At 55.3% G+C, this 55,792-nt stretch carries 60 protein-coding genes and 2 pseudogenes (1 of these 62 only partly in view); 29 read left to right on the forward strand and 33 right to left on the reverse strand.

The window, feature by feature from the left end; translation table 11 throughout:
• The 6 genes and pseudogenes from ACA075_RS11435 to ACA075_RS11460 form a co-directional block, all read left to right on the forward strand.
• Positions 1 to 2,870: the 3' portion of a TipJ family phage tail tip protein gene (locus ACA075_RS11435; RefSeq protein WP_497298547.1), read on the forward strand. 730 nt of this gene lie to the left of the window's left edge; the window shows 2,870 of its 3,600 coding nt (coding positions 731-3,600); the start codon falls outside the window, past its left edge; it ends in the stop codon at positions 2,868 to 2,870.
• 3 nt (positions 2,871 to 2,873) lie between these two features.
• The gene (locus ACA075_RS11440) at positions 2,874 to 3,230 is read left to right on the forward strand and encodes a hypothetical protein (protein WP_497298548.1); all 357 of its coding nucleotides are present in this window, start codon (positions 2,874 to 2,876) and stop codon (positions 3,228 to 3,230) included.
• The gene (locus tag ACA075_RS11445) at positions 3,227 to 3,886 is read left to right on the forward strand and encodes a hypothetical protein (RefSeq protein ID WP_497298550.1); all 660 of its coding nucleotides are present in this window, start codon (positions 3,227 to 3,229) and stop codon (positions 3,884 to 3,886) included. The genes ACA075_RS11440 and ACA075_RS11445 overlap by 4 nt, the downstream gene beginning before the upstream one ends.
• Before the next feature lie 38 nt (positions 3,887 to 3,924).
• Positions 3,925 to 4,237, forward strand: a pseudogene (locus tag ACA075_RS11450) (tail fiber domain-containing protein); the annotation flags it as partial.
• Positions 4,238 to 4,856: 619 nt separating this feature from the next.
• Positions 4,857 to 5,228, forward strand: a complete 372-nt coding sequence (locus tag ACA075_RS11455) for a phage tail protein (RefSeq protein ID WP_497298552.1) — start codon at positions 4,857 to 4,859, stop codon at positions 5,226 to 5,228.
• Positions 5,229 to 5,293: 65 nt separating this feature from the next.
• On the forward strand, positions 5,294 to 5,719 hold the full coding sequence (locus tag ACA075_RS11460) for a structural protein (RefSeq protein WP_497299235.1): 426 nt from the start codon (positions 5,294 to 5,296) through the stop codon (positions 5,717 to 5,719).
• Between the two features lie 6 nt (positions 5,720 to 5,725).
• Here the strand turns inward: ACA075_RS11460 and ACA075_RS11465 are convergent, their stop codons facing one another.
• The 3 genes from ACA075_RS11465 to ACA075_RS11475 form a co-directional block, all read right to left on the reverse strand.
• A complete protein-coding gene (locus ACA075_RS11465) occupies positions 5,726 to 5,977 on the reverse strand; it encodes a hypothetical protein (protein WP_497298554.1) in 252 nt (83 codons plus the stop codon).
• A 376-nt stretch (positions 5,978 to 6,353) separates the two neighbouring features.
• Positions 6,354 to 6,722 carry a hypothetical protein gene (locus tag ACA075_RS11470; protein ID WP_497298555.1) on the reverse strand — a complete coding sequence of 123 codons (369 nt, stop codon included), beginning with the start codon at positions 6,720 to 6,722 and terminating at the stop codon, positions 6,354 to 6,356.
• A gap of 1,286 nt (positions 6,723 to 8,008) precedes the next feature.
• Positions 8,009 to 8,878 (reverse strand): SDR family oxidoreductase, encoded by an 870-nt coding sequence (locus ACA075_RS11475; protein ID WP_497298557.1) that lies wholly within the window; start codon positions 8,876 to 8,878, stop codon positions 8,009 to 8,011.
• A gap of 114 nt (positions 8,879 to 8,992) precedes the next feature.
• On the opposite strand from ACA075_RS11475, the gene ACA075_RS11480 reads away from it, so the two are divergent.
• The gene (locus ACA075_RS11480; protein ID WP_497298558.1) at positions 8,993 to 9,913 is read left to right on the forward strand and encodes a LysR family transcriptional regulator; all 921 of its coding nucleotides are present in this window, start codon (positions 8,993 to 8,995) and stop codon (positions 9,911 to 9,913) included.
• A gap of 89 nt (positions 9,914 to 10,002) precedes the next feature.
• Here the strand turns inward: ACA075_RS11480 and ACA075_RS11485 are convergent, their stop codons facing one another.
• From ACA075_RS11485 to ACA075_RS11525, 9 genes and pseudogenes are all read right to left on the reverse strand, one after another.
• The gene (locus ACA075_RS11485) at positions 10,003 to 10,542 is read right to left on the reverse strand and encodes a cytochrome P460 family protein (protein ID WP_497298560.1); all 540 of its coding nucleotides are present in this window, start codon (positions 10,540 to 10,542) and stop codon (positions 10,003 to 10,005) included.
• Between the two features lie 135 nt (positions 10,543 to 10,677).
• Positions 10,678 to 11,454, reverse strand: coding sequence for an alpha/beta fold hydrolase (locus ACA075_RS11490; RefSeq protein WP_497299236.1), 777 nt, complete (start codon positions 11,452 to 11,454; stop codon positions 10,678 to 10,680).
• 289 nt (positions 11,455 to 11,743) lie between these two features.
• Positions 11,744 to 12,406, reverse strand: a complete 663-nt coding sequence (locus tag ACA075_RS11495) for a carbonic anhydrase (protein WP_497298561.1) — start codon at positions 12,404 to 12,406, stop codon at positions 11,744 to 11,746.
• 38 nt (positions 12,407 to 12,444) lie between these two features.
• The gene (locus tag ACA075_RS11500) at positions 12,445 to 12,693 is read right to left on the reverse strand and encodes a DUF2790 domain-containing protein (RefSeq protein WP_219095942.1); all 249 of its coding nucleotides are present in this window, start codon (positions 12,691 to 12,693) and stop codon (positions 12,445 to 12,447) included.
• 96 nt (positions 12,694 to 12,789) lie between these two features.
• Entirely contained in the window at positions 12,790 to 13,257 is a 468-nt protein-coding gene (gene cynS / locus ACA075_RS11505) for a cyanase (RefSeq protein WP_219095944.1), read from the reverse strand.
• A 448-nt stretch (positions 13,258 to 13,705) separates the two neighbouring features.
• Positions 13,706 to 14,356: a response regulator transcription factor gene (locus tag ACA075_RS11510; RefSeq protein WP_497298564.1), complete on the reverse strand. Its 651-nt coding sequence runs from the start codon at positions 14,354 to 14,356 to the stop codon at positions 13,706 to 13,708.
• A gap of 35 nt (positions 14,357 to 14,391) precedes the next feature.
• Positions 14,392 to 15,729, reverse strand: coding sequence for an OprD family outer membrane porin (locus tag ACA075_RS11515; protein WP_497298566.1), 1,338 nt, complete (start codon positions 15,727 to 15,729; stop codon positions 14,392 to 14,394).
• Positions 15,730 to 15,883: 154 nt separating this feature from the next.
• A pseudogene (locus ACA075_RS11520) lies at positions 15,884 to 16,132 on the reverse strand (TSUP family transporter); the annotation flags it as partial.
• 213 nt (positions 16,133 to 16,345) lie between these two features.
• The gene (locus ACA075_RS11525; RefSeq protein WP_497298568.1) at positions 16,346 to 17,242 is read right to left on the reverse strand and encodes an AraC family transcriptional regulator; all 897 of its coding nucleotides are present in this window, start codon (positions 17,240 to 17,242) and stop codon (positions 16,346 to 16,348) included.
• A gap of 111 nt (positions 17,243 to 17,353) precedes the next feature.
• Here ACA075_RS11525 and ACA075_RS11530 point away from each other — a divergent pair, with 111 nt between their 5' ends.
• The 8 genes from ACA075_RS11530 to ACA075_RS11565 all read left to right on the forward strand — a co-directional run bounded on the left by ACA075_RS11530 (position 17,354) and on the right by ACA075_RS11565 (position 24,125).
• On the forward strand, positions 17,354 to 17,695 hold the full coding sequence (locus ACA075_RS11530; protein WP_166620834.1) for a carboxymuconolactone decarboxylase family protein: 342 nt from the start codon (positions 17,354 to 17,356) through the stop codon (positions 17,693 to 17,695).
• Positions 17,696 to 17,869: 174 nt separating this feature from the next.
• Positions 17,870 to 18,445, forward strand: coding sequence for a reactive chlorine resistance membrane protein RclC (gene rclC, locus ACA075_RS11535; RefSeq protein ID WP_497298570.1), 576 nt, complete (start codon positions 17,870 to 17,872; stop codon positions 18,443 to 18,445).
• A gap of 258 nt (positions 18,446 to 18,703) precedes the next feature.
• Positions 18,704 to 18,937 carry a hypothetical protein gene (locus ACA075_RS11540; RefSeq protein WP_497298572.1) on the forward strand — a complete coding sequence of 78 codons (234 nt, stop codon included), beginning with the start codon at positions 18,704 to 18,706 and terminating at the stop codon, positions 18,935 to 18,937.
• A 46-nt stretch (positions 18,938 to 18,983) separates the two neighbouring features.
• Positions 18,984 to 20,345: a glutathione-disulfide reductase gene (gene gorA / locus ACA075_RS11545; protein ID WP_497298574.1), complete on the forward strand. Its 1,362-nt coding sequence runs from the start codon at positions 18,984 to 18,986 to the stop codon at positions 20,343 to 20,345.
• Between the two features lie 42 nt (positions 20,346 to 20,387).
• Positions 20,388 to 21,011, forward strand: coding sequence for a ferric reductase-like transmembrane domain-containing protein (locus tag ACA075_RS11550; protein ID WP_497298575.1), 624 nt, complete (start codon positions 20,388 to 20,390; stop codon positions 21,009 to 21,011).
• Between the two features lie 300 nt (positions 21,012 to 21,311).
• Entirely contained in the window at positions 21,312 to 21,935 is a 624-nt protein-coding gene (locus ACA075_RS11555) for a glutathione S-transferase family protein (protein WP_497298576.1), read from the forward strand.
• Between the two features lie 373 nt (positions 21,936 to 22,308).
• Positions 22,309 to 23,283 (forward strand): alpha/beta fold hydrolase, encoded by a 975-nt coding sequence (locus ACA075_RS11560; protein ID WP_497298577.1) that lies wholly within the window; start codon positions 22,309 to 22,311, stop codon positions 23,281 to 23,283.
• Between the two features lie 101 nt (positions 23,284 to 23,384).
• Entirely contained in the window at positions 23,385 to 24,125 is a 741-nt protein-coding gene (locus tag ACA075_RS11565) for a cysteine hydrolase family protein (protein ID WP_219096014.1), read from the forward strand.
• Positions 24,126 to 24,137: 12 nt separating this feature from the next.
• On the opposite strand, the gene ACA075_RS11570 is transcribed toward ACA075_RS11565, so the two are convergent.
• From ACA075_RS11570 to cynS (ACA075_RS11580), 3 genes are all read right to left on the reverse strand, one after another.
• On the reverse strand, positions 24,138 to 27,059 hold the full coding sequence (locus tag ACA075_RS11570) for a winged helix-turn-helix domain-containing protein (RefSeq protein WP_497298578.1): 2,922 nt from the start codon (positions 27,057 to 27,059) through the stop codon (positions 24,138 to 24,140).
• Positions 27,060 to 27,502: 443 nt separating this feature from the next.
• A complete protein-coding gene (locus tag ACA075_RS11575) occupies positions 27,503 to 27,745 on the reverse strand; it encodes a DUF2790 domain-containing protein (RefSeq protein ID WP_497298579.1) in 243 nt (80 codons plus the stop codon).
• 64 nt (positions 27,746 to 27,809) lie between these two features.
• Entirely contained in the window at positions 27,810 to 28,277 is a 468-nt protein-coding gene (gene cynS / locus ACA075_RS11580; protein WP_497298580.1) for a cyanase, read from the reverse strand.
• A 144-nt stretch (positions 28,278 to 28,421) separates the two neighbouring features.
• Here cynS (ACA075_RS11580) and cynR point away from each other — a divergent pair, with 144 nt between their 5' ends.
• The 8 genes from cynR to ACA075_RS11620 all read left to right on the forward strand — a co-directional run bounded on the left by cynR (position 28,422) and on the right by ACA075_RS11620 (position 36,702).
• Entirely contained in the window at positions 28,422 to 29,306 is an 885-nt protein-coding gene (gene cynR, locus ACA075_RS11585; RefSeq protein ID WP_219095960.1) for a transcriptional regulator CynR, read from the forward strand.
• Between the two features lie 139 nt (positions 29,307 to 29,445).
• A complete protein-coding gene (locus ACA075_RS11590) occupies positions 29,446 to 30,075 on the forward strand; it encodes a glutathione S-transferase family protein (RefSeq protein ID WP_407015443.1) in 630 nt (209 codons plus the stop codon).
• A gap of 204 nt (positions 30,076 to 30,279) precedes the next feature.
• On the forward strand, positions 30,280 to 31,200 hold the full coding sequence (locus tag ACA075_RS11595; RefSeq protein ID WP_497298581.1) for a LysR family transcriptional regulator: 921 nt from the start codon (positions 30,280 to 30,282) through the stop codon (positions 31,198 to 31,200).
• A complete protein-coding gene (locus tag ACA075_RS11600) occupies positions 31,200 to 32,111 on the forward strand; it encodes a LysR family transcriptional regulator (RefSeq protein WP_497298582.1) in 912 nt (303 codons plus the stop codon). Before ACA075_RS11595 ends, ACA075_RS11600 begins: the two co-directional genes overlap by 1 nt.
• 398 nt (positions 32,112 to 32,509) lie before the next feature.
• The gene (locus tag ACA075_RS11605; RefSeq protein ID WP_497298583.1) at positions 32,510 to 33,133 is read left to right on the forward strand and encodes a DJ-1/PfpI family protein; all 624 of its coding nucleotides are present in this window, start codon (positions 32,510 to 32,512) and stop codon (positions 33,131 to 33,133) included.
• Positions 33,134 to 33,177: 44 nt separating this feature from the next.
• Positions 33,178 to 33,723 (forward strand): cysteine hydrolase family protein, encoded by a 546-nt coding sequence (locus ACA075_RS11610; protein ID WP_219095965.1) that lies wholly within the window; start codon positions 33,178 to 33,180, stop codon positions 33,721 to 33,723.
• Between the two features lie 32 nt (positions 33,724 to 33,755).
• Complete coding sequence (locus ACA075_RS11615) at positions 33,756 to 34,436, forward strand: glutathione S-transferase family protein (protein WP_497298584.1); 681 nt, start codon at positions 33,756 to 33,758, stop codon at positions 34,434 to 34,436.
• Positions 34,437 to 34,629: 193 nt separating this feature from the next.
• The gene (locus tag ACA075_RS11620; protein WP_497298585.1) at positions 34,630 to 36,702 is read left to right on the forward strand and encodes a pyridoxamine 5'-phosphate oxidase family protein; all 2,073 of its coding nucleotides are present in this window, start codon (positions 34,630 to 34,632) and stop codon (positions 36,700 to 36,702) included.
• A 17-nt stretch (positions 36,703 to 36,719) separates the two neighbouring features.
• Here the strand turns inward: ACA075_RS11620 and grxC are convergent, their stop codons facing one another.
• The 4 genes from grxC to cynS (ACA075_RS11640) form a co-directional block, all read right to left on the reverse strand.
• On the reverse strand, positions 36,720 to 36,983 hold the full coding sequence (gene grxC, locus ACA075_RS11625; protein WP_219095972.1) for a glutaredoxin 3: 264 nt from the start codon (positions 36,981 to 36,983) through the stop codon (positions 36,720 to 36,722).
• A gap of 30 nt (positions 36,984 to 37,013) precedes the next feature.
• The gene (locus tag ACA075_RS11630) at positions 37,014 to 37,676 is read right to left on the reverse strand and encodes a carbonic anhydrase (RefSeq protein ID WP_219095973.1); all 663 of its coding nucleotides are present in this window, start codon (positions 37,674 to 37,676) and stop codon (positions 37,014 to 37,016) included.
• Between the two features lie 37 nt (positions 37,677 to 37,713).
• The gene (locus ACA075_RS11635; RefSeq protein WP_219095975.1) at positions 37,714 to 37,962 is read right to left on the reverse strand and encodes a DUF2790 domain-containing protein; all 249 of its coding nucleotides are present in this window, start codon (positions 37,960 to 37,962) and stop codon (positions 37,714 to 37,716) included.
• 103 nt (positions 37,963 to 38,065) lie between these two features.
• Positions 38,066 to 38,533 (reverse strand): cyanase, encoded by a 468-nt coding sequence (gene cynS / locus ACA075_RS11640; protein WP_497298586.1) that lies wholly within the window; start codon positions 38,531 to 38,533, stop codon positions 38,066 to 38,068.
• 151 nt (positions 38,534 to 38,684) lie between these two features.
• Between cynS (ACA075_RS11640) and ACA075_RS11645 the strand changes: the two genes are divergently transcribed.
• A complete protein-coding gene (locus ACA075_RS11645) occupies positions 38,685 to 39,227 on the forward strand; it encodes a hypothetical protein (RefSeq protein WP_497298587.1) in 543 nt (180 codons plus the stop codon).
• A gap of 96 nt (positions 39,228 to 39,323) precedes the next feature.
• Here ACA075_RS11645 and ACA075_RS11650 read toward each other — a convergent pair whose 3' ends face one another.
• The 10 genes from ACA075_RS11650 to ACA075_RS11695 form a co-directional block, all read right to left on the reverse strand.
• Positions 39,324 to 39,683 (reverse strand): YMGG-like glycine zipper-containing protein, encoded by a 360-nt coding sequence (locus ACA075_RS11650; protein WP_497298588.1) that lies wholly within the window; start codon positions 39,681 to 39,683, stop codon positions 39,324 to 39,326.
• Positions 39,684 to 39,865: 182 nt separating this feature from the next.
• Entirely contained in the window at positions 39,866 to 40,465 is a 600-nt protein-coding gene (gene wrbA / locus ACA075_RS11655; RefSeq protein ID WP_497298589.1) for an NAD(P)H:quinone oxidoreductase, read from the reverse strand.
• A 44-nt stretch (positions 40,466 to 40,509) separates the two neighbouring features.
• A complete protein-coding gene (locus ACA075_RS11660) occupies positions 40,510 to 40,986 on the reverse strand; it encodes a nuclear transport factor 2 family protein (RefSeq protein ID WP_497298590.1) in 477 nt (158 codons plus the stop codon).
• Positions 40,987 to 41,054: 68 nt separating this feature from the next.
• Positions 41,055 to 41,687 (reverse strand): carbonic anhydrase, encoded by a 633-nt coding sequence (locus ACA075_RS11665; protein ID WP_497298591.1) that lies wholly within the window; start codon positions 41,685 to 41,687, stop codon positions 41,055 to 41,057.
• 231 nt (positions 41,688 to 41,918) lie between these two features.
• Complete coding sequence (locus tag ACA075_RS11670) at positions 41,919 to 42,866, reverse strand: LysR substrate-binding domain-containing protein (RefSeq protein WP_497299237.1); 948 nt, start codon at positions 42,864 to 42,866, stop codon at positions 41,919 to 41,921.
• 355 nt (positions 42,867 to 43,221) lie between these two features.
• Complete coding sequence (locus ACA075_RS11675; protein ID WP_497298592.1) at positions 43,222 to 43,614, reverse strand: response regulator transcription factor; 393 nt, start codon at positions 43,612 to 43,614, stop codon at positions 43,222 to 43,224.
• Between the two features lie 113 nt (positions 43,615 to 43,727).
• Positions 43,728 to 44,363 carry a response regulator transcription factor gene (locus tag ACA075_RS11680; RefSeq protein ID WP_497299238.1) on the reverse strand — a complete coding sequence of 212 codons (636 nt, stop codon included), beginning with the start codon at positions 44,361 to 44,363 and terminating at the stop codon, positions 43,728 to 43,730.
• Between the two features lie 17 nt (positions 44,364 to 44,380).
• Positions 44,381 to 46,219, reverse strand: a complete 1,839-nt coding sequence (locus ACA075_RS11685; protein WP_497298593.1) for a PAS domain-containing sensor histidine kinase — start codon at positions 46,217 to 46,219, stop codon at positions 44,381 to 44,383.
• Positions 46,220 to 46,410: 191 nt separating this feature from the next.
• Positions 46,411 to 47,010, reverse strand: a complete 600-nt coding sequence (locus ACA075_RS11690; RefSeq protein WP_497298594.1) for a lecithin retinol acyltransferase family protein — start codon at positions 47,008 to 47,010, stop codon at positions 46,411 to 46,413.
• Between the two features lie 280 nt (positions 47,011 to 47,290).
• On the reverse strand, positions 47,291 to 47,920 hold the full coding sequence (locus ACA075_RS11695; RefSeq protein ID WP_497298595.1) for a LysE family translocator: 630 nt from the start codon (positions 47,918 to 47,920) through the stop codon (positions 47,291 to 47,293).
• A 406-nt stretch (positions 47,921 to 48,326) separates the two neighbouring features.
• Between ACA075_RS11695 and ACA075_RS11700 the strand changes: the two genes are divergently transcribed.
• Positions 48,327 to 48,533, forward strand: a complete 207-nt coding sequence (locus tag ACA075_RS11700; RefSeq protein ID WP_219095988.1) for a hypothetical protein — start codon at positions 48,327 to 48,329, stop codon at positions 48,531 to 48,533.
• 42 nt (positions 48,534 to 48,575) lie between these two features.
• Here the strand turns inward: ACA075_RS11700 and ACA075_RS11705 are convergent, their stop codons facing one another.
• Positions 48,576 to 48,848, reverse strand: a complete 273-nt coding sequence (locus tag ACA075_RS11705) for a hypothetical protein (protein WP_497298596.1) — start codon at positions 48,846 to 48,848, stop codon at positions 48,576 to 48,578.
• A 198-nt stretch (positions 48,849 to 49,046) separates the two neighbouring features.
• Here ACA075_RS11705 and ACA075_RS11710 point away from each other — a divergent pair, with 198 nt between their 5' ends.
• On the forward strand, positions 49,047 to 49,301 hold the full coding sequence (locus ACA075_RS11710; protein ID WP_497298597.1) for a hypothetical protein: 255 nt from the start codon (positions 49,047 to 49,049) through the stop codon (positions 49,299 to 49,301).
• Here the strand turns inward: ACA075_RS11710 and ACA075_RS11715 are convergent.
• Together ACA075_RS11715 and ACA075_RS11720 are read right to left on the reverse strand one after the other, a co-directional pair.
• The gene (locus ACA075_RS11715; protein ID WP_497298598.1) at positions 49,270 to 49,977 is read right to left on the reverse strand and encodes a metallophosphoesterase; all 708 of its coding nucleotides are present in this window, start codon (positions 49,975 to 49,977) and stop codon (positions 49,270 to 49,272) included. The genes ACA075_RS11710 and ACA075_RS11715 overlap by 32 nt on opposite strands.
• A 146-nt stretch (positions 49,978 to 50,123) precedes the next feature.
• The gene (locus tag ACA075_RS11720) at positions 50,124 to 50,327 is read right to left on the reverse strand and encodes a hypothetical protein (RefSeq protein WP_497298599.1); all 204 of its coding nucleotides are present in this window, start codon (positions 50,325 to 50,327) and stop codon (positions 50,124 to 50,126) included.
• Positions 50,328 to 50,607: 280 nt separating this feature from the next.
• Here ACA075_RS11720 and ACA075_RS11725 point away from each other — a divergent pair, with 280 nt between their 5' ends.
• From ACA075_RS11725 to ACA075_RS11735, 3 genes are all read left to right on the forward strand, one after another.
• Positions 50,608 to 52,563, forward strand: a complete 1,956-nt coding sequence (locus tag ACA075_RS11725; RefSeq protein ID WP_497298600.1) for a hypothetical protein — start codon at positions 50,608 to 50,610, stop codon at positions 52,561 to 52,563.
• 4 nt (positions 52,564 to 52,567) lie between these two features.
• Positions 52,568 to 54,013: a ComEC/Rec2 family competence protein gene (locus tag ACA075_RS11730; RefSeq protein WP_497298601.1), complete on the forward strand. Its 1,446-nt coding sequence runs from the start codon at positions 52,568 to 52,570 to the stop codon at positions 54,011 to 54,013.
• A gap of 278 nt (positions 54,014 to 54,291) precedes the next feature.
• Positions 54,292 to 54,801, forward strand: a complete 510-nt coding sequence (locus ACA075_RS11735) for a hypothetical protein (protein WP_497298602.1) — start codon at positions 54,292 to 54,294, stop codon at positions 54,799 to 54,801.
• Positions 54,802 to 54,891: 90 nt separating this feature from the next.
• Here the strand turns inward: ACA075_RS11735 and ACA075_RS11740 are convergent, their stop codons facing one another.
• Entirely contained in the window at positions 54,892 to 55,539 is a 648-nt protein-coding gene (locus tag ACA075_RS11740; RefSeq protein ID WP_257605284.1) for a helix-turn-helix domain-containing protein, read from the reverse strand.
• Between the last annotated feature and the right edge of the window lie 253 nt (positions 55,540 to 55,792).

Raw genomic sequence — 55,792 nt, forward strand, 5'->3', positions numbered from 1 at the left:
ATATCGCCAAGATCGCGGTATTGATGCGCGGCCGCATCGTGCGCGTTCCGACCAACTACAACCCTGAAACCCGAACCTATGCCACCGGCGGCGCCGGCACCAGCAATGGCGTTTGGGATGGAACGTTCAAAGAGGCGTATACGAACAACCCGGCCTGGGTCTTTTATGACCTGGTGCTGCACCCGTATTACGGGCTCGGTGAGCGAATTGACGCAACGATGGTGGATCGCTGGTCGCTGTACCGGATCGCCCAGTATTGCGACCAGATGGTGCCGGACGGTAAAGGCGGGCAGGAACCACGCTTTACCTGCAACCTGTACTTTCAGAAGCAGGCCGAAGCCTACGCGGTGCTGCAGGACCTGGCCTCTATCTTCCACGGCATGGCCTATTGGGACGGAAGCCAGGTAGTCGTCAACGCCGATATGCCCGGCGACCCGGTATTCAGCTATAGCCCCGCGCAGATCCTCAACAACGGAGCGATCCAGTACGACGGCACGCGTTGGCGCGATCGGCACACCAACGCCATGGTTTCGTGGGACAACCCCGGACAGGGCTTTGAAACTGACAAAGAACCGGTGTTCGACGACGAGGCGCTGAGCGAACTGGGCTCCGTGCGGGAGCTTGCCGTCGATGCTTTTGGATGCACCTCGCTGGGTCAGGCCCAGCGGGCTGGCCAGTGGGCGCTGTTGACCGAGCAACTGCAAACCCGGGGCGGTACCTTCCGCGTCGGGCTGGACGGACACATCCCCAAGCCGGGCCAGGTGATCGCTGTTGGCGATCCCATGCTGGCCGGCCGCGCGAATGGCGGGCGCATCTCGTCGGTGAACGGCCGGGTAATTACGCTGGATCGTGACCTAGAGATTCCCACCGGAGCCCGCCTGCTGTTGAACCTGCCAAGCGGGAAATCCGAAGGGCGCGTCATTAAGTCGTTTAGCGGTCGCGCTGTCACGGTCATGGCTGATTACAGCGAAGTGCCCGAGGCTGAGTGTGGCTGGGTGATCGACTTCGACGATCTGAAGGTGATGCAGTTCTATGTGCGTAACGTCACGCGGCCGGAGTGGCATCAATTCCAGATCGAGGCTATCCAGCACGAACCGAGCAAGTTCGACGCAATCGACTTCGGCGCTGTTGTAGATACGCGTCCGATCAGTGGGATTCCGATCGGGACACAAGAGGCACCGGCGCGGGTGCTGCTCAGTCAGCACGTCGTGATCGAGCAGGGCATTGCCGTCACCAACATGACTATTGCCTGGGACGCCGCACCCGGTGCTGTCGGGTATGACGTCGAATGGCGCTGGGGCGCGCGGGAGTGGATCAAGGTTCCGCGCACGGGCGAGTTGGCCGTGGATGTACGAGGGATTTACTCCGGCCAATACTTGGCCAGGGTGCGGGCGGTTAGTGCGATGAATGTTTCATCCATCCCAACCAACTCTGTGCTGACCGACTTGCTCGGCAAAACCGGCCTTCCACCATCTGTTACGCACCTCATCGCCACACCGCTGTTGTTCGGCATCAATCTCAAGTGGGGGTTCCCAGCTGGTGCCGAGGATACCCAGCGCACGGAGATATGGTACGGGGCATCGACCAGCCTGGAGGCTGCGACCAAGCTGGCAGATCTGGCCTATCCGCAGAAAGAGTACTCAATGCAGGGCCTTCGTGCCGGCGTGACATTCTTCTTCTGGGCGCGCTTGGTTGACCGTACTGGCAACATCGGTCCGTTCTATCCCGTCGGGCTTGGGGTCATGGGCCAGTCGAGCTCTGACGCTTCGGCCATTTTGGAAATGATCGCTGGCCAGATTGGCGAGACGGAACTTGGCCAGGACCTGCAGGACGAGATCAACAAAATCCCGGGGCTTCAGGAACAGATCGACGCGCTCGATGGTCTGGCAGCCTACAAACCGGATCAGGTCTACGAGAAAGACCAGATGGTTGTGGAAGATGGGAAAATCTTTCAGGCCAAGGGTGAGGTGCCAATCAACACCCCGCCGCCGAATGCGACCTACTGGTTGGATGTCGGTGAGTCAATCGAGACGGCGAACGGGCTGGCGCAACAGGTTGCCTTCAACACCGCCGATATCACAGAGCTCGACGGTGTTGTCACGGCGCAGGCGACCGTGTTCCAAGCGTTGCAGGCGTCATACCGCGACGACAGCGGGGAAGGCGATCTGGCCGACGCCCTCAAGGGCTGGACAAGCACTGCGGCCATCGCTTCGGAATCCAAGGTTCGGAGCTCCGAAAACGAGGCGTTCGCGCAGCGCATCACCACCTTCGATGCGAAGATCGGCGAGAACGCGGCCAACATCACCGAGCTGGAACAGGTGGTGGCCACCAACGAGTCGGCGACGGCCACCAAGATTGACCAGTTGAACGTGTCGGTGGGGCAGAACGCGGCCGCCATTCAACAGACGTCGACGGCCTACGCGGACACTGCCGGCAAGCTGAACACCATGTGGTCGGTGAAAATGCAGGTCGCGGCCGATGGCAAGTACATCGCCGCCGGTATCGGCCTGAGCATTGAGAACACTGGTGCGGGTCTGCAAAGCCAGTTCCTGGTTAGCGCGGACCGGTTCGCGGTCGTGAACACCATAGCCGGCGGCGCCATCTCGGTTCCGTTTGCGGTGCAGGGGGGCCAGGTGTTCATCAACTCCGCCTTTATTGCGGACGGCACCATCACCAACGCCAAGATTGGCAGCTACATCAGCTCAACGAACTACATCGCCGGTCAGCAGGGTTGGATTCTCAACAAGGACGGGACACTGGAGATCAACGGCATTGTTCCTGGCCAGGGTCGACTGGTGATCAACTCACTTAACGTTTCGGTCTACGACGCCAACAACGTATTGCGTGTCCGGCTCGGCTATCTGGGGTGAACCATGGCTTCATTTGGCTTGCGTGTTTTTGATGGAAGCGGTGGCCTGTCCATGGACACCAACAGCTTCACCTACCAGGTGATCTGGCAGGGCGTGATCGACTTCAGTGGAGTCGCGCCCGACTACACGCTGAACATTCCGGGCTTCAATCCGGCTAACTGCGTGTTCATGATCATTCCGACCAGGGCACAGGATGTGCAGTCCTCCGAAACCGACGGGAGCGGGAATCAAAAGTCCTATCCGTTCGTCACGACGGCAGTGGGCCAGGTGGTTGTCAGGCGCAAAAACCCATCATCAAGTGCTTCCACTATTGGCTCAACGGTTGCCGCCAAGGCCTACGCGATAAGGTACTCGACATGAGTTTTGGTTTTCAGAGCATCAACGACAATGCATTTGTCCAGATTGACGCCGAGGCCCCCAGACTTTGCATGCTCACCAAAGGTGCGTATTCGGGGACTACCAATGCATCGGGGGTGTTTGCCAGGGCCATCACAAGCCAGGACCCGCCGCTGGTGTTCATTCGCCCGGATCAGGGAGCGATTCAGGTTCCGATATCGGTGTGGTTCACCGGTGGTCCCGGAAACTGGACCGGGTTCACCATGAAGGCATCTAACGTCAACGCAACGTTAAGCGGCCAGTACTTTGTGGCCGCCTGGGCGTCCATGGGTACGGCAGCCTATGGGCTGCGGTTGTGGGACCAGAACGCGGCGCTTGTTTACGACAGTGGCGCGCCGGCAGTCGTTGTGACCTTCGCGGCAGGAAACTGGACGTACCTCGGAGACGAGCAGCTGACCGTGGGTCACCGCTATTTCTGGGGAATTAACAAGATGCTCGGCCCGGGCGAGTATATCTCCCTAAATCCTTTCGCCATGAATTGCCACAACAACGCGTCGGGTGGCGGTTGCGCTCTTGGCGTCGATTACGCCAACGGCCGAATCATGATGTACAGCCTCGCAACAACTGCTTGGACTGACCAAGGTCACCGTCCATTCCTCTGCGCCAAATTACTGGACTGATCTCTTTCGATCTGCACATATTTTTCTGGAGATACTCAATGCCCTGGTACAAATCAGGAACGGTCTCTGTTACCCAAAATTCCAATGCCGTGATCGGCGCGGGTACCGCATTCATTGCCAACAGCCGGGTCGGCGATGCCTTTCGCGGACCGGACGGCGGCTGGTACGAAGTGACCAACATCGTAAGCGACACGGCGATGTCTATCTCGCCCAATTACCAGGGCGCGACGAATGCAGCCGGCATCTATGCGCTGGCACCAATGCAGGGCTACGTCAAAGATTCGGCGGATGCTCTGCGGGCCTTGGTCAATCTGTACGGCGCGAAGCTGGCCGCGCTGGGAACCACCGGCAACTACGACATCTTGCCGGCGAACAAGGGCGGTACCGGGATCAGCGATCTGTCGGGGTTTATCCAAGGCATGTTGAATGATGCTGATGCGCCCGCCGCGCGCACCACCCTGGGGGCGGCAAAGTCTGGCGCGAACGATGACATTACTGCGCTTAGTGGACTGACCACGGCGCTGTCCGTTGCTCAAGGCGGCACCGGGGGAAGTAATCAAATCTCAGCCCGCGCCGGCCTCGGGCTTGGCAATGCTGCAACAGCCACGATTGGTATGGCCGCCGGCAACGTCATGCAAGTCGGCGCTTTCGGCCTTGGGACGAGTTTCAATCTGCCCGCGTCGACTGACATGAACAACGGGCCCGCTGTGTACGCTTCAGGCTTCTATAAATATTCGGCGGCAGCCGTTGGGCGCCCAGATTTCGGATCTGGGTACGGGTCATTTCTGCAGTTTTCCACCGTGTCTGATGCGGGCGGAGGATATGGCGGGCAATTCGCGATCGACTACATCCAGGCCGAAGCTGGCTTTCGCTCTCTTCGGGGCGGAGCTGGTTTCAGTGCGTGGTGCAAGTTCTATCACACAGGCAATACCACCCGTGCTGCTGACGGCACTTTGAAGGCGATCTGACTATGGCAAGAGCAGCGATTAACGTTCTGGGTGCGACTGGCGCCACATACGACTTTGTCACCCAAGGCGACACCAACGTGACTTCCGCCAAGATTTCTAAAGGGGTCTATCAGATAGCGGGAAGCCTAGGCATGGTCCCTTTCCCGCCAATTGATGAAGGCTGGGGTTACACGGTCAACCAGGTGGACAATCGTGCTGACGTGGAGACCGACTTCGCCGATGGCGTGTTGACTGTCACCGTAACGAAGGACGGTCAGCCCTATGACCTGAAGCACATGATCACCCTTCACATCTTGGTCCCCGATCCGGCCCCGGTAGAGATGCCCGAAACGGCGGAAATGCCTCTGCTGCTCAATGACGAGCCCGCACCCTAAGAGTAAGCGCTCGCTGCCAACGCAACCCGCCATCGAGCGGGATTTTTTTTGCCAGGAGAAAAATGATGTCGAGCACCGAGACGCGAGGGGTGCGCAACCGCAACCCCGGTAACATTGATTACAACCCGGTCAATCAATGGCAGGGCCAGCTCAAGCCAGACCCTGCTATCGAGAGACGCTTTGCCCGATTCGATGCGCCCGAGAACGGTATCCGCGCCCTGGGAAAACTGCTGCTGACCTACCAGCGCAAGCATGGCCTCAAGACCGTGAAGGCCATCATCAACCGCTGGGCTCCGGCGGTGGAGAACGACACGGCGGCCTACGTGCGCGCAGTTGAGGCGAATACCAACACGCCGCCCGGCGCCGAGATTGATCTGACTCACCCAAAGGTGATGAAGGGGTTCGTCAAGGCGATCATCCACCATGAGAACGCCGGCTACATATACCCTGATTCGGTGCTGATCGAAGGTGTGCGCAGGGCGCTCGCCTGAGTCCTGTCACCTAGGTTCAATGGCAATAAATTCATTTACAGCATCAGTCTTCTGCTTGGTTGCGTGCTGAATCGCCATTATTACTTTCATTCTAAGAGCTTCTTCGCTGGCTAATTCTGCTTCGGTAATGGTCCCGTTCAGCACGCTTCGAGCACTTTGATAACCAGGGGTGGTGGGGACACTTATTGCAACCTCAGTGTTTTTGCTGACGCACGCGGCAATAAACTCTAAGACATCAGTCGTTGTTAGGTGCTGCACAGGGCTTCCGATTGGTTGCAGCGTAAATCTCAGTGGGGATGTGTCATACCGTATCAAGACGCTGGACTTCTCAGGCCTAAGCCTGTGTTTTAGTTCAAATGTGAGCCATGCGCATTGCCAACTTCTACAGACCCCGGGTCTTGTCAGGTAGATCGAACATCCTCCCTCCGCCTTTAAGTTGGTGCATGGGGTGTCTGCTGGCTTTTTCAGCTCGGGGGTGTCTATGTTTAAGGATGCGCAGCAAGCACTGCACGCACCACACGTCCATGTTTTTTTTGGTTTTGCCTTTTTCATTGCGGAGCCCCTGAAGTTCCCTGAGCAGTAAATCCCAATTGCTTGGGATTCGCTAGGGCGAGATCCGCGTGGGCCATCGATATCATCTGCGCCCGGCCAATGCTTTCTCGCCGGAGAGTTCGTGGACCCTGAGGGTTAGTTCGCTGATGTGCCTGCTGTTGGCCATCAGCTCCCAGTTGCTTTTCGTCTCGATATCGGTGGCTCTACGGTTTGAATCTGCGAGGTCGGCCTTGGCCTGCGTCAGTTCGGCACGCAGCGCCCCGCATTCTTTGGTGACGTCAGCGTGCATTTGCACCAGGCCGAAGATGTCCTCCCGGGCCTTGCGCAGTTGCAGGGTCAGTTCCTGCACCTCGTTTTCGGTTATGCGCAGGAAGGAACGACAGGTCTCAAGCTCAGTCGGGCAGCCAAGCCAGTCGCTGGTGTCTTCGATTTCGAGGGGGTCCACGGTCATGCCTTATCGATACTGTTTGTATATACAGTAATCGAGACGCGGGATTCGGGCGAGGGTGAGGCGACGAGCTGTAGAGTTTTGGGGTGGTGTTCGGTCGGCAGGACGCCGGGGATGGTTGCGCAAAACCTCCTCTGGAGGCCGCGTGTTTCCGTTTGCATAAGCACAAAAAATCGGATGTTTTGCTACCCTCAAAGAGGGCTGTTATCCTTATAAAACAATTGCTTGGGTCGCTACAGTCCCCAGCATGGGGTGCTAGGGGTCGAGTGTTCGAATCACTCCGTCCCGACCATATAATTCAATGTCTTAGGCCAATGTTCACAGCACTGGCCTTTTTCATGTGCGTGACATTTGCGTGACTCTGTGAGTTCACGCCGTTTTTGGCCCTTTTTCGCGCTGCCTTTGGCACCAATACTGTTTGATATTTCTCTTCCTTTCTCAGCTTTTTCGCATGTCAGATGGTCTTGCCTAGCGCCTTGTTTCCGGGCAATTAGGGCGTTTTCCCTCACCCGCTCCGCGACGCTAAACCTTGGAAGCTCAGTTCCGATTCTTCGTTCTTAAAGGTCACCATCCCAAATCATCGAAACCGGCTGTACGTCACGCGGGCCGTGCCTTTGAAGACAAACGGAAGCAGCGAAAGCACCTTTAGGCCTGACTTCCGATTGTGCGCTCGGGAAACGGAACAGAGCGCGGGGAGGGCGCATCTGTTCGAATTGATTGCTGACGGGCTGTTGGCCTCCTGAAGACCCTTTGATCACAAGGCCCAGGGGCCGCATTTGGAATCAAACCATCGCGTCCGAGAGCCTGCCTCATACCTCCAAATTCGACGTTTTTGGGCCCAAACCGCAGTGCCAAACAGACCGCAAATTCACCCGACTTCTTGCTGTTTTGGTGACAAACCATTTTGCAGGTAGTTGGCACCGATTGAGTGCCGCTGAACCCTCGAAAGATCCGTCGGCCGCGGCTTCTAGCGGTCAGCTCGGAATCTCTTGCAAGGTCCTGGTCGGTGCCAAATCCGCTGCTAACTCACAGGATGGCGCATCTTCGAATTGATTGCTGACGGGCTGTGGGCCTTCTGAAGACCCGTTGATTACAAGGCCCAAGGGCCGATTTGGAATCAAACCATCGCGTCCGAGAGCCTGACCGATACCTGCCAGTGCCGCTGAACCCTCGAAAGATCCGTCGGCCGCGGCTTCTAGCGGTCAGCTCGGAATCTCTTACAAGATCCTGGTCGGTGCCAAATCCGCTGCTAACTCACAACTGCATGGGAGGGATCGAAGAACGAATACTTATAGAGAGAAGGCTACCCGTAGAATGCCCTCAAGATCTTTCGGCTTGCGTCCCAGCAGGTTTTCAAGCGCAGGGCTGCTCTGATCGAAAGCGCCTTTATCAATCGCATTACCCCAGCCGCTGAGGAATTTCGCGACTGAGGCTGGCCAGCCGTCAGCCTCTCGAGCGGCGATGAATGCTTGAGCGGAAATTGGCTGGTATTCAATCGGCTTTCCCGTCAGTCGAGCCAACCCGTCAGCGATGTCCTGGAATGACCACGTCTGTCCCGCATTCAGCAGGCAAGTGCGGTTTTCATACCCTGTTTGGGTTAATAGTGAGGCACCGGCCTCTGCCAGCTCGGCGTAAGTGGCGAAGCTAGCTCGACCTTGACCTGTTGGGGCACTGAAGCCTTCTTTTGCTGCGTCGGCGCCGATGAGGAAGGGCAAATCGTCGGCGTATAGCGGATGTTGAATAATTGTGTACGTGAGGCCCGACTTTTCTAGCAGTCGCTCGGTAGCTATATCGCTCTCCGTCACTCCTTCAATAGGTGCCAGCTCATCGTTGATCCGTTGAATACTGGTGTAAACCACATGGCGAACACCCGCCCGGCCGGCGGCAACGATCACGTTTTTATGTTGGGCAAGACGATCACTGAACGCTACGGCTGACACCAAGTAGATTTTTTCTACGCCTTCGAATGCCGCAACCAACGAATCGTAATCGGTGTAATCCCCGTAGCGCACTTCTATACCTAATGCCGCCAGAGGCTCAGCCTTTTCAATATCACGTGCCATTGCCACAACATCTGACGCCGGGATTTTTTGTACCAGTGAACGCAAGACTGCATTGCCCAATCTGCCTGTCGCGCCAGTAACGAGAATTTTAGCCATGATGTTTGCTTTCCTATCTTGATAACCAGGAGGAGGCCCATCATGACCAAAGCATCAAGGATTAATTAGTCCTCAATGGGTAGAATCAGCTTCAACCAAAAGTTGGAGATGATCATGGAAACCCTGGGTAATCTTGAATCCTTCGTCCGTGCCGCGGAAGCCAGCAGCTTTTCCGAAGCGGCTCGGCGGATGGGGGTTTCCTCTGCTGCCGTGAGTAAGAATGTGGCGCGGCTTGAAGCCAATCTGGGTACGCGGTTGTTTCACCGCAGCACGCGAAGTCTCACCCTCACCGAGGCGGGAGAGTTGTTTTACCAACAGGTAGCGGAAGGCCTGGAAACCATCCAGGGCGCCATCCATCAGATAGGCGAAGCTCGAGAGGTCCCCGCAGGGCGATTGCGTGTCAATTTGTCACCGTCATTCGCTTACGATTATGTATTGCCATTGCTCAAGACCTTTAAGCAGCGTTACCCAGCTGTGGTGCCGGATTGGCATTTAGAGATCCGTCGCGTGGACTTGATCGGTGAAGGTTTTGATGTCGCGATCGGTGGCGGCATGGAATTGTCACCTGGCGTGGTGGCTCGAGAACTGGCCAAACTTCATCTCGTGGCTGTCGCTGCGCCGTCATGGCTGGAAGGCAAGCGGCTACCCACTACGCCCAGCGAGTTGCAGGGGGTTGATGGCATCGTAATGCGTTCGACCAACTCAGGGCGCTTGCTGAACTGGACGCTTCGTGATCATGGGGAAGGGCGGTTCGACCTTAACCTAAAACCAACAGCCATCATGAACGACCCAGAAGCGCTGTGTAGCTGTGCTGTGATGGGGCTAGGCGTCGCGTTGCTTCCTTTGGATCGCGCGTGGCCCTGGTTGCAACGCGGTGAGTTGATTCGCTTATTGCCTGATTGGTATGTTGATCTAGGCGTGGTCTCGGTTTACTACTCTTCCAAAAAATCGTTGCCGGCCAAAACACGGGTGTTCATCGATTTTCTGTTGGAGCATTTTCAAGAATCGCTCTGCCAGCGCTTCCGTGCCGATTGACGGCTACGGAAATTGAGCCAGCATAATTGAAGCAATCCTCGCATCGGTTGGCACCCGTCTGGTGAAGGTTGTTCTCTAGCCATGACCGGTTATTCGGAATATTTCGTGAAAATCAGGTCCGTTGCAGGAGGCAATTTCGTATGGCAAGCGAAGCAGCCATTAATGATCTTTTCACTGGGATTGGGTTTGCCGTTTTCAAACTGCCCGTAACCCCATCCGCCTGTACTGGCGTAACGCTTAGAGTCTTTGACTTCGATCTGGACGTTAGTGGGCTCCCCCGCGACGAAAGACTGGTCCCGACCAAACACCGCGTTGTTTTGCGCGGAGGATTCATACTTATAAGCGAGCCGAGCGATGATAGTGCCATCTGGAAATGGAAGTGTTCCATCCCTAAACGCTTTCATGGCGACGTCATTTCCCAGAATCACACGGATGTCAGGTTTATCGCCTTCTTCATGAGCAATGCTGACAAATTGCCAGTTTCGGTAGCCCGATGGGAGTGTCACGCCGAAAATTGGCGATCCCTCTAAGAGTGGGCCGGAGGTTGAATCAGCGTCTGCCGCAATCGAAAAAATTAGCCCGCAGAGAATACTGGCGGTCGTGGTTAGAACGAGCAATTTTGAAGTCATCACAAATTCTCCAACGCTGAGTGTACGCAGTTTCGTCGACTACATTGTCGATGGGCTGCAAGTGCATCCGGCCTTTCGGCCAGATGCGGGTTGAACGAATGCCGCGACCGCTCATATGACGGTTGCAAGCAATCGTCATTTGGCGCTGGCAGCCGCTTCAATCAGGCTGGCAACGGCCTTCGGATGGGACACCATCACGACATGAGACGCGCCTTTGACCGCCACGGTCTTTTTGGCATGGGCTCGTTCAGCCATGAACGCCTGGGCTTGCGCAGGAATGTTCTTGTCCTTGTCACCGTAAATGAACCATGAAGGAATGGTTTTCCACGCCGGCTCGCTCGACTTTTCGTTGAGCGCCTCTACGGTCACAGGGCGTTGGGTCGCAGCCATCACCTTGGCGTCGGCGTTCGACACATCCGCGGCGAACTGATCGTGAAACTTGTCCTGTTGGATGTAGAGGTCCTTACCACCGTCGGCCAATTCAACCGGTGGCGCGAGGGTTGGGCCAAGTGTGTTACCTGGGAAGCGACCCGCGAGGTCTGCGGTGGACTCACCTGCATCGGGTGCAATAGCAGCGACGTAAACCAGGGCTTTGACGTTGGCGTTTCCGTAGGCAGCTTCGCTGATGACCGGACCGCCATAAGAGTGTCCGACCAAGACAATGGGCGTCTTGATACTCGCCAACACATCAGCTACCGACTGTGCGTCGCCCTTGAGCGAGCGAAGAGGGGTGGAGGCCGCGATAACCGGATAGCCATCCTTTTCCAAAATCTTGACCACACCGTTCCAACTGCTGGAGTCGGCGAAGGCACCGTGCACCAACACAACGGTCGGTTTGATCGGAGCGGCCATTGCAGCGGTCGAACTGATCATTGTTGCTGCGAGAGCAAGGCCTGCAAATAACTGTTTCATCGAATGTTCCTGTGTATAGAAGATTGACGCAGTCAGGTTAATTAGAAACGGGTGCAGAACCGTCTGCGCCTTCATTGGCAGGGCGTTGGCGCAACGTCTATGGAGCGTTTCAGAGCTTTTTTTGCGCCATCGAGAAGCCCACGGGTCATCGAGCACAGACATCTGTTACCTGTTACGGATCGATCGACTGCGTGGATCATGGTCTGCTTGTATCAATGGCGTGAGAACGATCAAAAAGTACAATCTAATATTTCACTCTCTGAAATAGTCGAGATTTGCGCGTTGATATTTACGCAGCTGCGCTGTCAGGGCGGGCGGGTACTGCACAGGTGGTTGGGTGTGCAATCAGCGATTTGAAGTTGCGGTTGTCGGTATCCAAGGCATCGATAGATCCAGACTCGATGTCGTATACCCAGCCATGGAGATTCACCAGGCCCTTTTCTTGTGCCAGGCGAACGCTTGGATGGGTCTGGATATTGGCCAGTTGGGCGATGACATTTTCCCGCACCATGGAACTGATTTTGGCCGCGTCATTCGCATGAGACCGGGAATCGTTGATAACCTTTGCTGATTCGGCATGTTGTAACCAGCCGGCGACTGCGGGCAGGTGGTCCATGCACTTGCATTTCGCTACCGCAGTCATGGCGCCGCAATCGGAATGCCCGCAGATTACGATATCGGTGACGCCGAGTACCGCGACGGCATATTCAACCGTTGCTGTTACACCGCCTGGATGGGGGCTGTAGGACGGCACGATGTTGCCGGCATTACGGATCACGAACAGTTCGCCAGGCTCTTGCTGCGTCAGCAGTTCCGGTACGACGCGGCTGTCAGAGCAGGTAATGAACAACGTGCCGGGATGTTGGGTGGTTGCCAGGTGTTTGTACAGGTCTGAGCGTTGTGGAAATGCTTCTCGCTGAAATTTCAAAAAACCTTCAATGAGTGTTTTCATTTTTTTATCCTCGAAAAAACTGATGCCTGGATTACGACTCAATTAGTGCAGCCTGTGCCAATGACGCGGTATTCCAAGATATGTTTTTTGCCGTAAGAGTCGTTGTATGTCATGCGCACTGGTGTGGGTCCGCAGACATCTGCTGGCGGTGATATTTCGACCACGTGAGCAACGTCCAGATGCATTCCGTATTTATAAGTGTCAACTACCGGAGTTGCGTTGGCTTCTTGCGTGTATGTTGATAAAGAAGCCGTAACGGACAAGACGAGAAACAGGAATTTTTTCATGAGAGTGATCTCCAGTTTAACGGGTGTGAACTCGTTACGTTTGAGTGGTTTTCAGTTGGCCCGCACGGACCACGGGCCGTTATGCCTGTTGCACTATCAGAATGGACGCAGTGGCAGGAACTTACCGTCGAGGGTAATCACCGCGCGGTGGCCACCTTCAGGATCCTCAACTTTCTGCATATTCAGCTTGAAGTTAATTGCGCTGATAATGCCATCGCCGAATTGCTCGTGAACAAGCGCTTTCAGCGTGGTTCCGTAGATTTGGATCATCTCGTAAAAACGGTAGATGGTTGGGTCAGTTGGGACACCTGACAAACTTCCACGCAGTGGAATGATTTGCAGCAACGCCACGATCTCGGCGTTCAGGCCCAGTTTTTCGCCGATGATCCTGGCTGCATCAGCTGGCAGCGGTTGCTGACCAAGGAGTGCGGCGGTGACGTATGCCAGTCCCAGCCCTGTACCGTCAGACAGGTCCTGCCATGACAGGTTTCTGCTTGCTTTGGCTTGCAGAATTTCGGCCGTTACTGCAATGCTAACTTCGTTGTAAACGTGGGACTGTTTCACAGTGCTTCTCCAGTTTGACTGATGATGTCGATTAGTATCTTTTTAGTGGTTGGTGGCCATTGTAAAAACTATAGGTAGTGTCTGAGGTTTCACGTAGTTATGTATCTATTGGAGCTGTTGCTTCTGTCACTGGTGTCTATGGTTCAGCGTTTCCATTTGCTTGAACACAGAATAGGGCTGCCGCCACTGATAAGCACTTCTACATAAGGTCGAATTTTTTAGTGCGTGAGTGCTAACGACTAATACTGGAGTATTAGTGACGGGCATCAAGACTTTAAATTGTTTGAATTGTTCTGGTGGTTTGCTGACGTTCAGCTGAACAAGATTTGTAGGAATATGAGGGGGAATAGTATGAGAGGGGAAAGCGGGGCTGATGCAGATGGGCGTGAGCCTGAGACTCCAGGAGCGTATTGCTTCAAAAGACACCGTAAATACGCATGGAGTTGATTCATTGCTTCCCTTCTATGCCTAATGATTCAGCCATTCGGACCAGATCAGCAAACGACTTCGCCTGCATTTTTTTCATCGCGTTACCACGGTGAATTTTGACAGTGACTTCACTGATACAGATCTCGCTGGCGATCTGTTTGTTCATCAGGCCTTTCACGGCATAGGCCATGACTTCGCGTTCCCGCGCAGTCAGTGACTGGTAGCATGCATGTAATCCGGCATCCTCCTTGACCAGTTCACGGCGCTTTGCATCTGTCCTGAGTGCAGCCGATACCGCGTCAAGCAGGTCTTGGTCGCGAAATGGTTTGACCAGGAAGTCCAGGGCGCCAGCCTTCATCGCTTTAACAGACATCGCGACGTCTCCATGTCCGGATATGAAGATGATGGGTAACTTATTCGCCGCCTCAAGCAATTCGCGCTGGAAGTCCAGGCCACTGGATCCTTGGAGGCGGACATCCAGCACCAGGCAGCACGGCGCTTGAGGATCGGGGCGTTGAATGAATGCGGCGGCGGAGGCGAACGTCTCGACCCGCACATCCATCGAGCGGAAGAGACTGCTTAATGCGATGCGCACAGACTCATCATCATCAACAACGAAGACTATTGGCCCTTTATCGAGAGTTGAGTCCGAGAGAGAATCTTGATTCACATGTGCTCCTCCCAGGTAGGTAACGCTGTGGGGATCTACAAAGAATGGCTGTAGTTGAAAATCAGGCGGGTCTGATCCTGGTTTGCAACCGCCGCGTTGTCACTACGATAGGTGCCATGGCGCAAGGTTGTCCCAAAGCCTTTCAACGGTCCTGCCTGGATGACGTAGTCGACCCTCATGTCACGTTCCCATTCCGAAAGATCGCCTCCACCGTTTACATCTTTGATGTTGTCGCCTTTGAGGTAGGCGACCGACGCTTTCAGCCCAGGCATATTCAGTTTTGAGAAGTCATAGGAGTACTGACCAAAATTGGTTTGCTCTCCGGCCCGGGAAAAGTTGCCGACAATGGCATCGGTAAACAGATAGAACGCCGTACCTCCGTTCCCCTCCGGTCGATTTCGACCATCTACGACGTTGCCCTGGTTAAGCCATACAAACCCTCCGTCGTCGCTGACACTTTCGTGGCCCAGCATGAACGCATGACCTCCAAGGCTGTAGGTGAACATGGCACTCCAGGTCTTGTTATCCACCTCTCCAGGTGTTTTGGCATAACCTGCGTTGTTATTGAAACGGTATCCTGCTTCGCCATTTTTTCCGTCGGAGCTACTGTCGAAGTAGCGCAGATCGGTTTTGAATGACTGCTCATTGCCTAACGGAAGTACGTGAACCAGGCCAAGGAAGTCCTGCTTGTAGTAGTTCTCAAGTCTGGCGAAGTAGTACTGAAGCATCAGATCCTTGGTGACTTTCCAGTCACCGCCTGCGAAGCGGAAGTCGTTTGAATCCTTCGTGCCGCCTGCAACTGCCAGCCCGGTAGGGTTGCTTGTAGCTCTACCGGAGGACTGATCAATTTTGCCAGCGGTGAGCGTAAGGTCGTCGATTTCCTTGGTCGTGATGATGCCACCGCCGAAGTTTTGAATGACCAACCGCGAATCCGTGGCAACGAGTATCGGCAGGCTTGGCGTGAATACATTGCCTACGGCGACCTCGGTCTTTGAAAAGCGTGCTTTGACATTGGCACCTGCTCTGCTCCACGAATGGGAGGCGGAGCCATCGGTATCGCTGGGGAAGAACGTGTTGGCATCAGGGTGATGGCCTTTACCCCCATCCAAATGAATGGCAACCAGCGATGACACGTCGAGGCCAAAGCCGACGGTGCCTTCAGTAAAGCCCGATACGAACCCGAACTTGAGCGCGGTGGCCGCTTCGCGCTGATCGGCTCCGCCGTCGTGATTGTCATTGGCGTAGTACATGGTGCGTGAACTGACAGTTGTCTGACTGTCCTCGAAGAACCCATGCGCTTTGGTTTCTGCGGCATTTGTCCCGAATGAGAGGCTCGCGAGCATGATCGCGGCGGGCAAAGTTTTTCTTTTCATAAAAGCACCTGAGTCGTCGGCGCTGATTGAAAACTGATCCGCTCTGCCGTTATGAACCTGACACGGGACGGATGACCGTTTTTTGCAATAGTGAAAAGCGTAGCAGCTCAAACGATGGGCAGTGCCGAGCATGCTCACAAGCAGACGAATCACGTCAAAAGTCTATTCCCACCAACACTAGCATCAGGGCGAACAGCAGCCTCAGGATCCTGGGTGACATCCTATGTGCCAGGGTCGCTCCGAACGGGGCGAAGACCATACTGGTCAGTGCGATGCCGATCACTGCCGGCAGGTAAATAAAACCCAGGCTATGTTCTGGGAGCAATGGATCGTGCCACCCAAGAACCATGAAACTGATCGTGCCCACCACTGCTGTCGGGAAGCCGCAAGCGGAGGAGGTTGTCGGGACGTTGGTGGAGTTGATCGAAGGTTTTGATCTGGAGACGCTCCTGCACTCGCGCTGCTGTTCGCTGAAATGCCAGTTGGGAAGCTGCAGGTGACGTCGGGGTGCTGCCTTGGCTCGGTAAGCAGCAAGGCAAGGAAGGAATCGTCAATTTCGCGAGAGACATCGCGATGTCGACCGCTTTGTTTTCCGGCAGATGGAGAAGCCGGAAAACTAAATCCCGCGGCGCAGTTTTCCCGGCGCTTCCCCGTAAAACTCCTTGAATTTCTTGCTGAAGGCCGACTGCGACTGGTAGCCGACCTGCACGGCAATATCGCTCAACCCCAGATGTGAGTGGCTCAGCAGATTGAACGCCATTTCCATGCGAACCTGAGTCAACAGCACCCAGGGTGATGCGCCTGCCACGCGTGCAAAGGCGCGCAGAAATGTTGCTCGGGACATGCTCGCCATTTCCGCCAGTCCTTCAACGGTCCACTCGAATGCAGGGTCGGCCAACATGGCCTGCCACGCGCGTCCAAGGCGCTTATCGCTGAGCAAGGCGAGTGAACCGGTGGTCTGGCCATCGCTTGCCAGGTGCGCTCGCAGGATCAAGGTGAACAACGCCTGGGATAGCGCGTCGAGCATGAATCTGGAGCAGACCTGGTCGCCGTCCGCTTCACCGCGCAGCATTTCCACCAGCGCAGGCAACTGCCCACTGGCGGTGGGCGGGATGACCAGATACTCAGGCAGCGCGGAAAACAGCAGTGAAGTGCGATTGAAGTGAAACCCGCCACAAAGCATGTCGAAGTCGCGACTTGCCCCGCCAATACGATGCATCGGCACAACACCACCTTTGGTGACTTTCGGCACAGTCGGCGCTACGGTTTTACCAGGGCTGTGCATGACATGCGGCGCGCCCCTTGGCAGCAGCAAAATGTCCCCGGCCTTCATGGGAACGCGTTGACCATCGGGAAAATCTACCCGGCACTCTCCGGCCAGCACGATGTGATAGGGCGCCTTGCCCAGGGCCTCCTGCTCATGCTCCCGTGCCCAATCCCCTTCAAACTGGCAGCGCAAATCCAGGCTGCCGCGAACATTGGCCAGGCTGATGAGTTTATCAATTGAATTCATTTTGAGTCTTTCGCAATAAAAGCTGAGCCGATTGAACAAACTTGAACCGCGCCACTGAAGAAAACTGAGTGTGTCGAAACAGTACACTCAACCTGTTCAGGAATTAACGCTATGTTCAATAACTGGTCCGAATTATTGCCCACCATCCAGAAAGCCTTCGGCGCACTGGGCAAGAGCAACCCTAAGATGGTCAAAGCCTACATGGCACTCGGTGAAGCTGCTGCCGAAAACGATGTGCTGGATGTCAAGACGCGCGAGTTGATCTCGATCGCCGTGGCCGTCACGACTCGTTGCGACGGTTGTATCGCCGCACACACGAACGCAGCGATCAAGGCTGGCGCGAGCCGCGAAGAGGTGGCGGCGACCCTGGCCACCGCTATCTCGATGAACGCGGGCGCTGCGTACATCTATTCGCTACGCACGCTTGAAGCGTTTGATACGTTGAAGAACTAATCCGACATCGCGTCCACCACAGCCCCGGCACTGCAAAGTGCCAGGGCTTTTTTTCGTCTTTGAAATATGAATGTCACGTTGAGACGATCAAGCAACAACTTGAGCATGACGAACAAAAGCACCGTTCGCCAAACCCGCAGACTAGCTCCACATTCAATGTTCTGGAGAAGTCTCATGCTCACCTCATTTACCACCTGGTTACGGTTGCTCAGCAAAGTGGATACCTTTGGCGCTTCGCTCATGCGACTGGCAATCGGCGTCATTTTCCTGTGGATCGGCGCACTCAAATTCGTCCCCTACGAAGCCGATAGCATCACACCGTTTGTCGCCAACAGCCCCTTCATGTCGTTCTTCTACGAACACCCGCAAGAGTACAAGGCTCACCTGACACATGAAGGCGAACTGAACGCGGACAAGCGCGCCTGGCAGACAGCCAACAACACCTACGGGTTCTCGACCGGCCTGGGCATTGTCGAACTCCTGATTGGACTGTTGGTGCTGTCCAATCCGATCTCACGACGCACCGGATTACTCGGTGGTGCGTTGGCCTTCGGTACGCCGCTGGTGACTTTGAGCTTTCTGATCACCACGCCCGAAGCCTGGGTGGGGGCTCTAGGCGACGCTCAACACGGTTTTCCCTACCTGTCCGGTGGCGGTCGCCTGGTGCTCAAAGACGTTTTGATGCTGGCAGGCTCTCTTACCGTGATGGCCGACTCAGCTCGTCAGCTGCTGCGGGAAAGTCGCGCATGAATCGCTTATCGGAAAACATTTAAAACCCATGGTTGCTCTGGCGTTTGCCACTTTGAGGTGATCAATGACCTCGCCCAAGACGCTTATGCGGCGCTTGATCAGTATGTTCAGAGCAACACATCCCTGGATTATTTCACTCAGCACAATTAAGTCATGACATCCCTGCTGGTTCTCTTATTGCCCATGGATGGTGAGACTGAACCCAGAAGCAATTGACCCATTTCGGGTTAATGCAGTGTCCATCCAGGGAGTCCCCAAATGATTGATGTCGCTCATTCCTGCGACGGTAACCCTTGGCTGGATACTCCAGCCATGGCCGATACCGAATACGAAGTCGGCTTTTTGCTGCCCCACTTGATGGGAGCGCTGGCCAGCGAATCCAGGGCGGCATCTGTCACGCACCGATCCGGCACGCATCAGCACAAGACTTCGGTCTTGAAACTATGCGCCCCGATTTTGCGTGCATTGAAACTTCGTTTCTCTCCCCTTTAACGATATTTGGCTGCACATGTGTTGTGCGACCTTGCAGAGAATTGAGATGACCTACGACTTCGATTTATTTGTGATTGGTGCAGGTTCCGGCGGTGTACGTGCAGCGCGGTTTGCCGCAGGGTTCGGCGCGAAAGTGGCGGTTGCCGAGAGTCGCTACCTCGGTGGCACCTGCGTCAACGTCGGCTGTGTGCCAAAGAAACTGCTGGTCTACGGTTCCCATTTTGCCGACGACTTCGAACAGGCCGAGGGCTTTGGCTGGACCGCCGGCAAGGCGCAATTCGACTGGGAAAAATTGATCTCCAACAAGAACCGCGAGATCGAACGACTCAACGGCATTTACCGCAGATTGCTGGTCAACAGTGGCGTGACCTTGCTCGAAGGTCATGCACGGCTGACCGATGAACATCACGTCGAAATCAACGGCCAGCGTTACAGCGCCGAACGCATTCTGATTGCCACCGGTGGCTGGCCCCAGATTCCGGATATTCCAGGTCGCGAGTACGCCATCACCTCGAATGAAGCATTCTTTCTCAAGCAGCTGCCCAAGCGCGTTCTGGTGGTCGGCGGCGGTTACATCGCCGTCGAATTTGCCGGGATCTTCAATGGCCTGGGTGCTGACACCCGCCTACTGTATCGCGGTGACCTGTTCCTGCGCGGGTTCGATAAATCGGTTCGTACGCACCTTGTGCAAGAGCTGACCAAACGCGGTCTGCAATTGCAGTTCAACACCGATATCGTGCAGATCGACAAACAGGCGGACGGCAGTCTGCTGGCGACGCTCAACGACGGTCGTCAACTGGAGACCGACAGCATTTTCTACGCCACTGGCCGCCGGCCCATGCTCGACAATCTGGGCCTGGAAAATACCCGCGTCGAACTCAATGACAAGGGTTACATCGACGTCAACGACAACTTCGAAACCCGCGAGCCATCGATTCTGGCATTGGGAGATGTGATCGGCCGAGTGCAACTGACCCCGGTCGCCACAGCGGAAGGCATGGCGGTCGCGCGTCGCCTGTTCAAACCCGAAGAGTATCGCCCGGTGGATTACCGACACATCCCCACCGCAGTGTTCAGCCAACCCAATATCGGCACCGTTGGACTGACGGAGGAACAGGCGCTGGACAATGGCCACCCGGTAGTGATTTTCGAGAGCCGATTCAAACCGATGAAACTGACTCTCACGGAATCGTCCGAGCAGACGCTGATGAAGCTGGTGGTGGATGCTGTGACTGATCGGGTGCTGGGCGCGCACATGGTCGGCCCCGACGCCGGAGACATCATCCAGGGGCTGGCCATCGCGCTGAAAGCGGGCGCCACCAAGCGCCTGTTCGATGAAACCATCGGCGTGCACCCGACGTCAGCGGAAGAGTTTGTGACCCTGCGTACACCTGTCTCTGGCAGATGATGGAAAACGGCCAAACCACTACATTTTTTCAAGAGTCTTGCTATGAAAGTCCAATTACCTCATTACGAAGGCTGGTCGCTGTTCGGTCTGCTGTGTTTGCTGATATGGGTGATGACAGCGTTGATCCTGGCGTTGAATCCAGACTTGGTAGAGGGCCTGCGCAGCGCTATCCGCGCCACGGCGCGTACCTCATTTGCTCTGTTTCTCGTGGCGTTCACCGCCTCTGCATTCGCAGTTCTGGTACCGTCACCGTTTTCCAGAGCGTTGGTTCGCGAGCGTCGTTTCATTGGACTGGCGTTCGCGTTCTCTCACCTGCTACATGCGATCCTGATCTACCAATACGGTCAACTGAACACTGAGTTCTGGCCCGGTCGAAGCACCCTGACCAACATCCCTGGAACGCTTGGCTATCTGTTCATCCTGTTGATGACCTTGACGTCCTTCAAGACCACCACACGTCTGATAGGTCGCAAAACCTGGAAGGCCTTGCACGTCAGTGGGATGTGGGTGCTCGCAGCAGTGTTCACGTATTCCAACTTCAAGCGCATTCCCCTGAGCGCCTGGTATGTATTGCCGTTTGGCATCATGTTTTCAGCCATTGCGATTCGGTTGGTAGGCAAGCTCGCACAGAAAAACAAGCGGAGTCAGGCGCGCGCTTTTGCTTGAAATTGAGTTGGATTTGACCGGAGCGGGAAGAGCGAGCATCGGAAAATATCGACCCGACCGCTCCGTTCACGCCTCATCGGATGGTCTACATTAAATTGGCTTGCCAAGGTGTACGTCACCTCAATATCGGTTACAGCAACGTCGAACTGACGTTGATCTCCCTCGCGGCCTTCGTGCCGCCGTTGCCCCCGTATGCCGACAAGCTTGTTTTGATGTGTTGCAGACTCGGTTCTTCTGGCATCGCAACAGTGCGTGCAGGCCAGGGTCTCGATAATGTCCATCCAGATTGGAGCATTCGTCATGAGCCTCACTCTCTACGGTTTTGATGGCAGTCCATACGTACGCACGGTGAAGATGCTGCTAAAGGAGAAAGGTGCGGAGTTTAATCAGCTACAGGTAAACGTGATGAAAGGTGAACCGCATCAGCCGGAGCACCTTGCACGGAATGCATTCGGTAAGGTCCCGGTCATTGATCACGACGATTTCAGGGTGATCGAAACCGCTGCGATCATGAGCTATCTGGATGAGGTGCTCCCGGGCCCTTCGCTGACGCCCAAAACCGCTAAGGATCGCGCCAGGAGTCACATGGCCCAAGCAATCTACGATTCCTATGGCTACGGTTCGATGGCCTCAGTATTCGGTTATTACTTGTTCCCGGACTTCATTGGTGGACAGAACGACACCTCTCGCCTCCAAGGCATCGAGAAATCGAAACTGGTGCTGAGCGAATTGATGAAAATCAAAGGCAGCGACCCGTTTATCGCCGGGCAGGATCTAAGCATTGGTGATCTTTATCTGGCGCCGGCTTGTGCTTACCTGTCGATGACTCCGGACGCAGAGCAAATATTTGCCATCAGTGGCTTTGCTGATTGGTGGAATCGGATTCAGACACTCCCCAGCTTCAAGTCCACACCACCTCAGTAACCTCGTCATAGAGCACGCCGAGTGCCCGTGACAGCAGTGCGGTACCGAAGCTTGCGAATCGGCTTGAATTGCCGTTCAAAAATCCCCCTTCAACGTTTTTACACATCCTCGAATGAGGTTGTGTAAAAACGTTCTTGTGCGCCTGAAGCCCTGCCTGAATTTCCCATTTTAACGCGCCGCCTCTAGCAGACTCGTTGATCCAACACCGTCCTCATCGTATTGCGCCGACCCAATTTGGTGCTTTGCACTTCATAACACCGTTTCACATCTCTTTACTCGTTGACACGTTTACGGCCGCTCATAGTTTGACCGTCTCCCGCTCATAACGTGATCAGGTGTCACTGATCTCGTTGCTGGCTTTCGGAGTAGAAAAATGACAGACAAATCTCCGCTTTCCCATGATGAGGCAACTCGCCGCAGTCTGGTGCTGATCGGTCTTGGCGCAGCGATTACCACCGTGCTGCCAAAGTCCGCTCAAGCACAAACGGCGGAACCGGCAAAATCCCACAACGTCACTGCAAACACGATCACCACTAGCGAAGGTGTGATTCTTTACTACAAGGATTGGGGGCCGAAAACCGGACCGGTAGTCACCCTCAGCCATGGCTGGCCTCTCGACTCCGACAGTTGGGATGGTCAGGCGTTTTTTCTCGCAAATCAGGGATTCCGGGTGATCGCTCACGACCGACGTGGACACGGCCGATCCAGCCAACCGTGGGACGGTAATGATATGGATCATTACGCTGATGACTTGGCCACAGTCATCAATACCCTGGACCTGAAAAACGCCTCGATCATGGGTTTTTCCACGGGCGGAGGCGAGGTCGCCAGGTATGTGGGGAGGCACGGCACATCGCGTGTGGCAAAAATTTGTTTGATATCTGCCGTCCCCCCTCTGATGTTGAAAACTGATGCAAATCCAGGCGGCTTACCTATCGACGTATTCGACGGCATTCGTGCCGGGATGATCGCTGACCGCTCGCAGTTGTTCAGGGATATTCCGTCGGGGCCATTCTATGGTTTCAATCGGCCAGGGGCCAAAACCTCCCAGGGGATGATCGATTCCTGGTGGCGTCAGGGAATGGTGGGCGGGTTTAAAAACACCTTCGATTCCATAAAGGCTTTTTCGGAAACTGACTTCACCCAAGATTTGAAAAAATTCGACAAACCGACCCTGATCGTCCATGGCGACGATGACCAGATCGTGCCGATCGATGCCGCCGGCCGAGCCTCGAAAAAGCTTGTTCCTAATGCAACCCTGATGGTCTATCCCGGGGCGCCCCATGGATTAACGGAAACCCATAGAGAACAACTCAACAAGGATCTATTGGCATTTCTACGCAGTTGAAGGTCATAACTGACTGGAGAGAAATCATGTCTGAGAAACTCTACCCCATCGGTAGGCGCTCATTTGTAATGGGTGCTGTTGCAACCGTGGCAGCAGGCGCAATGCCTGCATTCGGCGCCGAAAAAGCTGTACCCGCAGGACTTGAGAAGTACGCCGCTCCGAAAAATCCAGCGCTGCCGAAGTCGACGATGAAGCTGGATCTTTCCCGCGCAGCGCTTGTGGTGATCGATCCGCAGATCGACTTCATGAGTTCCAAGGGCCTTGCGTGGCCAATGACGGGGGAATCAGTGACAGAACAGAATCTCGTCCCGAACCTGTTGAGTTTGTTCAAGGCCGCCAAAGCGGCAGGTATTACCGTGGCCATTTCACCGCATTACTACTGGGCCACTGATCACAACTGGAAGATCCAGGCTCCCGTGGAAGTCATGCAGCACTCAATGAAACTGTTTGATCGAAAAAGCGCCATCAATCTGGATGGGTTCGCCAACTCGGGAAGCGATTTCATGCCGGAGTTCAAGCCTTACATTGAGGACGGTAAAACCTTTGTTTGCTCACCGCACAAGCTTTATGGGCCCCAGGTCAACGACTTGACTCTCCAGTTGCGCAAGCAGCTCGTCGACCAAGTCATTCTGACGGGGATGCTGGCCAATCTCTGCGTCGAATCACACATGCGCGAGCTGCTCGAACAGGGATTCGAAGTGGCGGTGGTGCGTGATGCAGTGGCGGGACCGAAACTTCCGGAAGGTGATGGTTATCTGGCAGCGATAATCAACTACCGGTTCATGGCGAACGCCGTATGGACTACCGAAGAAGTACTCGGAATGTTGGGTGGCAAGGTTTGATTGAGCCGTCTGTCACGGGACTGAATCCGGCCCCGTGGCCAGATGTCCTCTTGGGGTGATTTTCAATGCGCTTTGCTTGTTCAATGAGTTCAGCAATTGTTTTGCAGCACGCAGATCAGCTGAATCAAAGCCCTCGGAAAATCGGCTGTAGACGCTCTGCAGTCGCTGGCCTGCCTCGGCGTCCCGGCCTTGCAAAAGATGCAGACGAGTAAGAGAGATAGCGGTGCGCAGTTCCCAAGCCAAGGCCGATAAGCGTTCGGCGCAGGCCAGTGAGCGATTCAAGTATTGCTCGGCCAAGGCCAGGTCTGGGCTCGGTCGATACGCATACAAGTCTGCGGTCACCCTCAAAATTTCTGGAGTATCGAGTGTTTCTCCGACGTTCTCGACCATTTCCAGTGCGCCGCTGGCGATCTCGATCGCATTGTCATATCGGCCTTTGGCTGCAACCCCTTTTGCGAGGCATCTCACATACATGGTGGTGAGCACCTGATGGTTCTCAATACTCGGCACGTTCAAGCATTCATGCAAGAGGTGTATGCCTGCATCCACTCTATTTTGGCCGATCAGCAGAATGCCTTTTAAGCCTATACCCGCGGCATGATCGTGCTCGAAGGCATTCTCTTCGGCCGTCGCGATCAGTTTATCAATTGTCTGTGCGGCATTGTTCCAATCACCCATCCATAAAAAAACAGTGGCCACATAAATGAGCGAAAGGCAGATGGTCGCGGGATGGCGCAAGTTGTAGGCATCACCCAAAGCTTGCCGTCCAATTCGGGCGGCTTGATCGGGGTATCCGCGTAGCCATAAAACTCTAGCCAAAGACGCCAGTGCCCGAATGCGATAGTCATCACCGAAAGAGAACTCGTCCTCGTTCACGAGCGACGGCTTTAGGTCTGGATTCGCGTTGCATGTTCGGAGCGAGAACCCCGGCACACCGACAGGATTGCCACTGTCTTCCAACGCCCGCTGCATCATGGCGATAATTTTAGGTTCAGTCATTCGCGTACTGAGATTTAGCTTCTGCCACTGGATATCATTAGGGCTCCGTATCCCCTCGGATCCAGGCAGAACAGAATGCTGCAATTGACGAAGCAGGATGTCGTTAATATTTGCGACGGATTCAATTCCCTTGTGAGGGTTGACCGGCAGGGTTTGTGAGGTGCCTGACGCCATCATTGAAGGGATTGAACATGGCCAATGCTGCACTTTGAGCGGAGGCGCTCCATTGGCTACTTCGACTCGTGCCGTCAGGGCCCGCTCACTCCACCGCCGACACTCATCCAGCATCGATAAACCGAGGAATAGGGGTGCGGCTGCCGCGGCGAGACGGATGCCGAGCAGCAGGTTGCGATGATCGGAAAACGCCCATTCCAATGCTGAGCAAATGTTCCCCAAGTGCTCAATGTACAGTTGAATTCGCTCGTATTCAGGAAGTGTCTCACCTGGCACGTTCAGTTGTTCCAGCATTGATAACAGGAAGATGGCATGACGCTCGATCGCCAAATCCACTTCACCGTGGGTACGTAGCTTTTCCAGTGCAAACGCCCGCAGTGTATGAGGCAGCTTGTAACGCATCGTTCGACCAGCACGCTCAACCAGAATCAAAGATTTTTTGACCAGGCGTCCAATCGCGTCGATAACCAATGACTCATCGATTTCCGCCTTGACGATTGCCGTGACCATTTCCAGGGAAAAAATACCGATCAGAACCGACAGCCGTCGTAGCACGATAGCTTCGGTTTCCGATAGCAGGTCACAACTCCAATCGTACATGGCCATTAGCGTTTGATGGCGTGGCAGCGCTGTCCGCCTGCCGTCCCAAAACAGGCTGACGCTGACTCGACTATTCAGTAACTCGGCAATGCCCTGGATCCCATAGGCCTCGACTTGGCCAGCTGCCAGTTCTATCGCTAAAGGCATGCCATCGAGTTTGCGACAAATATGCGCAACCATCGGCGCGTCGTTGTCGCTCAGGATGAACGCGTTATCGTTGTTATGAACTCGCTCGACGAGTAATTGCACTGCTGAGAATTTCAGCGCGCCAGTTGCCGTCAAACCGCACATCTCTGGCGGGTAAGTCAAAGAACACAATCGATGGACATGCTCGCCTTCAGCCCGCAACGGCTCGCGACTGGTCACCAGAATGTGTAGTTGTTCGGTTTCTCCAAATAGCTTCTCTGCAAGATAAGTAGCGGCCACGATGACGTGATCACAGCTATCGAGCACCAGCAGCAATCGCTTTTCTCGCAAAAAAGCGACCAGCGCTTGAAGAGGGTCCATGCCGTGACATCGAATGCCTAACGCGGACGCCAGAATGCCTGGCAACAAAGCAGGATCGGTGATGGAACTGACATCCAGGAAGAGAAGAAGGCCTTCAAAATGCGCCACCAAATGATGGGTCACCGCTAGCGCAACCGTCGTTTTGCCCATACCGCCGGGGCCGCAGATCGTTACGAAACGGTGGTGCATTATCAGTTGCGAGATGTCAGGGACTGTTTCGTCACGGCCTATCATTCGTATCGATCGCGGCGGCAGCGCGCTGATCGAGGTCGGGGGCGATACCTGGGCAGTGTCGGAATCAGAATCACGGGAGACGGAGGCTACGAAGCTATAGCCGCGACCTGGAACATTGGCGATATAGCTCACGTCCGTTTCGGCACACGATAAGGCTTTTCGTAACGCGGAGATATGCACACGCAGGCAGCTCTCAACGACAATCACGTCCTGCCAGACCATTCTGATCAGATCGCGGTTGCTGACCACCTCACCCGAATGCTCAACCAGGGCAATCAGGACGTCGAGGGCGCGACTTCCGAGTTCAATCGGTTTCCCTGTTTTCAATAACAGCCGTTGGGCAGGGAGCAGATTAAATTGGCCGAAGGTGATCGACTGGGGACATTGTGAATCCGAAGAACCGGTTGCTGACCCGTTCATGATTCGCAAGCTCGGGCGACCTGGCACAGTGGTTTTCGGTAAAGTGACCGCAAAAGCGAGTCGATAGCTGATGCCATATTCATAGGCGTCACTGACTATAGATGAACTTACCCAGGCAGCTCACTCTGTAGCGTCCGTGACTCCAGTTCTCGCGTGCCGGTTTGTTATCTCCATATACAAAATTTCGCTCATCTTGCAGTGTAGGCGCCGTGAGGTTGTTTGGTAATGAAATATGTTTCCCGCTGCTGAAGCCGCGCGATAGCAGATTTGAACCACTGGAAATCTTTATATTCGTGATGGGCGTAAGCCCTTCAGGGTAGAGCTGAATGTGCAGTCTGAAATTTTGAGCTGTTGCATCATATTTTCTAAGTCATTGTCTTGAACACGACATTTTCAAGTGAACATCGCTTCAGATCAGGCTGCACATTCAGCGTTGTGGTTACTCAGCCCGTACTGCAACCACCACCCTCGACCAGGTACGTTGCAATATGCCGCTCACCTTTGGAGTCTTCATACACCATCTCGGCTTGCACAACCCCGCATGCCTGGCTGGTGTCGGAGATGCTGATGGTTTTTGCCACATCGAATGGAACGCCGGTGCGCGCAGTCTGTGCGTCATTGGCGGCGAAAGCGCTACCGGCGGCAACGGTCAGGAACAAGGCAACAATCGTATTCATGGTTTTCATGGTCTTTACTCTGGAAATATTGGGTGGTGGGTGATGGCCCGCAGAAGTGCGGGCCTGTATCCGCTTAGAAAGGGCGCAGTGGCAGAAACTTGCCGTCGAGGGTGATCACTGCACGATGGCCGCCTTCCGGGTCTTCGACTTTCTTCATGTTCAGCTTGAAGTTGATCGCGCTGATGATGCCGTCGCCGAACTGCTCATGAACCAGGGCTTTCAAGGTGGTGCCGTAGATCTGGATCATTTCGTAGAAGCGGTAGATGGTCGGATCCGTTGGAACACCTGACAGGCTGCCGCGCAGCGGGATGATTTGCAGACGGGCTACCGAGTCGGCGTCCAAGTCCAGTTTTTTGCCGATCACTTTGGCAGCGGCTTCAGGCAGCGAGTGCTGGCCGAGCAGGGCAGCGGTGACGTAAGCCAGGCCAAGGCCGGTGCCTTCAGTCACTTGTTCGAAGGACAGGTTTTTGCGCGCCTTGGCGTCGAGGATTTTCGCGGTCAGCTCGAGGCTGGTGTCGTTATAAGCGTGGGACTGTTGCATGGCGTTTCTCCTATCGGGTTTGCTTGGTGGCAGTTGCCAGGTTTGTGTTGCTTGGGTGTGAAGCAATGTTCTGCTGGTTGCTCGATAGCGTCCAAGACCGATATACAATGCAACGCATAAGCGGGGCCTATAGAGGGGAATTCCATGCTGCTACGACACTTGCGCTATTTGTTGGCGGTCGCCGATAACGGCGGCTTCACCCGCGCCGCCGAGGCGCTGCATGTTTCCCAGCCGACCTTGTCGCAACAGATCCGGCAGTTGGAAGAGACCCTCGGCGTTGTGCTGTTCGACCGGACTTCGCGCACGGTAAAACCTACCGATGCGGGGCAGGCTTACATCGAATGTGCACGTCGCGTATTGGTTGAGTTGGAAGCGGGCAAGCGCGCATTGCACGATGTGAAGGATCTGTCCCGCGGCACCCTGCGCCTGGCCATGACACCGACGTTCATGGCGTACTTGGTAGGATCGTTGGTGCGTGACTACATGGCTCTCTATCCGAACATCCATCTGGAGATCTTTGAACTCTCCATGGCCGATATCGAAACCGGCCTGGCGGATGACTCACTGGATATCGCCATTGCGTTTGACGATGTAAGAAATGCTGACATCGAAACGATCCCGGCTTTTATTGAAACCCTGGGGCTGGTGGTGGGGCGGAATCATCCGTTATACGACTGTAAGAAACCCTTGACCGCCGAGCAGGTCGCTCAACTGGACTTTGCGTTGCTGACTCCCGATTTCGCCACCCGTGTCTGCATCGATGAGTATTTCGCCAAGACGCAGATCACTCCCAAGGTGGTGATCGAGGTCAATTCGGTCAATACGTTGCTGGAAGTCATGCGGCACACGGCAGTCGCCACTATTCTTCCGGAGCCCATCGCTACCCAGGACCGCGCCCTGCGCAGGATCGCGCTGCTGGACAAGGGGCCACGGCGCGGAGCCGCCTTGCTGCGGCGTAAAAACAACTACCACAGCGCGGCGTCAGTCGCCTTTATGGACTTGATGTTGGGTGTGTCGGTGGGGCAGTAGGTTCGGCAAAAAATGATCATTACACGCAATGAAATGCTGGATTGTAATTGCTGGTCATTCCGCTGTTTACGAGAGGAGGGGAAGATAACTCCATCGACGCGATCACCGGGTCGAACTCAAACAACAATCGGAGCACGTCATGTCCCAGCAAGCGATCAAGCTTTATCGTCACCCTTTGTCTGGCCACTCTCATCGAGTCGAACTGATGCTGTCCCTGCTGGGGCTGCCAACCGAGCTGGTATTCGTGGATCTGATGAAGGGCGCGCACAAAGCGCCTGACTTCCTGGCGCTCAACCGTTTTGGCCAAGTGCCGGTGATCGATGACAACGGCACTGTCCTGGCAGACTCCAACGCCATCGTGGTTTATCTGGCCGCCAAATACGGCAAGGGCCAATGGCTGCCGACTGATCCGGTAGAGCAAGCCAGGGTTCAACGCTGGTTGTCAGTAGCCGCCGGTCAAATCAGTTCGGGTCCTGCCACTGCGCGCTTGATCACCGTGTTTGGTGCCGGTTATGACGCCGAAGAAACGATCAAACGTTCTCATGCCCTGCTCAAGGTCATGGAGCAGGAGCTGGGACAGAGCAAATTCCTGGCCGGCGACAAGCCGACCGTCGCCGATGTTGCCGCCTACACTTACGTATCCCACGCACCGGAAGGTAACGTGGCGCTGACTGACTACCCGAATGTCCGTGCCTGGTTGAGCAGAATCGAAGGGTTGCCGAACTTCGTTGGCATGCAACGTACCGCTGTAGGCTTGCAAGAGGCTTGACCCGATTCCGAAGGAGCTTGCCGGGAAAATAACCCCGGCCAGCTCCTTTTCATTTGTTTCGCAGTTCTCCCAGGACGCTTTACGTACATGCCGCCAGCCCGACGGCGCGTGCGAAAGTCGCTGTAGCCGACGATACTGGCAAACAGTTCTTCCCGCGCAAGCGGCCAGATACCTCGCTGTCCTCTCATCAAGACAGGGGCGCTTATGGATCGTTTTCAAGAAATGCAGATATTCATGGCAGTAGCCGAGGAAGAAGGCTTTGCCGCCGCCGCCCGCCGGTTGAAAATCTCTCCCCCCAGCGTGACCCGTGCCATCGCCGCGATGGAAGAGCGAATCGGCACACAACTCCTTTCTCGAACCACTCGCAGCCTGCATCTCACTGAAGCGGGTCAACGCTATCTAGAGGATTGTCGGCGTATCCTCAGTGATATCGACGAGGCGGAGGAGGCGGCTGCCGGTAGTTACTCGATACCGTGCGGACATTTGACCGTGACTGCGTCGGTGCTGTTTGGCGAGTTGTACATCGCGCCGCTGCTGGCCGACTACGTGGACCAGTTTCCCTCAGTGCACCTCAATGCATTGCTGGTGGATCGTGTCGTGAACATGGCCGACGAGGGTATCGATGTGGCCATACGAATCGGCCATTTACACGAGGCCAATCAGCAGGCCATCAAAGTCGGCGAAGTACGTCAGGTGATCTGCGGTACCCCCGATTATTTCGAGCGCTATGGCAGGCCGCGTCATCCCGGTGAACTCAATACGGCCAACATCGTCATGTCTTCGGCCAGCCATTTGCTGAGCGACTGGCAATTCGTCAACGACGGCAACGCACTGAGCTTTCGATTCGAACCGCGCTTGGTGGTCACCGCCAATCAGGCCGCGATCAATATCGCCAGCCTGGGCTGGGGCGTCACGCGGGTGTTGTCCTATCAGGTGGCCAACCAGGTGGCGGCTGGCGAACTGGAATTGGTACTGGAGGACTTCGAACCGCCGGCGCTGCCTATTCAAGTGGTTTACCTTAAGAGCACCCGAATACCGGCAAAGGTTCGTACCTTTGTGGATTTTCTCGCGGATCGACTGGGCAAGGACATGGCGCTCAAAGCTGTGGTGAAGGGTTCCAACTGATGGACCGCTACCATGAATTGCTGATGTTCGAAGCGCTATCGGAGCGGCCTAGTCTGGCGGCTGCGGCCCGTCGTCTGGATGTGTCCGGACCTACGGTCGTTCGCGCCATTGCACGGTTGGAGGAACGTCTTGGCGTGCCGCTGTTGCTACGAAGCACCCGCGGGGTGTCGCTGACCGAGGCCGGCGCCGGCTTCATGGCCGATTGTTCACGCATTCTCAGGGCCATCGAAGATGCAGAGGCTTCGGCCAAGGGCTTGCACGTTCAGGCCCAAGGCAATCTCACGGTACTGATGCCTTTGCTGTTCAGCCGTTATGTCATGACCTCGATTCTGACGGACTACATGAGTCTGTATCCCGAGGTAAAAGTCTTTGCGCAATACCATGATCGTTTTCCGAACATGAATGAAGAGGGAATCGATGTGGCGGTGCTGGTCGGCAATCTGCCCAGTTCGTCATTGATCGCACGGCAGGTGGGCTTTGTTCGCTCGATGGTATGCAGCAGCCCTGCTTATCTGGCTGCTCACGGTGAGCCCGGCGTACCGGAGGATTTGCGAAATCATCGGCTGGTCGCCACACATGCTTATCGAGACAGGGTCCAGTGGGACTTTCACCACGATGGTGGGGTGAATCACTTAAAAGCCCGGACGCGGATCAGTTGCGCAACAGTGCAGGCGGCCATCGATGCAGCCGCTCATGGCGCCGGTATTACCCAGTGTGTGAGCTATCCGTTGTACGAGTATTTGAACACTGGGCGATTGCAGCGTGTGCTGCAGCCCTATGAGTTACCGGCGTTGCCGGTACACGTGGTGTACCGCGAAGGGCGCAAGGCCTCGATGCGTGTGCGCAGTTTTGTCGACCACATCGTCAACGGCCTGCGCGAGCATCCGGCCATGCAGCCGGATGCTCCTTGATCCAAAACCCTGTAGGCGCGTGGCTTGCTCGCGAAGAAGCCGGCACCTTCAACAGAGATATCAACTGACCCGACGCCATCGCGAGCAAGCTTCGCTGCTGCATGTTGCCTGGCTCCATAGCAATGCCCAACCAGTACCACTGGGGTATTGATGCATTTCAGTACATCCGCCACTGACTGTGCGTCGCCCTTGAGGGGGCGAAGCGGGTTGGAAGCCGCGAACACCGGACAGCCATCTTTTCCAGAATCACGACCACGCCGTTCCAGCGGCTGGAGTCGGCGAAGCATTTCAGTAAGCGAAATAGTGGATTGTATTTTGTGGTCGTTCTCTACATCGCGGTTAAGGCGGAGCATAAGCACACACACTCTTCCATGCTGTACAGCAGAGGCTCATGACCGATGAAACGCGTGCTTATGTTACTGGCCAACGGCGTAGAACCCTTGGAGATGGCCGCTTTTACCGATGTGCTTGGCTGGGCCAACTTGCTGGGTGAGCACCCTGTGGAACTGGTCAACGCCGGCCTTCGCAGAAAGATCGTGACCACCTTCGGTCTCACGCTCAATCCGAGTTTTTTATTGAGCGATCTGGACGTGAGCAGCTTCGATGCCTTGGCACTGCCGGGTGGATTTGAACCGTCGGGTTTTTACGAGGAAGCCTTGAGCGAACCCTTCCTGGCGACCATCCGGCATTTCGTCGAAGCCGGTAAACCCGTTGCCAGCGTTTGCGTGTCTTCCGTGTGCCTGGGCGTGGCCGGCGTGCTGCGTGACAGGAACGCCACGACCTACCATCAGGAGGGCGGCAAGCGGAAAAACCAACTGTTGGAAACCGGTGCACGCTTTGTCGATCGCCCCGTGGTGGTTGATGACCAGATCATCACTTCAAGCGGGCCGGGCACTGCCACGGAAGTTGCATTCGTGCTGCTCGAAAAAATAACCGGCGTCGAAAATGCCGCTTTTATCCGCAAGAAGATGCGCTTCGCCACACCCGACCGTGATTGGTACGAAACGCCGCAAGTGCCCTGAAATGATCCACCCACTCCGAATCGACTCTTTACCAAGGTAACCGTATGACCCACACAGCACTCATCGTCGTTGATATTCAAAACGACTATTTTTCCGGCGGCAAATGGGAACTCAACGCTACTGACTCGGCCGCTGACAATGCGGCTCGTGTGATTGGAGCAGCACGTGAGCGGGGTGACCTGGTCATCCATATCCGTCACGAGACTTTAGCGCCTGATGCACCGTTTTTTGTCCCGGGCTCTGACGGCGCGCAATTGCACGAGAAGGTGCGCAACCTTGGGGATGAGTTGGTCATCGTCAAACATTTCATGAACCCATACCGCGAAACTGAACTGCTGGAAGTGCTTGAACATAACGAAATTGAACGGGTCACCGTGGTCGGCAACATGAGCCACATGTGCATCGATGCTGTCACCCGCGCGTCTGACGACTTCGGGTTCGAGGCGACGGTTATTCACGATGCCTGTACGACCCACGATCTGGAGTTCAACGACGTCAAGGTTCCTGCGCATCTGGTGCATGCTGCGTTCATGGCCGCCTTGAAGTTCGGGTATGCCGAAGTGCTGAGCACTGACGAGTATGTGGCCTAGGTTTTCATTCTGCTGCCGAAAAAGGTAACCCAATGTCCAATCTTTCCAATGCTGTCGATTACTACTACTGGCCAACCCCCAATGGGCAGAAGGTCGCCGTTTTTCTTGAGGAATCGGAACGTCCCTACGTCGCGCATCCCGTCAATATCAGCAATGGTGAGCAATTTTCCACTGAGTTCACCCGGATTTCGCCCAATCAGCGCATTCCAGCGATAGTCGACAGAGAGACGGGTGTATCGGTCTTCGAGTCAGGGGCGATTCTGTTGTACCTGGCTCAGCGCCGCGGGCAATTCATCCCGGCGGATGCGAAAGGGGCGGCTGAAGTCATGCAGTGGCTGTTCTGGCAAGCGGCGAACCTGGGGCCGATATTGGGACAGGCAGTGTTCTTCCTTAATTACGCCTCTGAACATGTGCCGCTCGCCGTGGCACGGTTCAGTAAAGAGACCGAACGTTTGTATGGCGTTCTGGAGCAGCAATTGAGCGAACGACCTTACGTCGCCGGCGAGTACTCCATTGCCGATATGGCGATCTATCCTTGGGTGCTGCAACATGACAAGCAAGGAATGACGCTCGATGGTTACCCTAACGTCGCCGCTTGGCTAGAGAAAATCAGTAAGCGCCCAGCAGTGGTTCGGGCCTACGCCAAAGGGGAGCAAATTCGTCCATCCGGTCAAACTGATCAAGACAGAAAAAAGCTTTATGGGCTTCCATAGCGGGGTCGCTACCCACTTAGGCGATTCCAGGTTGCTCGAGTGCGTGCAGGGTCTGTCTCGAGCTTCATGAGGTTGCAAAGCGCAGAGTTATGATCACCGGCAACTGCGTATTAGACCCCGCTGCCGGGGATTCAACCATTCCTCGCCGGGCGGCGGGTGAAGGGCACCTGTTTACGAATGCGTAGAGGTGATCATGAATCAGTCGGACGCGCCGGGAAAATCCCCCTGGCATGCGGGTGAGCGTGAACTGCAGGAAAGCGTCGGCGTCGCCGATCAGATGGAGATATTCGGACGCAAGGTCGTACGTGACTACATGCCTGATCAGCACCGAATGTTTTACAACCAGTTGCCCTACCTGGTGGTGGGCGCGGTCGATGAACAAGGGATGCCTTGGGCCACGTTGATCGAAGGCTCCCCTGGCTTCATCCATTCACCCGATCCGCGCGTGCTGCAACTCGACCGCCTCCCCGCCGAGGGTGATCCGGTCAGGGCGGCCCTTAAGCAGGGCGCTGCGGTGGGACTGCTGGGCATTGACCTGAAGACCCGAAGGCGCAATCGCATGAACGGCAACATCAGCACCGCCTCGCCAGGCGGTTTTGCCGTTTCTGTGGTGCACGCATTTGGCAACTGCCCGCAATACATTCAGTTGCGAGGCGTTGAGCCGGTCAGCCTTGGCCAAGCCTCAGCCAATGTCCCGGCCGAACGTCTCAACCAACTGGACGAAGCCGCGAAGGCGACCATCAGCAAGGCCGATACCTTTTTCCTCGCCAGCTATGTCGACCTGGACGGTGATCCAGCCCAACGCTCGGTGGATGTCTCGCACCGGGGTGGTAACGCGGGGTTCGTTCGGATCGATGGCAACGTGCTGACGATTCCCGATTTCGCCGGCAACCTGCACTTCAACACCTTGGGTAATTTCCTGCTCAACCCGCGCGCGGGGCTGGTGTTCATCAATTTTGAAACAGGCGACATGCTGCAAGTCAGCGGGCGTACCGAGATCATTCTCGAGGGGCCGGAGATTGCTGCCTTTCAGGGAGCTGAGCGGCTTTGGACGCTGACCGTGGAGCAGGTGGTTCGACGTCCGGCCGTGTTGGCCCTACGTTGGCGGTTTGAAGGTTTTTCGCCCAATAGCCTGCTGACCGGCAGTTGGGAGCAAGCCGAAGGACGATTGCAAGCCGATGCCTTGCGCGATCAATGGCGACCGTTGCGGGTGACGCGAATCGTTGACGAGAGCAGCTCCATTCGCTCCTTCTACTTTGAACCCGCCGATGGCGCAGGCATCCCTCGGTTCGAGGCTGGCCAGCATCTGCCGGTGCGTTTTTGCCTTGCTGAAGGACAGGCGTCACTGGTCAGAACCTACAGCTTGTCGAGCGCGCCATCGGACAGTTTTTTCCGCATCAGCGTCAAGCGTGACGGACTTATCTCGTCCCATCTGCATGACCGCGTTCAGGTCGGGGATCTGGTTGACGCCCGTGCCCCTCAAGGGCGCTTCACGGTGCAAGCCGATGAGCATCGTCCGTTGGTTTTGCTGGCCGCGGGCGTGGGCGTGACCCCGCTGCTGTCGATGCTGCGGGAAGTCATTTATGAAGGCGAACGTATCCGTCGCACTCGACCCACCTGGTTCATCCAAAGTGCGCGCAGCCTGGGGGAACTCGGGTTTCGCGATGAGTTGTACGAACTGGCGACTCGAGCCAAGGACAAAATTCGTGCGCTGCGTCTGCTCAGTCAGCCGGAAACTCACGCTCGCGTTGGTGAGGATTTTGAGGTGGTGGGGCGTGTGGATGTTGAACTGCTCAAGGCATTGTTGCCCTTGGACGATTACGACTTCTACCTGTGTGGTCCTGGTGCCTTTACACAGGCGCTGTACGACGGCCTGCGTGAGTTGCGTATTGGCGATGACCGTATTCACGCGGAGACTTTCGGTCCTTCGACCCTGGTTCGTCAGCGGGACCAATTGACCCCGGCGGTGGCGCAGATACCGGCGGCAAGCAGCCCGGTCAAAGTGCTGTTTTCGGCCTCGGCAAAAGAAGCACGGTGGGAGCCGGGTGGCGGGACTCTATTGGAGTTGGCGGAGAGCCGTGGTCTGAACCCGGACTTCAGTTGCAGGGGTGGATCGTGCGGAACATGCCGTACCAAATTGGTCAGCGGCCAAGTGCACTATCTGAATCTGCCGGCTGAAATGCCGGTCGATGGGGAAGTACTGATTTGTTGTGCGGTGCCAGCGCAAGCCAAGGAGGGCGATGCCCCCCTGGTGCTGGAATTGTGAGTTGGCGTCATCGGCGCTCATCCCGCCATGCGCGGGTTGAGTACCTCGTCGATGCCGCCTTCGCTTTCAAGTTGAGCCAGGTCGTCGAAGCCGCCAACGTGCCAGTTGCCGAAGAAGATCTGCGGGACGGTACGGCGACCGCTTCGGCTGACCATTTCGTTCTTCACGTCGATTGAGCGCACATCGATTTCCTTGTACGAAATGCCTTTGGCATCGAGCAAACGCTTGGCATTACGGCAGTAGGGGCAGGTCGTGGTGGTGTACATAGTGACTTCAAGCATGTTGAGTACTCCTGAAAATCAGAGGCTGATTTAGGCAACCGCTTGCGCGGGACGGGCATGAACGGCAACGGTGTTCGGATGTTTGACCAGCGACTTGAATGTCTTGTTGTCGGCGTCCAGGGCGTCGATCGAACCGGTGCCTATGTCGTAGACCCAGCCATGCAGATTCACCAGGCCTTTTTCCTGCGCCAGGCGTACGCTCGGATGGGTCTGAATGTTCGCCAGTTGGGCGATGACGTTCTCGCGCACCATGGAGCTGACCTTGGCCGCTTCATTGGCGTGAGGGCGCGATTCGTTGATGACTTTCGCCGACTCGGCATGTTGCAACCAGCCAGCGACCGCAGGCAGGTGATCCATGCATTTGCACTTGGCGACAGCGGTCATGGCACCGCAATCGGAATGGCCGCAGATCACGATATCGGTCACGCCCAGTACGGCGACGGCGTATTCGACAGTGGCCGACACGCCACCGGAGTGCGGGCTGTAGGACGGCACGATGTTGCCGGCGTTACGGATCACGAACAGTTCGCCAGGCTCTTGCTGGGTCAGCAGTTCCGGCACCACACGGCTGTCGGAGCAAGTGATGAACAGGGTGCCTGGATGTTGCGTGGTAGCCAGGTGTTTGAACAGGTCAGTACGTTGAGGAAATGCTTCTTTTTGGAACTTCAAAAAACCTTCGATGAGCGCTTTCATGATGTTTACCTTTCATTGAGTGTTGAGTGAGTGACTATCAGTTGGTACAGCCGCTACCGATCACGCTGTATTCCAGGATGTGGGTTTCACCGTGCGAATCGCGGTAAGTCATTTGCACGGGCGTCGGGCCACAGACATCCGCCGTCGGGGTGATGTGAATCACCTTGGCGATATCCAGGTGCATGCCATACGCATAGGGAACGGCCTCCGGTGGGACCACGGCTGGCTGGGCGTAGGCCGACAGCGAGGCGGTCAGTGACAGGGCGAGAAACAGAATTTTTTTCATGACGAATCCTCCATTCAAATGTGGTGATTGATCGAAAGGGTTAAGAAATTTTTTGAAGCAGGCCCGCAAGGCTGCGGGCCGATTTACAGGTCCGGTTGCATCCTTAGAAAGGACGCAGTGGCAGGAATTTGCCGTCGAGGGTGATCACTGCACGGTGGCCGCCTTCCGGATCTTCGACTTTCTTCATATCGAGCTTGAAGTTGATCGCGCTGATGATGCCGTCGCCGAACTGCTCGTGTACCAGGGCTTTCAAGGTGGTGCCGTAGATCTGGATCATTTCGTAGAAGCGGTAGATGGTCGGATCCGTTGGAACACCCGACAGGCTGCCGCGCAGCGGGATGATTTGCAGGCGGGCGACCAAGTCAGCGTCCAGGTCCAGTTTTTCGCCGATCACTTTGGCAGCGGCTTCAGGCAGCGGGTGCTGGCCGAGCAGGGCAGCGGTGACGTAAGCCAGGCCAAGGCCGGTGCCTTCAGTCACTTGTTCGAAGGACAGGTTTTTGCGCGCCTTGGCGTCGAGGATTTTCGCGGTCAGCTCGAGGCTGGTGTCGTTGTAAGCGTGGGACTGTTGCATGGTGTTTCTCCTATCGGGTTTGCTTGGTGGCGGTTGCCAGGTTTGTGTTGCTTGGGTGTGAAGCAATCTTCTGCCGTTTGCCCGATAGCGTCCAAGACCGATATCCAATCCTGCGCATAAGTCGTTCCTATAGATGCAGGTCGGAGCATTCATGAACGTTGAAAACTCAGAGGCGCTGCTGTTGATCCCCAATGGCTTTCCGGTCTGGATTGACGTGGTTCAGGCAAGCATTGGAGGGGCGGGGACGGCGATGCGGTTTGTATTGCCCTTACATGCTCACAACCTGCCGTTGATGCATCGTCAGGAAACCAAACTGGTGGTGGCGCTCAAGGGCGAACTGGATATTCGTGCCGGTCGACAGCGAATCGCGTTACTTCAGGAAGGCGAGGCTATAAAACTCGACCCCGGGATCGCTCACCGCATCCATCAGTACGGAGCGGTGGCAAGCACTGTCGGTGCGGTGTTATGGCCTGGTGCGGTCGAACAAGCCTTTCGAGAGCTTGCGGTGACCGCCCTTCAAAAGACTTATCAGCGCAGCGACATGATTGAGATTCTCGCTCGTTACGATGTGGTCTGGACCACGCAGTCTCATGTGCATGATCTTGAATCGATAACGGTCCGGCCTTTCAGGGATTGGCTAAGCGATCTGCCAGAGGCATTGGCGAGGCTATTAGCGCTGCGGTGGGGATGCTGAAGCTTTCGCCTCGATCTGGCCGACGAGGCGAAGCTTTGTGTAGGTCGCAGAGGTATAAGTCAGGGCTGGCGTAATCTACTTCCACAGCCGTAAATTTTAGGGAGTAACGGCATGCAGTCGTCTGCCTTTGACACTTACCTGTTGGCCGATGGCAAACTCTTCGCGCGGAGAGCGCACTACTTGCTCTTCGCCTGTACTACTCCGAACGGTGTAAGCGCGCTCCTCCAAACCGCTTGCTGTCTGGACCTCACGTCCTCCCAACAATCCTAATCCTGCTCCGATCAACGCTCCAAAAGGTCCGCCGACTGCACCTCCAATTAATACTCCAGTTCCTGCACCAAAGGCGGCACCCGCTGTGGTGTCGCCGGTTTGTGAGAGGACCTCGTCGGCTCGCGTTGTACCTGCGCTGAACAGTGAAAGTCCGACAATAACGGTTAAAACACTTAGGTTTTTCATGCTGCCTCCGAATGGCAAGCACCCGGTACCTACCATGTTGATCATCATGAGCGACTGCCATAAATCGCTCCCTAACCTTTCTTGAACGTCAAACAACACGGATATTTCTGTGGCACCGCCTAGCAATCACCTCAGCCAACAGGCACCACTATGTGGAAGCCTGGGAGCCATAGGGGGAAGAGCTATTCCTTGAGTTTCGCTGCAATTTTTGCGACGTATTGCCCTTGGTGGTGAGCAATACCTAATTCACGCGGGTCCGGTTGGCGGGAGCCATCAGCACCCGCAATGGTGGATGCCCCATAGGGGGTACCGCCGCCTGGTTGCGATACATCGAACAAGGCTGGATCGGAATAACCGATAGGCACAATGACCATGCCGTGATGAGCAAGTGTCGTCCACGTCGAGGTGATGGTCATCTCTTGGCCACCGCCAGTACCCGTTGATGTAAATACACTGGCGACCTTGCCAACCAGTGCTCCGCTAGCCCACAGGCCGCCAGTCTGATCGAGGAAGTTGCGCATCTGTCCTGACATATTGCCAAAGCGCGTCGGCGTGCCAAAGATGATGGCGTCGTAACCAGATAACTCGGCAGGGTTGGCTACGGGAGCCGCCTGGTCAGTCTTGCCATGTGCCGCTTTGAATGCCTCAGGATCCATGGTTTCAGGAACACGCTTTACCGTGACTTCAACCCCCGGGACGCTACTAGCACCCTGAGCTACATGCTGCGCCATCGTTTCGATATGGCCATACATCGAATGATAGAGAACCAGAATCTTGACCATCTTCACTTCCTCGTTTCGCTACATCGTCTGTCGAACGCCGGTTGTTACAGGCCTAAATCAGAAAGACCTGGATGATCGTCAGGGCGACGGCCTAACGGCCAGCGAAATTTTCGCTCCGACTCGTTGATTGGCATGTCATTGACGCAGGCAAACCGATGAGCCATCAGTCCGTTTTCAGCAAACTCCCAATTCTCGTTTCCGTAAGAGCGATACCAGTTACCTGAGTCGTCGTGCCATTCGTAGGCGTAACGCACAGCGATGCGGTTATCGGTAAAAGCCCACAGCTCTTTGATCAGTCGATAGTCCAGTTCTTTGTTCCATTTGCGTGTCAAGAATGCTGCGGCCTCGGCCCGGTTTACCGCGAAGTCGACGCGATTGCGCCACCGGGTATCGGGTGTGTAGGCGAGTGAGACTTTTTCTGCATCGCGGCTGTTCCAGCCGTCCTCGGCAAGCCTGACTTTGAGAATTGCCGATTCGCGATCGAAAGGGGGTAGTGGGGGACGGGTTTCAGATTCAGCCATGATTTTCACTCCGAACGTGTGGGGACATCGTGGTCAAGCAGGCAATGTGCTTAGGGAGCAGGTGAGCCCTATGCCGTTGTTTCTGGAAATTCCGCCAATGGAACGAATGTGTTGGTTCTGCCATCGAGCGCGACGATGGACCCTGTTTCGATGTCATAGACCCAACCATGCAGATTCAGCTTTTTCTGTTCCAGAGCCAATCTGACGCTGGGATGGGTTTTCAGGTTGGAGAGCTGAGCGATTACATTTTCCCGAACCATTGAGCTGACACGTTCTTTCTCGGATGCGTGGGAACGGGTCGCGTTGATTACCTTGGCCGACTCCGCATAGCTCATCCACGCCGCCACTGCCGGTAAATGATTCAATGATTTGCCACTGGAAACCGCCGTCATTGCACCGCAATCCGAGTGACCACAAATGACGATGTCATGGACCTCAAGTACCGCAACGGCATACTCGACAGAGGCGGTGACACCACCCGGCTGTGGCCCATAGGATGGAACTATGTTTCCAGCGTTGCGTATAACGAATAGCTCTCCGGGCTCTTGCTGTGTGAGTAACTCCGGAATGACTCTACTGTCGGAGCAGGTGATGAATAACGTTTCTGGATTTTGGGTAGTGGCGAGATATTTGAAAAGGTCCGTTCGCTGCGGGAAAACTTCTTTTTGAAACTTGATGAAACCTTCGATGAGTGCTTTCATGTTCAAGTTCCGGTGTTCAGTGTCTGGGTGAAATTGCGGAGATCAATTCTAGAGGTCGTGCTCAATATCGTCTAAGAATCAGAGGGAGTAATGATCTGTTTGTTATGTGGGATAAATCTAATACTGTTTAAATTTCATGTTGTCTGTTCTTGACTGAGGGATAGGTCGTGCCTTTGCTCACCAATTATTGAAATAATTAGACAGGGTTAGCCTGAATTATTGCCAGAATTTTTAAGCTGCTTCTTTTTTTGCACTTATTTCGAGCAATGTTGCACTTTTTTCGCTCAGGTAATGACTGAAGCGCGAACGAAGCCAGCGTTCGCCTGGATCATTGTCCAGCGTGGCGCTCCATGACATGGATAGATCAAGTTCTGGAAGCGACATCGGAACGGGGTCGGCACGTAAACCACCTTGCCGTGTCATGGCCTTGGCGACGTAATCGGGTACTACGGCCAACATCTGCGTGTCCTCAAGCAGTGATTTAAGCGCGCTATATTGCGGAACAGCCAAGACGATCTGACGTTGCCGCCCCAGAGATCCCAATGCTCGGTCAATGTAATCGGATGCTTCGCCGTTGACCGAAACAGAGACGTGTGGGCGATTACAGTACTCGTTGAGATCCAGAGGCCCCGCCATGGTGTTGGCGCTTAAAACCGTGGGGCGGATGCTGCGCAGGAATTTTCGTTTGGCATTGGCGGGGAGTTCGCGGCAATGGCATACGCCCAGTGACACCTCGCCTGTCGCCAGCTGATTGGCCAGCAATGAGTGGTCGGTACGACGCACGACAAAACTGACTTGAGGCGCTTCCATACGCAGTTGGCGCAGCAGGCCAGGCAGCAACGAGTATTCAATATCATCCGAAAGGCCAATTCTGAACACGCTGCTACTGGTCAGGGGATCGAATTCATTCATGTTGCTCAGCGCAGCCGCCATGGTGTCCAGGGCAGGGGTCAAGGTGAGTTGTATTTCAAATGCTCTGCTCGTCGGCTCCATGCTTCTACCCATGCGTATGAACAGCGGGTCATCGAAAAACTGACGCAGTCGATTCAAGGAGGCACTGATCGCCGATTGGCAGAGAAACAATTTCTCACCGGCACGGGTAAGATTTCGTTCGTGCATCAGCGTTTCGAAAACGATCAAAAGACTGAAGTCGATTTTGCGAAGATCGTTTCTGTTCATCGTGATCACCAAAAGGGCTGCGGCCCGCCATTGTGCTTCAGTGCGCAAGAGCGATGTTCAATGGACATCTGACTCATTGCCTATGAGCCTCTAAGCGGACGGTAATAATCAAATAAATTAATCGGCTTTGAAGGCCGGTATTTAATTGAAGTGCCGCTTTCGTTGGCTTGGTTGTAGAGTGAATGATGAAGACTTAATTAACACTTCTACGTAGGTTTCACTTGTCTAAGGTATAAGTGGTAGGGGCTAATACTTGAGTATGGGTGTGTTAGTTAAGCAGGGCGGGCGGCGTCGGAATAGCGATAATCAATATTTTTAGTTAAACAGTGGGGTTTGACAGGGCGCATCGCGGTTGTCAGTTTACGATAAAGCCTGTCTCTCTATTTCTCAGGATTTGCTCAATACAGTCAATCATCACTTGTCCGTCAAATGGTTTGCTGAGAAAACAGATCGCTCCCGCGGATTTTGCACGTTTGCGAACCGACTCCACCGGGTAGGCGGTGATGAAAATAATGGGGATGTCGTGCCCTTTACTAAGGAGTTCAGATTGCAGATCCAGGCCAGTCATGCCCGGCATTTGAACGTCTGAGATCAGGCAGTCCGTGCCGTAGCTTTTGGCACAGGCGAGAAAATCTTCGGCACAGGAAAAAAGACTGGGCTCACAGCCCATCGAGCGCACCAGGCTACTAAGTGCGATTCGGCCAGATTCGTCATCGTCGACAATGGAAATCACAGGGACTTTATTCATTGCGCAGATCCTGGCGCGACATCAATGGATTCGAAACAGCTGAAAAGCTATCGCGCCAATTCCACTCTATTTGCCAATAGCCTTAAAAGAAATCATACACACGTATGTGTTGCTCAGCGTTTTGGTCCGATCCCCATGGCTTGTGCCATTCGAACCAGGTCTGCAAACGACTTTGCGTGCATTTTTTTCATCACATGCCCGCGATGGATTTTGACGGTGATTTCACTCAGATTCATTTCTCCCGCAATCTGTTTATTCATCAGACCCTTGGCTGCGTGGGCCATGACCTCTCGCTCACGGGCTGTCAGCGATTGGTAGCAGGTATGCAATTCGGCGTCCTGCTGGTCGATTTCCCGGCGCTTGGCATCCCTGTGGTGAGCAGCCGCGACGGCATCCAGCAAATCCTGGTCGCGGAACGGTTTGACCAAAAAATCCACGGCCCCGGCTTTCATCGCCTTGACTGACATTGCGATGTCGCCATGACCCGAGATAAAGATGATGGGCAATGCGATCTTCGATTCCACTAACTGATGCTGGAACTCCAGGCCACTGGCGCCTTGGAGCCGAACATCGAGGACCAGACAGCTGGGCGCATCGGGATCGGGCAGTTGTAGAAACTCTGTCGGCGAGGCAAAGGTCTGCACTTGAAGCCCGACCGAACGAAAGAGACTACTGAGCGCTTCGCGCATGGGGGCCTCGTCGTCTATCACAAAGACAACAGGGCCCTTGTCCATGGACCCCTTATCCATGGAAGAAATATCTTTGTTCACGCAGATTCCTCATTGCTGGCGGGGAAGGACAAGTGGAATGCCGCGCCTTCCCCTGCTTCACTCGTTGCCCATATACGGCCGCCATGGGCATCAATGATCGATCGACAAATGGATAACCCCATACCCATTCCGTCGGGTTTGGTGGTGTAGAAAGCGTTGAAGAGTTTGGGCATGCTTTGCGGCGAAATACCGGGGCCGTTGTCTTTGATATCAACACACACTTCGCCTGCATCAGAACGTCGAAGGCTTACATGGAGCGTGCGATGTTTACCTTTGGTATTGGCCATTGCCTGCACACCATTCATGATCAGATTGATGATGACCTGCTGGAGTTGGACGCGGTCACCAATAATCTGGGCTGCCTCGGTATCGTATTGATGGTCTAGCACAATTTTGTTCCGTCTGACCTCCCTATCGACCAGCGCCAATGACTCTTCTATGACCTCCTGGAGATCAACCGGGACGCTTTGAGGATCGGTCTTGCGTGACATTGCCCGGATACGCCGAATCACCTCGCTCGCTCGATGGGTCTCGCTCATCATCCGCTCCATCGCACTGCGCACTTCGTCGATGTTTGGCTCCTCGCGATTCAACCAGCGCAAGCCGGCAGTGCCATTGGTGGTCACGGCGGCCAGGGGCTGGTTGACCTCATGGGCGATCGATGCGGCCAGTTCACCCAGGGTAGTGATCCGGGTCACGTGAGCCAGTTCGGTTTGCGAACGATGCAGTGCTTCCTCCGCCGTCTTTGCATCCGTGACATCCATCAGCGCCCCGATGTATTCAAAATTCCCCGTGGCATCCTGGACGGGATGAGCGAGCATTTGCACATGCTTGATTCGCCCGTCGGCCATCAACAGCCGATACTCCACCTTGATGTGAGGCTCTTTCTGGTAAGCGTGCTTGATCGACACTTTGATCAGGTCCAGATCATCCGGATGGGTTTTTTTCAGGACGCTGGACAGCAGCGGTTCCTCTTCGTCGCCGAACTCGAATATCCGCCGGGCCTCGTCGGACCAATACATCTCGCCGCTTGGGATTTTCAGACCAATGCTTCCGGTCTGACTCAGCCATTGAGCACCGGCCAGAAATGCTTCGCTGCGCCGCAGGGCATTGATGGCCCTTTTTTGCTCGGTGATGTCGTTGTGGGTGGCCAAAACTGCTTTTGGCTGATTGCCCTCGTCCCGTGACAGGGAGCAACGACTTACAACCGTCACAGCCGTTCCGTCGCATCGGTGTTCCACAACCTCGCCTTCCCATCGGCCGGTATCTATCAGCGAGTTCATCATTTGCTCCCAGCTGAGCGTCAGTTGAGGCCGCAGAAGCTTTCGAAAATCCCGCCCGATAGCTTGTGCTTTAGACCAGCCATACAAGGCTTCGGCGCCCGGGCTCCACTTAGTGATGATGCCATTCATGTCTCGAACGATGATGGCGTCGTGGGTTTGCGCGAGCATCCGCACCTGCTCCTGCAACTCGTCATTGGCTGCTTTGTTTTTCAGTGCCAGTAAGGTGGTGATACCGATCGCGGACAGGCTGACCAGGCAACGGGCGAACGCGGAGCTATTGAAGTCGCTGCCATGGGAAAGAAAAAAAGCGGCCAACGTCAATCCAAAGCAGGAGAGCGAAACGCCAATCACACCTTTACGGGAAAACAGGTTCACCGACATCAGAATTACGGCGACGTAGAGCACCGCTATGGCGATATGGATGGAAGTGAGTGTGTCGATGATGAAGATGGCGCCTGCAAGCGTAGCGGCGCCAAATCTCTGGAGGAGCGTATGAGGGGCAGGGTGCTCGGGATTTTCTACAGCTACCGTCGGTTCAATTGAGATTTTCATATCAATCAATAGGCCTGCTGGGAATGCAATTCATCACGGGTGATTGCAGTGAACACCCATGGTGAAATTGCAGCAAGCAAAACCCATATCGGATAGCGAAGTGTGTTGGTTCGTACCGACATACGACGTCGTACCCGTGTTCCTATGCGTGAAGACAGTTAACGTAAAGTTGGGGAAGCGTACGACAGAGACTAAGCAATCAAACCCGTCCTCGACGAGAAGATCATGCGCACCAGGCTGAAAGGGCGGTGGAGATACTCGGCAACTTGTGCGCTGTAGCTATTGCCGTTGATGCACCAATTGCAAAAGTGTTCGCAGTTGTTTGACAGGATTTTGTACTGTGATTCTCCGACTCTCGACAGGGCCCGTACAATGATCTCCTCGCTGGAAAAGGCGCATTGTTCCTCATGCACCCAAATGGAACTGCCGTTGCCGAAGCGATCCAGGTCAGTGATTTCGATCGGGCCAGCTTGCAGCGATGCGCTCAATCCAGAGTAATGAGCGACCTTGCCATCGCCAAGGTAGATACCGTGATGAGCATAGAACTTGCGCGGGCTTACAAGGTGCGATCCTGCGCTCAGGCGATCAGCGTCGCGGACTATGAAGGCTGCATGCGTTGAGTTTGCTTCCAATGATGTTGGCGCACTATTAGCGTTGCAGGCAGGGGATCCATTTTCAAAGAACGGGTCATTCAGGTTTGAGCCACATTCCATATTGACGACTGCCGAGTTCAAATAGATCGAACCCAGGGAGGAGACAATGCCAATTGTTTTCATCAGTAGCTTGTTCATGATGAAGTCCTCTGGAACCTTTGAAACTAGAGTATCTTTCCAGAGCGAAATAATCAGTCGTGCATAGGTGTGTAGGCGATAGTCACTTTATATGTGGGTCTCATACTTCAGTATTATTCGGGGCGCCGATCGAGTTCGATTCGAATCGATGATTCATAAGAGAGTCACTCGTAATCATGGTTGTGATTTCTGTGTAGCAGGCCACACCGCGGTGGCGTTGAACAAAACGAAGATGCCGGTACCGCGGAAGCCATATGAAAAGCGCTTTGATGATTAAGCTCTAGGCTTGTTGCACCAGTGCCAGTCGCACGGAAAACCCGATGAGCAGCGTACCGAATAGCCATTGTTGAATGCGTTGCGCCAGCACGCTTCGATTCAGCCATCGGCCTACCCAGGCGCTGGCGCTTGCAAAAATGCTGTCGAATACAAGCCCTGTAATCACGAGAACGATGCCTAACACCGCAAATTGCTCCCATACCGAAGAACGGCTGGGCTCGATGAATTGCGGTAGCAATATCGAGCTGAACAGTAGCGCTTTCGGATTGAGCAGGTTGGTCAAAAGACCGCGCCGAAAAGCCACCTTCATGGAAGACGATGCAACGGGTTTCTCAAGAACTGCTGGTGAGCTTAGCGCGCTACTTTTGAACATGTGTAACCCTATCCAGAGCAAATAAGCAGCGCCTGCATATTTAACGATATCAAACGTCCAAGGTAGTACTTTGAACATCGTCGCCAACCCCAACGCGGTCAATGTGACGTGGCAGGCTCGAGCGAGGGCAAGGCCGAGTGCCGTTGCCATTGCGGCAGTCCGGCCTTGTTTTGCTCCGGTTTGCAGTAGCAGGATCATGTCCGGACCGGGCATTAAAAAGATCATAGAGAGGGCTAAGAGATACAGCGCTTTATCTTCCATTCTGGAGCAGCTCAGTGACAGATGAGGGAGATAAATTCTAGGTCCAAGGGGGAGGGCAGGTGGTTGCGTATTCAACTCAATACTGGCGTTGTTTTGGCAGTTTATGTCGATAGAGCTTTATAGACGGTTTATGTATGCCAAATTATCGCTTAAGAACCTTAGCAACCTGTATTTTCCAGGTGCTGGAGCCTGGCGCTACGGTAAGTGCTTCGTCACTGCTCCAGTCTCGGGAGCCTTCGAGGGCTATGGCAATCAACCGGCGTATGATCGCGATAAGCTGCACCAGAGCGCAAAGAATGCCGTGGTTAGCGTCACAAGCTCAGCGGATCAGACCAACGTGTTCTAGTGGCCGAAACGCTTGAGCTAGCAACTGAAGACAAACACCGCCGGGCACAAGGGTTACTCAATGCTGAAGAAACAGCCGGAAAGCAAAGCAGCGACTGCTGCTGAAATCGAGCGCTCAATCCAGGCCCTGAACAAAATGGCAGAACGCCTTTGGGGGGAAGGTCGGGAAGTTGAGGCGAAAGCCCTCCTCGATGCCCTGGATTCGCTAAACCGGGCACTGGACCGAATCAGGATTGGCGAAAGTCGCAGGGTTGTGACGCTCCATTAATACGGACTATGGGCTCACCGCTCACCGCTCACCGCTCACCGCTCACTGCTTCGGCTTAGTTTCTTCATTGCCCGAGCCACTCGAGCTAGCAGCATCTTTTTCCATCTCCGCCGACTCCGCACCGGAATTAGACCCCGCAGCCTCCTCACCCTTTTTGTCAGCCTTTTCCTTGTTGGACTCGCCCCCCTGGTTAAGCCCGGGAAGAGCACTCGGTGGGATAGTAGCGTCTTCCGTGGTCTTCTCGGCCGCAAGCGAGTAGAGCGAGCAGATCGGCAGAAGCCCCGCGAGCATGAGAGCGGCAATTTTGCTGTTCATCGTTTGCACCTGCTGTGCGAGTGGATGTATGCATTGGAAGTGCGCGGAGGGTGAACGTGCTGATTTCAGGACGAGCGGTAGGTATGAGAAAGCTCGATGGGACTCCCAAAGTGAGCAAATACGCCTTCGACTTTTTACATGCAGGACTTTTGCGGAAAATCATACAATGACGCCGAACCAAGGAAGGAGAAGGATGGAATGAGTTGGTACTCAAGTTTCAATGCGTGGACAGCGAAAGTCTCCAATCGGATATCGAGGCGACATCGCCTGATCGCTGCTTTTGTTGTCATGCTTGGTTGGGGGGCATCCATCATTTTTCGTTGGCCTGTCGAGCCTGTTTTCTTCTTTGTCTTTGCCATGCAACTGGCGTTCTCAGCGCTTTTCGTAAAGAACGAGACACCTCAACTGAAAAAGAAAACCATCAAAGCGCGGTCTCAAGCGTTTCGAGATTGAGAAGGGTGAAGTGACCCACATCCGGCTTCCAGCCAGCCGTGTCGATATGAATCACATTGCCAAGCCTGACGGGCTGACGAACGGGTGTATGCCCAACGACCAGCGCGCGCAATCCCTCAACGCCCTGCATCTCCCGCTGTTCGAGTCGGCTTCGTGACCACATGCAGCGGTTATGCACCTGCATCAGGTGCTGGCTGCCGACTGGCGATTCCAGTTCCCCAAGCAGTTGCCTCCATGATGGAAACGGACAATCGGCATGCACGATGCCGATCAGGCCTTGTGTTGTTTCGACTTCGATTGCGATAGGCAACCCGGAGAACTTCTCGGCGAACTCTTTCTGTTCGGACAGCGACAATTGCGTGAACCATAAGCCGCCGTTGAAGATCCAGCTATCGACGTCGCAGGTGTCGAAGTGAACCACGTAGTCATCATGATTACCGCACACTGGGTAGAACCATGGCTTGTCCAGCCAGTCGAGCGCGTCACGGCATTCGGGCCCGCGGTCAATCAGATCGCCAACGCTGAACAGGCGATCGACCGAGGGGTTGAACCTGGCTGCATCCAGCGCAGCCAGCAGCCGAGTGAAGTGGCCATGTATGTCGCCGACAGCGAAATCTCGGCCAACCGTGTTTGCGGCGAAGCGCTTCACCCGCGTCACCTCTGAGATTTCGAACATGACAGTGCCTCATCCGCCAATCGCCGGCGAGCTCGTGTCAGTTGAGTTTAGGTTGCGTCGGCGAAAATCGTGGGCAAGGGCTTCGGATAGATCGCAAAAGAAAAACCCGGGCTATTGAACCGGGTTTTTTTTCGTCAGGGCCTACATTAGTAACCAGCCGCCTGAGCGAGGTGGGTGTCCTGCGCCACGGCGATGAAGTGCAGCGGGACGTGCGGTTGTTCATCACTGGTGCGAATTTCAACGCTACCGACGATTTGAAGATGTCGCTCATTCAGCCCGGTCGACTCTTCTGCCTTTGCCATAGCCATTTTTCTCGCGTGGTTCGCTGCGATTTCATTGAGAGTTGACACGTTACATCTCCGGGGGGACTGACCAAGCGTTAATTAGATGGCGCCGCGTCAGAATTACGTCGTTCTGGGGCTGCCAAGACCGGCTTGTGCAATCCCTAAGCCAGACAGGGCCGCCGATTACGCGCCGGGTTTTGATATACGACGAATGGTTGTCGCGGACAAAAAAACCTCAACTTGACCCGGCGCCTCCCACCAACTAGACCTTATGCCACCAGGGCGGCCCATGGATTGGGGTCGAGTTATCGCTCTAACGCCAGTTCGTCAGACAAGGAGATCCGCAATGGATAAGTCCGACTACCCACCACCGCCTATGCGCAAACTGCGGGTCTATGCATTCGACCCGCAAGCCTCGACTCAAATGGAAACGGTAGGGGTCAACCACGCGACCATCGAATTACCTTGGGAACAACGCTGGGAAGCCGATCTGTTGCCGGGGCCGGTGAACGAGTATCTGGAAGTCATCGACGTTGATCCAACCAGTGGCCAGTTCTACAAACCGGTGGATTTGAACAACCCGTATTTGTTGGCTCAGGACGGTGTCGCGCCTTCCGAGGGTGACCCGCGTTTCCATCAGCAGATGGTCTTCGCCGTTGCGATGAAAACCATCAAAGTGTTCGAGCGGGCGCTGGGCCGCAAGGTGTTCTGGTCACCCCGCGTTGTCGAAGATGAGCGCAACAGACCGACCCACGTCTATGTACGCAGGTTACGTATTTATCCCCACGCACTGCGCGAGGCCAACGCCTATTACAGTCCGGCGAAAAAGGCGTTGTTGTTCGGTTACTTCAAGGCTTCGCTGAGTGACGCCGGGGTGAACTTGCCGGGCGGCTGGATATTCACGGCGCTGTCCCACGATATTGTTGCCCATGAAACAACCCACGCCATTCTGGATGGATTGCATCGTCGTTACGTCGAGTCGACCAGCGTCGACAGTTTGGCGTTTCATGAAGCCTTTGCCGATATTGTCGCGCTATTGATGCATTTCACCTTGCCCGAAGTGGTCTCCAGTCAGTTGGCGGCGCGCCGGGGCAACTTGAGTGAGCGGTCCTGGTTGAGTGGTCTGGCTCGCCAGTTCGGTGAGGCTTCGGGTCGTTATTCGGCATTGCGCGAAGCCATCGACGAGAAAGGCCAGGACGGTTTGCCGGACCCGACACGACTTTCGCGTTTGAGCGAACCTCATGAGCGCGGCGCGATATTGGTCGCCGCTGTTTTCGACGCTTTTATCACCATTTACGAACAACGCACGACCGATCTTTTCCGGCTGGCAGGGCATGACAAGGCGTCGACGGCAAACCTGTCGACAGAACTGATCGCACGCCTGACCCGCGAAGCCGTGAAGTCTGCCGATCATGTGCTGCGCATGTGCATTCGGGCACTGGACTATTTGCCGCCGGTGGATGTGCACTTTGGTGAGTTTTTGCGGGCGATCGTCACGGCCGATAACGACCTTGTGCCGGATGACCCCATGCACTATCGCCTGGCAGTGATCCAGGCCTTTCGCCGGCGCGGCATTTTTCCGGACAAGTGCCTGTCGCTGGCGCCGGACAGCTTGCTTTGGGAATCGCTGAAGAGGTATCAAACAGACGAGCTTCAACTGACAGCCGACGACCTTCTCGACTTCGAAGCGTCCCCGAAACCGTCACGCAACTGGTTGGGGGGATCGCTCGATCTCACGCCACAGTACCTGCGGGGCAAGGCATATCTGCAGTCAGAGCACAATCGACAGGTTGTATGGAACTGGCTGATGGCAGAGTCAGCGCACGACGCAGAATGGGAGAAGGCATTAGGGATTTACTTCGCGGCCCAACCGGACGCAACAAGAATGCAAGGTGCATTGTTCATGGGAGGGGATGGTGTTCAACCCGCCGTGGAAGTGCACTCGGTCCGAACGTGTCGCAGGGCAGGGCCGGACGGGCAGGATCTTCGGCAACTGGTGGTCGAGATTACTCAGCGTCGTCGCGGCTATTTCGATGTCGAGCAACAACGCCAGGAAGATCTGCAAGCGCCCCGGGAGAAAGGTCATAGCCCGTATGACTTCACTTTTCGGGGTGGCGCGACACTGATCATAGACCTGCGTGATGGCAGCCTGCGCTACGTCATACGTAAGCGCATCAATGACGATGAGCGACTGGACGACCAGCGACGCTTCCTTCAAACCGGCAATGACGGCCTTGCCCTGACGTATCGACAGCCGAGCCCGGACGATAATCCCTTTGCCATGACCCACCGTGGAGTGTGACGCCATGACCCAGGCTGATTTGCAAGGCAAGGTAGCGATTCGCATGTACCGCGGAATTCTCGGCGACTGCTTTCTGCTTCGTTATTCGGAAGCCGAGACATCTCGCCATATTTTGATCGACTGCGGCGTGCTTCAAGGGGCGAAGGACGGCAAGCTGAAAATGGCACGCATCGTCGACGACATTCACAAGACCACCGGCGGTTCGCTGGACCTGGTAGTGGTGACCCACGAACATCATGATCACCTGTCCGGGTTCCTCTATGAGCAAGCGCGTTTTTTGGGTGATGACTTCCGCATCGGTGAACTCTGGCTGGCCTGGACCGAGAACCTGAATGATGCCCAGGCAGTTGCGCTGCATGCCCGCTTCAAAAAGGCGAAAGTGGCGTTGGCCAGTGTCGTGGGCCTGAGTGGGAGCGGTACGGCACTGCACGAGGATGCGCGAATCAAGACGGTGCATGGCCTGTCGGCGTTCATCGAGCCGCTTGCCGCTGCGGCCGATAAGGACAAGCGCACGACCCTCGAAAAGCTCAAGGCCAAGGCCGGATCGAAAGCGACCCGCTATCTGGACCCCGGAGATGTTGTGCGACCTGCCGCCCTCGAAACGCTAAAGGCGTATGTCATGGGGCCGCCGCGCTCCGAAGCGCGTTTGCGCAAGGACTTGCCGAGCAGGGGGGCGGGTAAAGAGGTCTACATGACCAGCCTGGACGAAGCCATGGCCTTGGAGGAGCGGACTCAACGGCTCAACGGCGTGGTTCCACCCGCTGCCGATATCCCGTTTGCCCCGCCTTATCAGCGTGTGTGCGCAAAGGCGCAGAGCGATTCCGAGACCCATATCGGGGAGGGTGAAGATTCGGCCAGCATCGAACAACGCTATTTCAGCGCCGACAACCAATGGCGTTGCATCGAAGACGAATGGCTGGATGGGGCGGAGACCCTGGCCTTGAAGATGGATTCGGACACTAACAACACGAGTCTGGTGCTGGCGTTCGAACTGCCGGACGGACAGATCCTGCTCTTCCCCGGCGATGCCCAAGTGGGTAACTGGCTGTCCTGGGGCGATCAGACCTATCCCAAAGAGGCGGTGACAGGCGAGCCTGCGCCGCTGACGCGCGATGACATCCTCGCCCGCGTCACGCTCTACAAAGTCGGTCATCACTGCAGCCACAACGCCACCGCTCGTGCGGCAGGGCTGGAGAAAATGCACGATCCCCGATTGGTGGCGATGATCCCGGTGGACGCTGATATTGCGAAAGGCAAAGACTGGAAAATGCCCTATCCGGATCTGCTGAGTGCCTTGCAACAGAGGACGAAACAGCGGGTTGTTTCAGGTGATGGTCAACCGGCCGTCGAACTCAAGGCCTTCAGTGATTCACCGACGGATCCGAGTCACCCGGTCGGCCTGAGTTATGCGCCAGATAACCTCTGGGTGGAGTTATCGATCCCTTATTGAAAATGACCCGGCGCTGTTTAGAACGATTATTTCTTTCGGTTATTTATATAGGCTTCGAGCGCATATCCATAACCGGACAAAACGCGCTATGACTCTCAAGGTATCTGTCATCAAAGCTGAAAGCTCGTTGTGGCAGATGCCGGCGTTCTGTTCGCCCCGTTAAGGTTGCTCCAGCGTTGTTTCCAGCTGTTTGATCGTCATCTTGTTGTGCGTTGGCCATTGCTTAGAATCCGCTCCATCAGCTTTGTCCAACTATCAATCCTTCAGGGAGCCACACCATGATGAACGCCATGCAGATGCAAATGCCGATGAACGCCAACATGCCGATGATGCCGATGATGGGCATGCCGATGATGATGGCGACCATGAGCTGCGAGATGATGGACGACGGCATGATGTGCAAGATGATGCCGGCCGCGGGCATGGACATGGCGATGTTCAAGAACAGCGTTGAAATGATGCAGATGATGATGAACTGCGGCATGCCGATGATGATGCATTGCGGCAACATGAGCATGATGTGCATGTCTCAGTCGGCCATGGCCATGCCGATGATGAACATGATGATGCCGATGCCAATGATGGGCATGCCGATGCCATCGATGAAGTGCGTGATGGAATGCACCCTGATGGCTGACTGCATGATGTGCAAAATCATGCCGATGGCCGGCATGAACATGGACATGATGAAAAACTGCTGCGCTCTGATGATGAAGATGATGAACGACTGCAGCATGCCGATGATGATGAGCTGCAATGGCATGCCGCTGATGTGCTGCACCTGCTGATCCATCGCCATTGAAAAAGCCCGGCTAATGCGAATTAGCCGGGCTTTTTCATGTGCTTTTGCTTTTCGTAGGAGCCAGGCTCGGTGTTTGTCAGTCCAGGCGTTCCGGGTAAGTCACCACCAGGTACGCCACCGCTTCACTGTCGGCAGGGTTGCGATAGCGGTGGGGCTGGTCGGCATAAAACAGAATCGAATCACCGGTGGAGAGCAGGTAACGCTCGTCGTTGACGCTGATTTCCAGCACACCTTGAGACACCACCAGGTTTTCCTGAACGCCAGGGCCATGCCCCTCGGAGACGTCCTCACCCAAAGGGCTCAGGCGCAGTTCGTAAAACTCCGATTGGCGCGCCACGTCGAACGGGAACAACGCGCGGCTGACAAACGCGCCGCTGGCACTGACCAGGCGTTTGCTCTGGCTGGCCGACAGCACTGCCACCCCTTCGAAAGCCCGATGCTCAAGAAACGCGGCCACCGAAACCTTCAGGCCCTTGGCGATTTTGCACAGCACCTTGATCGAGGGCACGCTGCGTCCTGATTCGATCTGAGCGAGCATGGCCCGGCTCACGCCGCATTGCCGGGCCAGGGCGTCGAGGGACAGATGACGCTTGCTCCGCAGACGTTGCAGGTTCTGCGCGACCCGCTCGCAGATGGGGTCTTCCTCCAGATGCTCAAGGTTATTCAGATCCAGTACAGGTTCGTCCGCGCTCGCCAGAAAGCGCGAGGGTTCGTTCGCATTCAGCCTGACGTGTCTCGGTCGATTGGCATGCCTGAACCCATTGGAAAGCCTGAAGACCGGCATTGCGTGCGTACATCTCCCACATGGCCCGAGCCCGTTGCTGAGCCTGTTTGCGTTTACGGTAGCTGGCGAAGTCGATGAGGTTGTCAGTCGGATTCATGGGGCACTTCACTGTGGTGATGAATGACGGGATGACCTGAGAGTACGCGGGTATTCATATAGCTATAAATACTTATTTTGTATTTATTAATTCTTT

This window comes from Pseudomonas sp. LBUM1663 (genome assembly GCF_059695905.1).

Bases quoted from the DNA above. Each gene is read 5' to 3' on its own strand.
- ACA075_RS11690 (WP_497298594.1), bottom strand. From the start codon at position 47,010: ATGAACAAGCTACTGATGAAAACAATTGGCATTGTCTCCTCCCTGGGT.
- ACA075_RS11735 (WP_497298602.1), top strand. From the start codon at position 54,292: ATGATGAACGCCATGCAGATGCAAATGCCGATGAACGCCAACATGCCG.
- ACA075_RS11495 (WP_497298561.1), bottom strand. From the start codon at position 12,406: ATGAAAACACTCATTGAAGGTTTTTTGAAATTTCAGCGAGAAGCATTT.
- ACA075_RS11475 (WP_497298557.1), bottom strand. From the start codon at position 8,878: ATGGCTAAAATTCTCGTTACTGGCGCGACAGGCAGATTGGGCAATGCA.
- wrbA (WP_497298589.1), bottom strand. From the start codon at position 40,465: ATGGTCAAGATTCTGGTTCTCTATCATTCGATGTATGGCCATATCGAA.
- ACA075_RS11680 (WP_497299238.1), bottom strand. From the start codon at position 44,363: ATGGATAAGGGGTCCATGGACAAGGGCCCTGTTGTCTTTGTGATAGAC.
- ACA075_RS11730 (WP_497298601.1), top strand. From the start codon at position 52,568: ATGACCCAGGCTGATTTGCAAGGCAAGGTAGCGATTCGCATGTACCGC.
- ACA075_RS11565 (WP_219096014.1), top strand. From the start codon at position 23,385: ATGCCTGCATTCGGCGCCGAAAAAGCTGTACCCGCAGGACTTGAGAAG.
- ACA075_RS11555 (WP_497298576.1), top strand. From the start codon at position 21,312: ATGAGCCTCACTCTCTACGGTTTTGATGGCAGTCCATACGTACGCACG.
- ACA075_RS11500 (WP_219095942.1), bottom strand. From the start codon at position 12,693: ATGAAAAAATTCCTGTTTCTCGTCTTGTCCGTTACGGCTTCTTTATCA.
- ACA075_RS11665 (WP_497298591.1), bottom strand. From the start codon at position 41,687: ATGAAAGCACTCATCGAAGGTTTCATCAAGTTTCAAAAAGAAGTTTTC.
- ACA075_RS11550 (WP_497298575.1), top strand. From the start codon at position 20,388: ATGAAAGTCCAATTACCTCATTACGAAGGCTGGTCGCTGTTCGGTCTG.
- rclC (WP_497298570.1), top strand. From the start codon at position 17,870: ATGCTCACCTCATTTACCACCTGGTTACGGTTGCTCAGCAAAGTGGAT.
- ACA075_RS11705 (WP_497298596.1), bottom strand. From the start codon at position 48,848: ATGAACAGCAAAATTGCCGCTCTCATGCTCGCGGGGCTTCTGCCGATC.
- cynS (WP_497298586.1), bottom strand. From the start codon at position 38,533: ATGCAACAGTCCCACGCTTACAACGACACCAGCCTCGAGCTGACCGCG.
- ACA075_RS11485 (WP_497298560.1), bottom strand. From the start codon at position 10,542: ATGACTTCAAAATTGCTCGTTCTAACCACGACCGCCAGTATTCTCTGC.
- ACA075_RS11540 (WP_497298572.1), top strand. From the start codon at position 18,704: ATGATTGATGTCGCTCATTCCTGCGACGGTAACCCTTGGCTGGATACT.
- ACA075_RS11675 (WP_497298592.1), bottom strand. From the start codon at position 43,614: ATGAATAAAGTCCCTGTGATTTCCATTGTCGACGATGACGAATCTGGC.
- ACA075_RS11605 (WP_497298583.1), top strand. From the start codon at position 32,510: ATGAAACGCGTGCTTATGTTACTGGCCAACGGCGTAGAACCCTTGGAG.
- ACA075_RS11575 (WP_497298579.1), bottom strand. From the start codon at position 27,745: ATGAAAACCATGAATACGATTGTTGCCTTGTTCCTGACCGTTGCCGCC.
- ACA075_RS11615 (WP_497298584.1), top strand. From the start codon at position 33,756: ATGTCCAATCTTTCCAATGCTGTCGATTACTACTACTGGCCAACCCCC.
- ACA075_RS11695 (WP_497298595.1), bottom strand. From the start codon at position 47,920: ATGGAAGATAAAGCGCTGTATCTCTTAGCCCTCTCTATGATCTTTTTA.
- ACA075_RS11610 (WP_219095965.1), top strand. From the start codon at position 33,178: ATGACCCACACAGCACTCATCGTCGTTGATATTCAAAACGACTATTTT.
- ACA075_RS11620 (WP_497298585.1), top strand. From the start codon at position 34,630: ATGAATCAGTCGGACGCGCCGGGAAAATCCCCCTGGCATGCGGGTGAG.
- ACA075_RS11645 (WP_497298587.1), top strand. From the start codon at position 38,685: ATGAACGTTGAAAACTCAGAGGCGCTGCTGTTGATCCCCAATGGCTTT.
- ACA075_RS11560 (WP_497298577.1), top strand. From the start codon at position 22,309: ATGACAGACAAATCTCCGCTTTCCCATGATGAGGCAACTCGCCGCAGT.
- cynR (WP_219095960.1), top strand. From the start codon at position 28,422: ATGCTGCTACGACACTTGCGCTATTTGTTGGCGGTCGCCGATAACGGC.
- ACA075_RS11630 (WP_219095973.1), bottom strand. From the start codon at position 37,676: ATGAAAGCGCTCATCGAAGGTTTTTTGAAGTTCCAAAAAGAAGCATTT.
- ACA075_RS11460 (WP_497299235.1), top strand. From the start codon at position 5,294: ATGTCGAGCACCGAGACGCGAGGGGTGCGCAACCGCAACCCCGGTAAC.
- ACA075_RS11595 (WP_497298581.1), top strand. From the start codon at position 30,280: ATGGATCGTTTTCAAGAAATGCAGATATTCATGGCAGTAGCCGAGGAA.
- ACA075_RS11715 (WP_497298598.1), bottom strand. From the start codon at position 49,977: ATGTTCGAAATCTCAGAGGTGACGCGGGTGAAGCGCTTCGCCGCAAAC.
- cynS (WP_497298580.1), bottom strand. From the start codon at position 28,277: ATGCAACAGTCCCACGCTTATAACGACACCAGCCTCGAGCTGACCGCG.
- ACA075_RS11455 (WP_497298552.1), top strand. From the start codon at position 4,857: ATGGCAAGAGCAGCGATTAACGTTCTGGGTGCGACTGGCGCCACATAC.
- ACA075_RS11445 (WP_497298550.1), top strand. From the start codon at position 3,227: ATGAGTTTTGGTTTTCAGAGCATCAACGACAATGCATTTGTCCAGATT.
- ACA075_RS11490 (WP_497299236.1), bottom strand. From the start codon at position 11,454: ATGAAACAGTTATTTGCAGGCCTTGCTCTCGCAGCAACAATGATCAGT.
- ACA075_RS11590 (WP_407015443.1), top strand. From the start codon at position 29,446: ATGTCCCAGCAAGCGATCAAGCTTTATCGTCACCCTTTGTCTGGCCAC.
- ACA075_RS11635 (WP_219095975.1), bottom strand. From the start codon at position 37,962: ATGAAAAAAATTCTGTTTCTCGCCCTGTCACTGACCGCCTCGCTGTCG.
- ACA075_RS11530 (WP_166620834.1), top strand. From the start codon at position 17,354: ATGTTCAATAACTGGTCCGAATTATTGCCCACCATCCAGAAAGCCTTC.
- ACA075_RS11650 (WP_497298588.1), bottom strand. From the start codon at position 39,683: ATGAAAAACCTAAGTGTTTTAACCGTTATTGTCGGACTTTCACTGTTC.
- ACA075_RS11725 (WP_497298600.1), top strand. From the start codon at position 50,608: ATGGATAAGTCCGACTACCCACCACCGCCTATGCGCAAACTGCGGGTC.
- ACA075_RS11515 (WP_497298566.1), bottom strand. From the start codon at position 15,729: ATGAAAAGAAAAACTTTGCCCGCCGCGATCATGCTCGCGAGCCTCTCA.
- ACA075_RS11480 (WP_497298558.1), top strand. From the start codon at position 8,993: ATGGAAACCCTGGGTAATCTTGAATCCTTCGTCCGTGCCGCGGAAGCC.
- ACA075_RS11440 (WP_497298548.1), top strand. From the start codon at position 2,874: ATGGCTTCATTTGGCTTGCGTGTTTTTGATGGAAGCGGTGGCCTGTCC.
- ACA075_RS11710 (WP_497298597.1), top strand. From the start codon at position 49,047: ATGAGTTGGTACTCAAGTTTCAATGCGTGGACAGCGAAAGTCTCCAAT.
- ACA075_RS11600 (WP_497298582.1), top strand. From the start codon at position 31,200: ATGGACCGCTACCATGAATTGCTGATGTTCGAAGCGCTATCGGAGCGG.
- ACA075_RS11700 (WP_219095988.1), top strand. From the start codon at position 48,327: ATGCTGAAGAAACAGCCGGAAAGCAAAGCAGCGACTGCTGCTGAAATC.
- gorA (WP_497298574.1), top strand. From the start codon at position 18,984: ATGACCTACGACTTCGATTTATTTGTGATTGGTGCAGGTTCCGGCGGT.
- ACA075_RS11525 (WP_497298568.1), bottom strand. From the start codon at position 17,242: ATGAATTCAATTGATAAACTCATCAGCCTGGCCAATGTTCGCGGCAGC.
- ACA075_RS11660 (WP_497298590.1), bottom strand. From the start codon at position 40,986: ATGGCTGAATCTGAAACCCGTCCCCCACTACCCCCTTTCGATCGCGAA.
- grxC (WP_219095972.1), bottom strand. From the start codon at position 36,983: ATGCTTGAAGTCACTATGTACACCACCACGACCTGCCCCTACTGCCGT.
- ACA075_RS11570 (WP_497298578.1), bottom strand. From the start codon at position 27,059: ATGAACGGGTCAGCAACCGGTTCTTCGGATTCACAATGTCCCCAGTCG.
- ACA075_RS11470 (WP_497298555.1), bottom strand. From the start codon at position 6,722: ATGACCGTGGACCCCCTCGAAATCGAAGACACCAGCGACTGGCTTGGC.
- ACA075_RS11685 (WP_497298593.1), bottom strand. From the start codon at position 46,219: ATGAAAATCTCAATTGAACCGACGGTAGCTGTAGAAAATCCCGAGCAC.
- ACA075_RS11670 (WP_497299237.1), bottom strand. From the start codon at position 42,866: ATGAACAGAAACGATCTTCGCAAAATCGACTTCAGTCTTTTGATCGTT.